Below are 57,671 nucleotides of genomic sequence, written 5' to 3'. Positions count from 1 at the left end.
TCCGGCGCCCAGGAAGCCCAGCAGGACGTCCCGTTGGGCCTCGACCAGCTCCCGGGAGCCGCGCAGGTACGCGAGGACCGCCTCCTCGCGGCGGTCCGCCGGCGCCGGTGCCGACGGCGCCGCCGCCGGGGCCACCCGCCGGGCCGGCTGCAGGCCACCCGCCACGGGGGCGCCGTCCGCGGTGCGGACCAGGTGGCCGTCGACCAGCCAGCCCGGCCGCCGCGGGGCGCGCTCCGGCAGCCGGGTGCCACGGCCGCGGTACAGGGCCTCGGGGGCCACCGGCACGCCCGCCGCAGCCAGCTCCGCCAATGCGGTGACCAGCCGGAACAGGCCGTGCTCGCCCGGCACGTCCAGCGGCACCACCGTATGCGGCCGCTCGCGCAGGATCCGGCCCAGCAGGCCGGAGAGGACCCGCCCGGGCCCCGCTTCCACGAACGTCCGGACACCGGACGCGTACATGGCCTCCACCTGCTCCACGAACCGGACCGGCTCCGCGACCTGGCGCGCGGCAAGGCTTCGTACGGCCTCGGCGCCGGCCGGGTACGGCCCTGCCGTGGTGTTCGACCAGACCGGAACGGCGGCGTCGGCAACCGCCGTCCCGGCCAGCTCCTCGGCCAGCGCGGCGGCCGCCCCCGCGACCACCGGGCTGTGGAACGCGCACGCCACCTCGAGCGGCTCCGCCGAGAGCCCCGCCGCGCGCAGTGCCGCCACCGCCTCGGCCACGGAGTCCGCCGGGCCCGAAATCGCGCACTGCCGCGGCGCGTTGTGGTTCGCGACCACGCACCCGGACCGCTCCGCGATCTCCCGCACCTCCTGCGGCGCGGCCGTCACCGCCGCCATGGATCCCGGATCCGCCCCTGCGGCCGCGAGGATCGCCTCGGCCCGGCGCGCGCTCAGCCGCAGCAGGCTCTCCGTGTCGTACACGCCGGCCGCCCACAGCGCGGTGAGCTCCCCGTACGAGTGCCCGGCCACGCAGTCCGGCCGTACGCCGAGCTCCCCGAGCAGCAGATGCGCCGCCGCCCCGGCCAGCCCGAGGGCCGGCTGGGCGATCCGGGTGTCGGTGACGGCCGCCCGCTGCGCCGCCCGGTCCGCGGCGCTGAAGGCGCCCGGCGGGAACACCGCCGAGACCACGGCCCGCGGGGCCGTTTCCAGCAGCCCCCGCAGCGCCGGGAACGCGATGAACAACTCGCCGAGCATTCCGGGCCGTTGACTGCCCTGCCCGGGGAACAGGAACGCCACCTTGCGCGGATCGGCCGCATCCTCCCGTACGTGGACCCCCTCGCCGGCGGTGAACCCCCGGGCCCGCTCCAGCCGGGCCGCGAGCTCGTCCAGGTCCCCGGCCACGACCGCCACCCGCACCGGCCCCGAGCCCTGCCCCTCGGCGGCGGCCTCCGCGGCGAGATCCCGCAGGGCCCACGGCCGCCCGGCCGCCTCGTTCTCCACCAGCCGGGCCGCGAGCCGGGCCATCGCCCGCCCCGCCGCCCGCCGGTCCTCACCGCGGAAGCAGAACAGCTCGGCAGGCCATTCCTCCAGCCCGTGCGGGGCCTCCTCGGCGCCCCCGTAACCGGCCAGCACCGCGTGGTAGTTGGTGCCGCCGAAGCCGAAGGCACTGACCCCGGCGATCCGCCGCTCGGCGGGGACCGCCCACGGCCGGGCCTCGGTGGGGAAGGCGAAGGGGCTGGTCTCCGCCTGCCAGGCCGGGTTCGGCGTCTCGATGTGCAGGGTCGGCGGCCGGACACCCGTGTGGACCGCCCGGGCGGCCTTGATCAGCCCGGCCAGCCCGGCCGCGCACTTGGTGTGCCCGAGCTGCGATTTCACCGAGCCCAGCGCGCAGGATCCGGGCGCCGCCCCGGCTGCGGCGAACAACTCGGTCAGCACGCCCAGTTCGGTGCTGTCCCCGACCACCGTGCCGGTGCCGTGGGCCTCGATCAGCCCCACCTCGCCGGGGGTGATGCCCGCCCGCGCGTAGGCCCGCTCCAGGGCCCGGCGCTGTCCCTCCGGCCGGGGCGCGGTCAGGCCCAGGGACCGCCCGTCGCTGGCCGCCCCGACCGCCTTGACCACGGCGTAGACCCGGTCGCCGTCCCGCTCCGCGTCCGCGAGCCGCTTGAGGACCAGGGCGCCCACGCCCTCGCCGAGCGCGATCCCGTCGGCCGCCGCGTCGAAGGGCCGGCAGCGCCCGCTCGGGGACAGTGCCCGCACCGAGGAGAACATCAGGTAGTCGTTGATCCCGTTGTGCACGTCCGCGCCGCCGCACAGCACCATGTCGCTGTCCCCGTCGCGCAGTTGTCGGCAGGCCAGGTCCAGCGCGGCCAGCGAGGAGGCGCAGGCGGCGTCGACGGTGCAGTTGGCGCCGCCGAGATCGAGCCGGTTGGCGACCCGGCCCGCGATCACATTGGCGAGGATGCCGGGGAAGGAGTCCTCGGTGAGCCGGGGCAGCTGCTCGTCCAGCCCGGGCGGGAGCTCGCCCAGGTAGGCGGGGTGCAGCGCGCGCAGCCCGTACGCCCCGGCCAGCTCGGTACCGGCCTCGGCGCCGAAGACCACCGAGGTCCGCGAGCGGTCGAACTCCCGGTCCCGGCCGTACCCCGCGTCCCCGAGGGCCCGCGCCGAGATCTCCAGGGCCAGCAGCTGGACCGGCTCGACGGCGGCGAGGGAGGCCGGCGGGATGCCGTGCGCGAGGGCGTCGAACGGCACCGGGTCGAGGAAGCCGCCCCAGCGCGAGGGGGTGCGCTCGCCGGCCCGCGCCGGGTCGGCGTCGTAGTACAGCGCCGGGTCCCAGCGCTCGGGCGGCACCTCGGTCACCGCGTCCGTCCCGGCCAGGATCCGGGCCCAGTAGGCGGCGAGATCGGGCGCGCCCGGGTAGGCGCAGGCCATGCCGACGATGGCGACGTCCAGCGGGTCGGCCACGGGCTCCCCGGAGGCCGGCCCGTCCTGCCCGGCGGCCGCCAGCTCGGCGGCGCGCTGCTCCAGCAGCCCGGTCGCCCCCTCGGTGACCTGGGCGTGCAGGGCGGCGACCGTGGTGGTCCCGGTACGGAGGGTCGCGGCCTGGCCGAGCATGAACAGCCCTTCCGCATACTGCCGTTGCTCGCCCACCCGCTCCAGCGGCGCCGGCGCCGCCGCACCCCGCCGCAGCCCCTTGCTCGCGATCCGCAGCCGCCCCAGGTTCAGCCGCTCCAGCTCCTCCCACACGGCGCGCGCCTCGCTCCCGCCCGCCACGAGCCGCTGCCGGGTCGCCTCGAAGGCCTCGGCGTACGGAGTGGCCGCGCAGCGCGTGGCGTGCCCGGGGGCCGTGTGCAGCAGGACCGTCTCCGTGCACTCGACCGCCGCCCGCTGGAAGCCGGGCAGTACCGCGCCCGCGGCCACCGCCTCCTGCGTGAACAGGTACGCGGTCCCCATCAGCACCCCGATCCGCGCGCCCCGCTCGGCCAGTGGCGCGGCGGCCGCCACCGCCATCGCGGCGGAGCGCGCGTCGTGGATGCCGCCCGCGAACAGCACGTCCAGGGCGGCCGGTTCGGGGCATCCCAGGAGCAGCTCGATCTGCTCCTCCCACAGCGCGAACGAGGTGCGCGGCCCGACGTGGCCGCCGCATTCCAGCCCCTCGAACACGAACCGCCGTGCTCCTTCGGCGAGATACCGCTCCAGCAGCCCCGGCGAGGGCACGTGCAGATGCGTCGCGGTCCCGGCCGCCTCCAGCGGGGCCGCCTGGGCCGGGGTGCCGCCGGCGATGATCGCGTGCGGCGGCCGGATCTCGGCCACGGCCGCCAGCTGCTCCCGGCGCAGCTCGGGCGGGGCGAAGCCGAGAAGTCCCACGCCCCAGGGGCGGTCCCCGAGCCGCTCGGCCGTCTCGGCGAGCAGTTTGCGTACGTCCGCGCCGTCCATCACCGCGAGCGCCAGGTACGGGATCCCGCCCTCGGCGGCCACCGCCTCGGCGAAGGCGGCCTGGTCGCTGACGCGGGTCATCGGCCCCTGGGCGACGGGGAGCGGCCGCAGCAGCGGCCGGGTGCGCACCGCGGCCCCCAGGTGCCCGGTGACGGCCGCCCGTACGGCCTGGAGCACCCCGCCCGTCGTCCGGTACCGGGCGGCCAGCCGGGCCGCCGAGGCGCCGTCCTGCCCGACCGGCAGCAGCTGGGTCCGCAGGTCCCGGGCCCCGAGCAGCGCGGCGGCCGGGCCCTCGGGCGGGGTCAGGTCGGGGCGCGCGTACACCCGGTGCCCGTCGTGCAGCCGGGTCTCGGAGCCGTCCATCGCCCGGAGCGCGGCGGCCACTTCGGCGGGCAGCGCGGCCTCACCCTCCGCGGTCAGGGCCAGTTGTACGTCGACCAGCACGCCGGCGGCTCCGCCCGCGACGGCGGCGGCGGCCGTGTGCGGCCCGATCCCGCCCCGGGCGAGGACGGGCACGCCGAGTCCGGGCCCGGCCAGTAGCTGCTGGAGCAGCACGAAGGTGGTGGCCCCGCCCACCCGGCCGCCGGCCTCGTGCCCCTTGGCGACGAGTGCCACCGCTCCGGCGGCCACGGCGATCAGGGCCTCCGCCCGGTCGGTGACCTCGGCCCAGGCGCGCCGCCGCCCGCCCTCGGCCCAGGCGGCCATCTGCTCCGGGGTGTGCTCCGCGGGGTCGGCGACGAGCACCGTGTCCACCTCGGGCGGCAGGTCCTCGGGCCCGAGCGGGCATCCGGCGGGCACCCGCACCCCGTAGCGGCGCCGGCCGCCGAGCCGGCGGGCGAGCTCCGCGAAGCCGCGGCGGGCGGCCGCGGGATCCCGGCCGAGGTCGAGCAGCCCGAGGGCCCCGGCCCGTTCGGCGGCGATCACGATCCGCGGGTGCGGTTCCTCGAACGGGCTGACCGCGACGACCAGGTCACGGGTGGCGGCGGATCGCGGGGGCTGGGGGGTCACGAGCGCTCCTCTGGTCGGTGCTGTGTGACATGTCGCGGTGCGTGTCAGCGCACTCCGGCGCGCACGGGGGCGCACGGAGGCCGGACGGGGCCGGACGCGGCTGTACGGGGCAGTGCGGGGGGTGCAGGGAGTGCGGGGCGCGTGCGCTGGTCGTGCCGTGGGGGGCGTGCGCGGGCGTGGTCTCCCGCCGGGTGGCGGTGCTCGGGCCGCCCGGGCGACCCGAGCACCTGCACGGGCGGGTTTGAACAGTGGTCAACTTCCCTGATGCCGCGATGCATCGTGCGGTGGCCGCCCTGCACTGTCAACGGTCATGCGGAGTACGTCGTTTCGCCCCTTCGGCGCCGACGGCCGCCCCGGAGCGCGCCCCGGCCGGTCCCGTTGCGGCCCCACCGGGGCCGGTGGCCTGCGCCGATCCCGCCCGGGCGGGGCCGGCCCCGGCGTCCCGGTGGCCGTACCGCACCGGGCGGGGCTCATGCCGCACCGGCATACCTTGTCGCCCACCGGGCATGAACTCGGCTCCGGGGGTGGGTATTTGTTCACCCCTGCGGCCCTTACGGGTGCGGCACGGCGAGGTTACCGTCCGGTCATGACCCCCACCCTCGCGCAGCTTCGCTATCTGGTGGCCGTCGCGGACTGCCGTTCCATCACCGGCGCTGCCGCCTCGGTCTTCGTCGCCCAGTCCGCCCTGTCGCGGGCCATCCAGGCCATGGAACGCGACCTCGGAGTCGACCTCCTCGCCCGCCGGGGCCGGGGCGTGGACCTCACGCCGGAGGGGTCCCGGGCGGTCCGGCTCGCCCGTACCGTCCTGGACGCGGTGGAGGCGATCGACGACATCGGGACCGCGCACGGCAGCGGGGTCCGGGTCGCCTTGACCCTCGTCACCACCCCGACCCTGGCCCTGGACCTGGCCGCGGACCTGGTGCCGGCCTTCACCGAACGGCACACCGGAGTGGACGTCCGGCTCCAGCAGCACGACAGCCGGGAGGCCCTCGTGCAGGAACTCGCCGCAGGGAGCGCCGAGTTGGCCCTCGTGGACCTGCCGGTGGACAAGGAGCTGTCCACGCACCACATCCAGGAGCGCGAGGTGGTGCTGATCTCCCCGATCGGCTGCAGACTTCCCGACCCGATGCCCTTCAGGCTGCTCGACGGCCTTCCGATGGTGCTGCCGACCCCGGGCGCAGGCAGGCGCACCGAGTTGGAAGCCATGTTCAGCTGCCTCGGAGTACGCCCCGTGCCCACCCTCGAGGCCGACGAACGGCTCGCCTGGGTGACGGGCGTGACGGACGGCCGCGGCTCCGTCGTCTGGTACCGGGACGTGGCCGTGCGCGCCTTCGGCGACCGCGCGGAGATCCGCTCCTTCTCCCCGCCCCTGCTGCGCCCGGTGGGGATCGCACACGCCCGGCGGCCGCTGAGCCGCGCGGCCCGGGCGTTCATCGCGCACGCCCGGCACAACGCACCGGTACGGGAGCCGGCGCGCTGACCGAAAACCGCCGGCAGGTGCCGGCAGCCATGCCCGCACGGCATTGACCCATGTTCAAAGAGGTGACCGTCGGCCCTTCCGGCAGTGCCTGACGTGCCATCACATTGTGTGCATGTCCCGACTCCTCACGCCCCCACGGGCCGCCGCCCTTGCAACCGCTGCCCTCGCCACGCTCCTCCCGGCGGCCGTTTGGATGGCCAGTGCCACCGCCGCCCCGGCCGGCCTGCCCGCCTCCGCGCCCGCTCCCGCCGCGGCCCCGGCCCCGGCTCCGGCTCCGGCTCCGGAGAAGAAGTGCACGCTCCCCGGCGGCCTGGCCGAGCTCAGCGGACTCGCCATGAGCCGCAAGCACCCCGGCGTCTTCTACGCCGTCAACGACAGCGGCAACACCAACCAGGTCTTCGCCGTCGACTGCACCACGGCGACCGGCCGGCTCCGGGCCACGTACACCGTCTCCGGCGTCGGCAACACCGACTGGGAGGGGCTGGCCCTCGGCAAGGACGCGGCCGGCCTTCCGACGATCCTGGTCGGCGACATCGGCGACAACTTCAGCGGGCGCGCCGAGATCACCGTGCACGCCTTCGCCGAGCCCGAGCAGCTCGCCGATGCCACCGTCACGCCGGTGACGTACCGCTTCGCCTACGCGGACGGCAGGCACGACGCCGAGTCCCTGCTCGCCGACCCCGTCACAGGTCAGCTCTACGTCGCGAGCAAACTCATCGGCGCGGCCGGTCGGTTGTACAAGGCCCCGCTGCCCCCGCTGACCGGTCAGGTCAACACCCTCACCGCGGTCCGCCCGGGTCCGGTCTTCGCCACCGACGGCGCGTTCTCGCCGTCCGGCGCCTCGTACACCCTGCGCAGCGGCGGTCCGCTCGGCGCCAACACCGCCACCGTGTACGACACCGCGGGCACCAAGCTCGCGGACGTCGCCCTGCCCGCCCAGTCCCAGGGCGAGACCGTCACGTACGCGGACTGCACCAGCCTGCTCGTCGGATCGGAGAACGACACCCAGATCTGGCGGGTCCCGCTGCCGCCGGAGGCCACCCCGGGCTGCGGCACCACGCCGACGCCCACCCCCACGCCGACGCCCACCCCCACACCCGGCCCGGGCGATCTGAAGGTCGCCGACCCCGGCCCGCAGGCCTGCACGTTCAACCAGCCCTGCACCATCCGGCTCACCGCCACCGGCGGAAAGCCGCCCGTCCGCTTCGCCGCCGGCGGACTGCCGTTCGGCCTGGCCCTCGACACCGCCTCCGGCCGTATCACCGGCAAGCCCTGGGGCAGCGGTACCGCACGGGTCACGGTGACCGCCACCGACTCCACCGGAGCCACCGCGAGCACCGCCTTCCCCCTCACCCTCACCTGGTTCTGACCCCGGACCGGGCGGACTTGTACAACCCGGCCTTCAGGCCGCACTGTTGGCCGAGTTTCGTCCATACGGTCAGGAGAGCCCGCTTGTCACCCGACAACGCACCCGCGCCCGCGTACGTCATCGACCCCGCCGGCGGATGCCCGCACGCCCTCAATGCCCGGCTGCGCGCCCGGGGCCCCGTGGCGGACGTCGTCCTGCCCGGCGGGGTGCCCGGGGCGGTCGTCCTCGGACACGAAGCGCTGAAGGAGTTCCTCGCCCACCCCGACGCGGCCAAGGACGCCCGGCACTTCCCGTCCCTGCACGACGGCACCATCCCGCCGAACTGGCCTCTGCGGGCGTTCGCCAACGCCCAGGGCATGCACACCTCCGACGGAGCCGACCACCGCCGGCTGCGCTCCCTCGTCGGGAACGCCTTCACCGCCCGCCAGGTGGAGCGGCTGCGGCCGCGGATCGAGGAGCTGACCGCCGGGCTCCTCGACGACCTCGGCCGGGCCGCGGCCGAGGCCCCCGACGGTGTCGCGGACCTGCGCACCCACTTCGCCCTGCCCCTGCCGATGAGCGTCATCTGCGAGCTGCTCGGCGTGGACCCCGAGCACCGGGGCCGGCTGCACCACCTGTCCCACACGGTGATCATCGCCACCGACACCACCCCCGCCGAGGCGATGGCCGCCGTACGGGAGCTCGTCGAGCTGATGGGCACGATAGCCGCCGCCCGCCGCGAGAAGCCGGGCGACGACCTGACCAGCGCGCTGATCGCCGCCCGTGAGGGCGACGGCGACCGGCTCAGCGAGGCCGAACTCATCGGCACCATGCGCCTGATGCTCGTCGCCGGCCACGAGACCACCCTCAACCTCATCAGCAACGCCGTCCGCGCCCTGTGCACCCACCGCGACCAGCTCGCACTGGTCCAGGAGTCCAAGGCCACCTGGTCCGACGTGGTCGACGAGACCCTGCGCTGGGACGGACCGGTCAGCTGGTTCCCGTTCCGGTACCCCACCCGCGACCTGACCGTCGACGGGACCGTGATCCCGAAGGGCACCCCGGTCCTCGCCGGCTACACCGCGGCCGGCCGCGACGAGGCCTTCCACGGCCCGGACGCCGACCGCTTCGACATCACCCGCCCCACCGCCGCCCGCAACCTCTCCTTCGGGCACGGCGCGCACTACTGCGTCGGCGCCCCGCTGGCCCGACTCGAGGCGGTCATCGCCCTGGAGCAGCTCTTCACCCGCTTCCCGGACCTCGACCTCGCCGTCCCCGAGCCCGAACTCCCGCACCAGCACAGCTTCATCGGCAACAGCGTCGAGTCCCTGCCGGTCCGCCTGGCCGGGCGGTAGCTACCGCGCGTCTCCGGGCGGCGCGAGCTCCGTGCTCAGCCAGCCCAGCGCCTCCGGGTACATCCCGGTCCAGGTCTGGAAGTTGTGGCCGCCGGCCGGGCGGACGAGGGTCCTCACGCGGACCCCGCTGCCCGCCGCGGCCCGGCTGAAGGCCTCCAGCTGCTGCGGCGGGCTGTCCTTGTCCTGCGCCGAGGTGGCCAGGAACAGCCCGATGTCGGCCCGTTTGGCCTGCCGGACCAGCCACAGGGGGCTGTTGCGCTCGCGCAGGGCCGGGTCGGCCAGCACCTCCGGGTCCCCGGCCAGCGGGTCGGGGTCAAGGGCCGCGCCCGCCCGGAACACCTTCGGGTACTGCAGCGGCAGCTTGGCCGCGCAGAACGCCCCGGTCGACACGCCCAGCACCCCCCAGCCGCTGGGCTCGCGCAGGGTACGGAAGTTCTTCGCGACCAGGTCCGGCACGTCCTCCGCGAGCCAGCCGGCCACCTTCCGCGTCGGCGTGTTGCTGCAGTCCGTGTTCACCCCGCCCGGGTAGATCTCCGGGATCACCAGGATGAACGGGTGCGCCGCGCCCAGCCGGACCAGCTGCTCCAGCGCGCCGGGCATGTTGCCCAGGTCGATCCAGGTCCGGGGCGAGCCCGGATACCCGTGCAGCAGCATCAGCACCGGGAACCGTCTCTTCTCCGCGCCCGGGGCCCGGTACTCGGGCGGAGTCCACACGATCACCTGCCCGGCGAGCTTCGAATGAGAGCCGCGGAAATAGGCGGTCTGCGTACCGTCGCCGCCCTGCGTGAACTTGGCCCGGCCCAGCGGCGGCCCCGTCATCGCCGAGGAGTTCTGCACGTTCTCCGTGCCCAGCAGGTCGTTCCAGGAGGAGTAGAGCCCGTAGCTGCCGTTGATCCAGGTCGCGATCACCGCGATGGACGTCAGCTGGCACAGCCCGATCATCAGCACCCGCACGGGCCACCGCACCCACCCGGGTCCGGGGATCCGGTTCCACAGCAGCAGGGCGGCGAGCATGGCGAGCGCGGTGACGGCGATCAGTGTGACGAGGAACGACGTACTGGTCAGCTCCACGAGGGCCGGCTCCCGAAATGTCCTGATCTCTGTCGCCAGTGTACGGCGCTCCGCGCCAGGAGGGGTCGGGACGCACCGTGTTGAGCGGCGCGAGCGGCCGTTGGAACGATCTGCCGTGACCGCCGCTCGACGGCCAGGTCGACGGGTTCCGCGTCGTGCATGGTCGGCATCCCGCAGACATCCCCGTAGTCCTCCCGCCTTCCTGAGACCCTGCCGGAGGGCCTCCAGGGATCGGATTCATGGCCCGGTGGACAATCCCCAGCCGTCGATCGATCATGGATAGTGGACGGCCACAGAGGCGCACTATCGCGTACGCGGGGCTGAAATGTCGACGATCCTGATTCAGGTCGGAGATCACCAGGCAGAGGGATTCCCTGAGGATCTCTGCATTGACGACGGTACGGATCCCCGGTGGTTCGAGCACCCTCGCGCCCGTGTCTTGATCCCGGACCGCAAGCTCGCTGGCTGCCCGAGTCTGAACGATCGCAGTGTTCCCACGCGAACCTTGATGTCGACCGGGCAGGAACTGTACGACGCGTTGCTGTCGGGTGCTCCGGGCGAGGTCTGGCAGACCGCGGCGGTCAACGCTGATCTCCGAGTGGTGCTGGACATCCAGCCTGGAGCCCTCCGGTTGCTGCCCTGGGAGCTGCTCTGCACCCCTGCACCCCAGCAGCGGTGGCTCTTCGAGGACGAAGGTCGCCCGTTCGTGCGAGCCCATATCCCTTACGGCAAGACGGCGGAGCCCTTGACCGAGCCAGTTCGTCTCCTCGTCGTAGTGGGCGATCCCCAGGACGGTGACCTGAAGGTGGACAGCGAGCTGGACGCCATCTACGCCGCTCTGAGCGAAGTGCCCTGCTGCTGGCAGACCCGTGTCCTCTGGGCGCCCGGCAAGGACGAGACCCGAGAAGAATTCACCGATTTCGCGCCGCACATCCTTCACTTCATCGGGCACGGCAAGCAGGATGCGTTGGAGGGGCCTTCTCTGGAGGTCATGACGAAGGGCGACCCTTGGTCACTCACTGCCGGGTATGTCGGCGGAGCACTCGCGCCGCCGCTCCGGCTGGCTGTGCTGAACGCCTGCCGGACCGCGGGGGAAGATGCCAGAGGGCTGGTCTGGGCTGTCAGCGACGGCTTTTTCCAGGCGGGGACGCTGGCGGTCATTGCCATGCAGGGCGATATTGCGTCGACGCCGGCAGTGCGCTTCAGCGAACAGTTGTACAGGTGCCTGGCCGCAGGGAAGGCGCTCGACGAATCCACGGCCAGCGCCAGAAATGCTCTCCACTATGCAAGCGGCACCCTTCCCCGAGACTGGGCGCTCCCGGTGCTGACGGTTCAGGCCGACCCCCGGGTGATCCTCAAGTGGCCCGAACCAATTGATCACGCCAAGGTGGCGAGACAGCGCGGAGCTGCGTTCAACGGTCCGCGCTGGCTGGTCGGAAGAGCGAGAGATCAGCACCGGGTATCGCGACGTATGGCCGCCGCGCCGTCGTCGCACGAGGCTGACCTTGTGATCGTCACAGGGGAGAGCAAGGCCGGAAAGTCTGAATTGATTCGCTCGTGCATCCTGACCAGCGCCTGGCGGGGTGTTCCGGTCGTCTATGTAAATCTGGCGAACGAGGGAGTTATCGATCTCCCTACCATGCTAGAGCGGGTCGCGCGTTCGGCGGCCGATTGGCTTGAGCCTGAGTCCGATGCGGCGATCCGTGATTTTATCGATTTGCTGACCATCCATCGAAATGAACTCGACCGGCTGCGGGCCGGAATGCCTGCACCTCTTGCGGGATTGGCGCATGCACCCCCTCCTCTCCCGAGCCATCCGAATCAGCCGGAGGACAATGAGAGGCGACTGATCTTGGAATTTGGACAATTCATCCGCAATCTGGCAAATTCCAAACCCCTGCTGCTGGTTCTGGATCACTTCCTGCAGGCTCAGCGGTACGGCCGCGTGATGGAGCGCATTCTCGGACCCGCCGGGGAGGGGAAGTTCCACCCGGTCCGCATGGTGGCAGTTGACGGCGAGCTCCCGCCCGACTTCAGAATGGAGTCGGCGAAGTGGATTATGGGAGTCGAGCTGTTCGACCGGAAGGATGCGACGCTACTCGTCCGTGAATACTGTGCCCGCAAGCGTGAATGGTATCGGGATCTACTTCCCTCCGATCGGGCTTGGGAGACTTTTACCGAGACGATGAGGGCAGGGGCTCTCGACTGTCAGGCAGGCAGCGGATCGTTCAGTCCTGAAGAGTTCAAGGCTTGGGAAACGGCGGCACAACGACGTGCGCAGGGCGGCGCCCCATGAAGGCATTGGATGAAATCTCACAGAGTCTTGCGGCAGGCGAGAACATCGCCGATGTGGCGCTTTCCCTGCTCTCTGAGCCCCTCCGGAGGTCTCTGGTCCACTGCGCCCTGGTGAACTCCTTCGACGGCGCCCTGTACACGGCTGCCCTGCAGGGCACGGGTGGACCGCCACTGGCCGAGCTGGTGCGGCTGCCGTGTGTCGATGCCCAGCCCGGGAGCACAGACAGCTACCAGGTGACGTCTGACATACGGGAAGCAGCCTGGCGAACCTGGTGGCGCGAGCATGGAAAAGAGCCTGACTCCCTCCCGGTACCCGAAGAGCTGCGGAACGCCGAGCAGCGTATTGCCGAGTATTTCGGACAGGCAGGGCAAAAGATCGAGGCATTGCGCGCACTGGCCGTTGCCGACCCCGACTTGGCGGCCGAGCGCCTTGAAGGGTGGTACCGGGAACAGGACGAGAACTTCGACTTCCCCGGCTGCCAGAATCTGCTGGACGCGCTGAGCGAGCCCAGTCGCGTGCAGATCAGCAGCCCACACTTGGCGCGGGTGCGCAGCGACTTGGACCGCTACCTACGGTCGCGGATGCTCTGGTACGACGCTCTGCTGCGGTCAGGCACCTATCTGTCCCGGCCGACGCTGGAGAAGCAACTCGAGCAACTGTTGAGGGGAGGTCCTACTCGTGCGCTGCGGCTGCACGCGGTCGGCGGACTCGGCAAGTCGTTGATGCTCAGCTGGTTTATCGCCCGCCGCTGTGTGGCCGCACCGGACCGGGTTCCGTGCGCCCTGGTGGACCTCGATGCCGTCGACGCGGTGAACATCGCCCGCTACCCCTGGCTACTCACGCTGGAACTCGCGCGGCAGCTCAACGAACAGATGGCGGGCGCCCCCTTCCAGGAACTGCTGCGCAAGTACAAGGCGTACGGATCAGCCCTGTTGCGGGGGGTGGCAACGGGATATCCGTCGGCAGCGGCTGTGCTCGACACGCCTGCGGTCGAGGTCGCTGCTGACGACATCCGTGAGCGATTCCTCAATGCGCTGAGCAACGATGAGTCCACGACACCGCTGCTCATTGTGCTGGACGCCTTCGAGGTCGCGGTGCTCAGGCCGATGGGCGGGGCCGGGGAGCTGATCGAAGTTCTCGCCGACATCCATGATGCCGCGCACCGGGTGCGGTTGGTGGTCTCAGGGCGGCTCACCGGTGCCGAGGCCGAGCTGAGGCAGTTGGACGAACGCCTGCCCGCAAAGGTGATGGGTGAGCTCGAAGTCCCGAAGTTCACACCGGAGGAGTCCCGGAGCTACCTGATCGACCGGCGGGGCATCAGGCGTTCTCCGGAGCTGTTGGAGGCCATCGTTCGTGCGGCGGACGGGAATCCCTGGCAGCTCGCCCTCCGTGCTGATGTCGCCGACTATTCGCCGGACATGTCAGCGGAGAGCGTGGAAGGACTCGACCCGCGACTCGCCTGGTGCATCGACCGCGTCATCGGCCGGATCGACGACGACGGACTGCAGTGGCTGGTCCGGTACGGCGCATTGGCAAGACGGCTGAGCCGGGACTTCGCCGAGCAGGTCGTGCTCCCCAGGATGGTCTCGGCGATGAGGGGTTCGAGTGACGACCAACCCGAGGACCATCGCCGCCCGCCCGGCGCCACACCCGTGTTCCGCACGGGAGTCCAGCCTCCGCAAGGGCCCGAGGAGTTCGCGCGCCTATGGGACAACCTGAAGCGGTACTCGGCGGAGGTGTCGTCCTGGGTGAGTGCCGCTCCGACGGACCCGGACACCCTGGTCTTCCACCCGTCCGTTCGGGAGCCGCTGCGGCACCTGCTTTCCAGGCAGCCTGTCTACCAAATGCTCCATGAGGACGCCGCACGCTACTATGAGCGGCTCGGCGACCTGCATCCGCAGACATGGGCCGCCTGGACCAGAGCAGCCCTATACCACCGGTTCCAGGCTTGCGGGCATCGCGCGGCCCCCGCCTGGAGGAGCGCTGTCGAGCGGGCCAAGGCGGCCGGCGGACTCCAGGACGTCGCCGAGATCGCTGGTGAGATCCTCGGACCGGACTATCTCGACGAGGAGGACGAGCCAAGAAAGGTTGCCGGGGGAATTCCCGTGCTCGACCCGCAGCTCCACGCAGAGGCACAAGTGGAGCTGGCCTTGGCGCTTGTCCGCAGAGCGCGGTGTGAGGGACCTTCGGGAGGGCATCAGCTCTGGAGCGAGGCTGAACGCAGGCTGGGCAACGTCGAGGCGATCCTGCTTCAGGACGATGTCCGTCTACCGCGTGTCCGGTGGGATGCCGCGCGTGCTGCTCTGCTGCTCTTCCGCGGCCGCCCGGGTAAGGCCGAAGCACTGCTCAGACCCACAGCGTCAGCCGTCGAGGTTTCCCTCGACCACTGTTTCGCGCTGGAAGTGTATGCGGACGCGCTTCGGGCGCTCGGTCACTCGGACAAGGCCGGCAGCGTGCTGAGGGAGGCATGGGCCATTGCCGGAACGATGGGAGAGCAGTCCAGCACGGGGCATTTCGCCCTTCTTCTGGCCCATGACAGCACGAACCGCGTGCGGTACGACGAAGCCCTGCGATGGGTGAGGGCGGTGCCGCGCGACGACACCGGAGGCACGAAGCATCCGGGAATGCGTCTCACCGAGGCGGAACTCGCACTGAACCTTGGACTGCCGGCGACGGCCGCATCGCTGGCGGACGTACCGTCCGACGACCCCAGGGCACGGCTGCTGGCCGTGGGCGTCAAGGCCCTGCTCATCCTCGGGCGGCCACGGACGGCCCGCGCCCGCTGCGAGATGGCACTCAGCGCCCCCGCAGGTCTGCTGCCGGAGCGGGAAGCGGCGGTGTTTGCACTGCGCGGTGAAGCCAACGCCGCACTCATGCAGGTGGAGCGAGCCACGCGGGACCTGCTGACGGCCCGTGAGTACTTCGCGCGCATGCAAGACCACGAACGCGCGGCAGAGTGCACGCTGAAGGCGGCCCTGCTCCAGCTCCATGTGGTGGGAAACCTTTGGGAGGCGGAGCAGTACGTGGACGAGGCGATGCGCCTCACCTTCGAAGACGACGGGGAGATCGGGGCGGCGTGCCAGCTGCTGCAGTCGGAGCTCATGATGAGGCACGGAGACCCGGAAGGCGCCGCGCGGCTCTGCGCAGCCACACTGAAGCGGCTGGAGCGGTCCGATGCCGCCCCACAGCGGATTGCCGAGGCGGCCGCACAGGGTCTGTCTGTGACGGGCGGCAGGCACGAGCAGTTCGGGGACGTTCTGCTCGCGGTGCTGCGCCGTGTCACTCCGGCCAACGCCCGGCTGGCCATGCTGGCCATGCTGGAACCGCTGGAGAGGTGCCCGGGAGCGCTGTCAGTCGGGCAGGATCTGCTGTCGCTTGTCCTGCCCGACGGCGTCGCACCGGGAGCGGAGAACCCCGCCGATGCTGCCTGGCTGGAGTTCCGTGGCGCCGAGGTGTTGCGGCTGGCCGGCCGGTTCGAAGAGGCGCGCCACCACGCCACGAGGGCGGCGCGGGTCTTGGCCGAGGAGGACAGCTTCGCATGGTGGCGGCTGGCCGGTCTCACGGAGCGGACCGGGCCCGTCGGGCGTGAGGAGCTGCAGCCGCCCGAACTCGTGGGTTATGACGAGTATCCGATGCTGCGTGCAGCCCACCTTGTGAGAGTCGCAGGGCGATGGGCGGGCTCCGAACTGGTGAACCACACCATCGAGAGACTCCGGCGCGCCGATTCCCTGTTGGCGCAGGAGACCCCGAACCAATGGCAAGCCATGGCCCACGAGACGTTGTCATGGTTGCTGGAGAGGACTACGGGTTCATCGGAAGCAATTCACCACGACCGCACCGCTCGTGCAGTTTCGGCGGAACTTGGCGTCGATCGCGGGCTGCTCGCAGTTCGAACGCCTGTCAAGAACACCGTCAACCTGGAACTCGCGCCGGACGGGGCACTGCTCGTTCGGGACGGCACGCTCACGCTGGACCGGATGGAGCCGACGGCACATCTCGCCTGGGCTCTGCGCGAGGAGGGCCACAGGACCATGCTCGGGCGCCTGGTCGATACCCTTCTCGAGGGTGCTCCCCTCATGCCCGGCACGGCGACGATGGAGCCACTGCTGCGGAGGGGTCTAGATCGGCCGCTGGATATCTGCCTGACGGTCGGTCAGCCGCATCTGGCCCAGGTGCCGTGGGAGACGGCGGCGACCACAAGAGGCATGCTGGCCGCAGACGAGCGGATCCGCTTCCTCTGCCGGATGCCCTGTACACGCCGTGCCGAAAAGACCCGCATCGGCGTGCTCCAGTCGATCCTGCGGCGGCTCGAAGCTATTCCCGGCGCCGTGGACGGCCTGACGAGATCGCAGACCCGGCAGGCCGTTTCGGAGGTCATGCGTGCGTTCGGCCCCGAGGGGGCCCCGGAGGCCGACTCGCCCAGCTGGGAGAGCCTCCGCGAAGCGCTCGTGCGGACATCGGAGAGTCCGCGTGTGCTGATCCTGCGTCGCGGCAGCGCGGCGCAGCTGGCATCGCAGCGCGGCCACTTCGTGGGGGGTTCCGACCTCGTGGTCGCGTATGGAAGCGCCGGCTGGGCCGTGGACGTCGCAGACGACCCGAATGGCGAAACCCTCGACAGGCTTGCGGCGCAGCCGACCCCAACGGTGGACGTCATCCACGTCAGTACCACGCTCGACGTCGCCGGCAGTGTCCCGTACCTCGACTTCGGTTCCTCCACGTACGGTGACGACTTCATCCCGGTGACCGAGGCCTCGGAGTCGATAGCCGTCACGGACCTGGACCGATTCGTGGCGCGGGTGTCCGCCGGCCGTGCCGCTCCCCTGGTGATCCTCGATGTCGCGAGCCCCGGCGGCTCCGGCGAACTGGTACGCCAGTTGCTGCTCCGCAACGACTTCGCTTTCCAGCTGGCCGGCTTGGGCAGTGCAGTGGTGGTGCTGGCCACGGGTCTCACCCCTCCCGACGACTCCCGTCAGATCGACGAGATCGTCCATGGCCTGAGGAACGGCTCGACGCCTGCGGACATCGCCCGTCGTCTGCAACGGCTGGCCGCGAGTGAAGACTGGCTGCGGGCGCTGCCCTATGCGGGGACGGCTCTGATGAGTTCGCTCGCGCCGCACCAGATGCTGCCAGTCGGCGTCTGATGCGTCAGTCTTCCGGCAGCCACCGGGCGAGTTGCCTGCGCACCTGGGCCTTCCGGAAGAAGTGGGTGTGTGCCACTGCGCTCGTCGAGGGGATCACCAGCGGGTCGGTCACGACGTAGGAACCCGCGCGATGCACCCCCTCGGTCGGCACGACCAGGTCGTTCTTGGTGCCGAACAGGCTGTCGACCAATACGTTGAGCGCCCGGATCGCCACGCCTGCCTCCTCGGCCGGCTTGAAATCGGACGTCATCGCGTGGACCCTTCCGCCCTTCGGAACCGCAGCCGAGTTCAGTTCCTTCAGCGTCGGGGAAGCTGGATCCATCGCGGCCACACCGCCGAGTCCGTGGAGCACACCGGTGGCGCAGTGTTTGACGACTTCCAGGATCACTTCGAGCGAGCTGCTCACCACTTCGTCGGGGAAAAGTGAGAGCAGGTTAGTGCAGACGTCGAGCAGATCGCCGAGTCGTTTCCGGTCGGCAAGCACGGTACCTGAGTTGGGGGTTGCGACGTGGATGAGAGTGCGGATAGCGGGAACGGGCGGGCCTCCGTCCCGGGCGAAGGTGGGCTGACCCAGTTGACGAGCCACGAGCCCGCCTCGTGAGTGGGTGACGAGGTCGAGTGTGAGCGTCCGGTCGGCGGGGAGCTGCGACAGAAGCCACCGGACGTTGTCGGCCGGATCCACGTGCACGGTTGGGTGGTCGAAAACCAGGACGCGGTCCTGGTAGCGCCGATGAAGCTCGCCCAGGAGGTCCAGGTCCTCGCCGATGCCGTGAAATCCCGTGTGGCATCGGCTGAAGATGCCGTGGACGAACAGCAGGAAGGGCCGGTCGGCCAATTCGGCCAGCCGGCCAGCTGTCACCGGTTCACCAGCTGTCGGGTCGAGGAAATTGCCTGGGCTCGTCAGCCGCAGTCCATAGGGGCGGTGTTGATTCTCCCAACGGCCCATCGCGAACTCGGCCACCCGGCCGGCCGCCCTCTCGATTGGGAAGCGGAGCAGATGGATGACTTTGCGGACGCCGAATCCGGTCCACCCCCGGTTCTGCTCGATCGTCGTCCCGACGTCGAACTCCGCAACGCTGATCCTGAACGTCTGTACCGCGTCGGCCCTGTCCGTGCCCTGCCCCTGTGCCGCGGTCTCGGAGACCACCCAGCGCACCAGTCCGGTTGCGTCGGTCTCCAGCACGACCTGCCCCTCGTCCTCCCCGGGCGCGGGCACCTCAACTTCGAGGTACGGGGGGTTCGCATCGCCCCGTTGCTGTCCGTCCGGGCGGGCAGCAACGGACAGATCAGTGAGGGTGAGGGTCAGGATCGGGCGCATCCCGGCCTCCTGGGCGAGCGTCCCGAGCAGTTGTGCGGCCTCGGTGGGGACGTTGTCAGCGGCCAGCTGTTCCGGCAGCGCGACGGGTGCTGCCTCCCGTACGGTTCCGGCCGTTTCGTACCACCGCCGCACCGATGCGATGTGTCCGCTCACGTTCGAGGACTGAAGAACGACGCCGTAGTCGAGTTCGATTCGCTCGTCTCTTTCGATGTCAGGCATCGTCAGCTCCTTGTGGTTCCCAATCGATGGTCAGCCGTGGATGGCCGAAGAACAGGTAGGCGAGGGGAGTGGAGGCTGCCGCCCCGGATGCGTCCCGGGTCCCGGCTCGCTGTTGCCTCACGTACTCGGCGGGTGCTGTGCCGTCCATCAACACGGCCTGGTAGAACCCTTCGGCGAACGTCCGGGCGACGCCGTCGTCGACGTTCCACAGCGGCGCGATGGCCGCCCCGACGCCGATGTGGAGGAACGATGCCACCATGCCCGCGTATGAGCCGAGCATCCGCTGACCCTGTGCGAGCTGGCATGCGTTGAGGAAGACGAGATCGACCTGATCCAATTTCTTTTCGGACCGGAGACCACGCACGGAGAGAGGGCTGAGGAACGTGCCATCAGTCATCTTGATTCCGTCTTGCGTGCCGCCGACATCGAATTTTCCGTGTACGGAAAAGTGCAGGATGTCCGGGCTCGGGGATTGTCTGAGGCGATTCAGGACGGGTTCGGTCAGCGCCTCCACCGGCTCCGCCTTGTAGTGAGCACAGAGTTGTGAGGCCTCGGCTTCCGCTTCGACAAGCCTGTTCGTCGCGTATTCACCGCTCACCACGGCCATCCCCCGCGCCCGCATCCGGGCCGGCGGCGCTGCCGTGCGGTGCCGATCGCGGTACGTCCAGCGGCCGACGACCGCCTGTGCGCCGAGGTGTTTGGGAATCGTGCTGTCCCATGGGCGCGGCACCAGGGCGAGCTCCCAGGGCACGTACGGATCCCAGGTGGCGAGCAGCACGGTCGGCGGCCTCGACAGGTCCGCCACCGTGTAGAGGGCTTCCCACACTTCCTCCGGCACCGCCTCGCTCACGATGTCGCCGATGCCGTTCAGGAAGAGGGTGAGGTCAACGGCGGTGCTGTGGTCCTGTACGCCACGCATCATCACGCGAGCCCAGTCGCCCTCGCCCTCGAGTGGCCTGCGCGGAATGATGACAGGAGGAACTACCGAGCGGTGCGGGGAGCGGTAGAACCACGACACCTCTTGGCACAGCGCGTCGTTGCCCGGTGCGATGACGATCTCCAAGTCGGGCTGTGTTTCAGGGTCGTTGGGCAGCACCCAGGTGGTGCCGGCGGCAGTCGGCGAGTCCGGTTCGGCAGCTGCCCGCTGACTGCCCTCGCCGACCAGAACCGTCCGATACGCCACCCCGATCATGCTCTCGTCGACGGAGAACACGGCGGTGACGACCCGGTCCGGAGCGAGGTCCGGATGGTCCTCTGCCCTCAGCCGTACCAACTGGTAGGGAAACGGATCGTCGGGGCTCACCTCCATGGGGAGATTGAGCGAGGATCCCCCCAGCACGGTGAAGCCGGGGGCGATGAGCTGAACGCTCAAGTGGTACTTTCCGCTCGGGACGATGAACGGGGTCGGCTGGATCACTTTGGGCGAGGGCTCCGGGGCCAGCCCGACAAGCAAGTGCAGGACCTCGTTCGGAGCGACTCGCTCGGGCGCGTCCAATCGCGCGTAAGCCCGGCGGCTGTCGGGCGTGGCAGATGCGCCTTCGCCGTCGCCCATCTCCTGTCGCTTCCCGCGCTTCGGCCGCCGGGGCGACACCGTCAGATCCGCGAGGTCGACGAGGCCGGCTCGTTCGTCAGGGCGGGAGGAGGGCGACGGCCAGTCAGCCGGAGGCCTGCTGATATGGGGTGCCGCATTCACCAGTCGCCGTAGGGTGTCGAGCCGCTTGCTCGCGTCATCGGTGTCGAGCTGCCGGTAGACGACCGCAAGCACAGCGGCGGGCTGGACCAGGGTCATCAGGGCGCCGAGCCAAGCCGCCCGCGTTTCACGGACAGGCCCTTTGAGCACGGGAAGCTTTGCTGCTGCGGTCCCGGGCAGCGCCTGGACGACCATCTTCAGTCGATCGGTGGCCGACTCCAGTGTCCGGTCGTCGGCGTCCACGGTCCGAGCAAGGGTGGCCACCAGCGACGAGAGGAGATCCCGGGCTCCCGCCTCGGAGAGGGTGCCGAGGCCCGAGAGGTCCGCCGGGAAGCCCTCGCCGTCCATGAGGCCGTTCGCCACCGCCATCGGCAGGATCCGCGCGTCGGCGAGGGCGCGCTCCGCGGCATCCCGGCGTGCTGAGCAGTCCTCCTGGACCCATCGGTCCAACAGGGCCTGGACCTCTGGAAGGTTTCCGGCCGCCTTGATCAAGGAGTCGGGCGGCCCGCCCTCCGCACGGCCATGTTTGAGGACCAGCTCCGCTACGTGCTTGGCTGCGGTTTCATCCAAGGGGAGCAGAGCAGACGCGGCGAGCGCCGCGGTTCGCAGTCGATCATCCTCATCCTGCCTGGCGATTTCCAGAAGGGGCATGACATCGCTGGTGTCGACGAGGCGGTCCGACCCACCCGACATAGGAAAGCCTCCGGTCTACCCGCCAAGGCCGCTTTGGATACTTAGAGTAACATGAAATAGCGTAGAGTGATAATTGTCGGGGGGTGGTGCCTGTCAGGGGGTGGTTCTGTTGCGGGACCGGACACGCACCGACACCGAGTGCCACCCGGTCGCCCCGTCGGGGACGGTCCCGGTGCGCACGCCCGTCTGGACGGCGCCCGTGCCGTCCGTGGCGCGGACCTCCAGGGTGTGCCGCCCGGGGGCCGCCTCCCACTCCCACACCCACTGCCGCCAGGTGTCGTTGCCGTCCGCGGCCCCCAGCCGGGCCTCGTGCCACGGGCCCGCGTCTACCCGTACCTCGACCCGGGAAATCCCGCGGTGCTGCGCCCACGCCACCCCGGCCACCGCCACCCGGCCCTCCTCCGGTTCGGCGGACGGGCGCGGGGTGTCGATCCGGGACTGCGTCTTGACCGGGGCCTGCTGAGCCCAGGACCGGCGCACCCAGTACGCGTCGTACGCCGCGAACGTCGTCAGCTGCAGCTCGCGCAGCCACTTGCACGCCGAGACGTACCCGTACAGGCCCGGTACGACCATCCGTACGGGGAACCCGTGCGCGAAGGGCAGCGGCTCGCCGTTCATCCCGACGGCCAGCAGCGCGTCCCGGCCGTCCATGACCGTCTCGACGGGCGAGCCGATCGTCATCCCGTCCACCGACCGCGCCACCAGCTGGTCCGCCGGACCTCCCTGCGAGGGCGGCCGGACCCCCGCCTCGCGCAGCAGGTCGGCCAGGCGCACGCCGAGCCAGCGGGCATTGCCCGCGTACGGGCCCCCGACCTCGTTCGACACGCAGCAGAGGGTGATGTCGTGCTCGACGAGCGGGCGGGCCAGCAGATCGCGCAGCCCGAATTCGAGCGGGTGGGAGACGCCGTCCCCGTGGATGCGCAGCCGCCAGGTGTCCGCGTCCACCCGGGGGACGACCAGTGCGGTGTCCACCCGGTAGAAGTCCCGGTTGGGCGTGATGAACCGGGAGATGCCGGGTACCCGCAGGTCCGCGCCGGGCGGGACGGGCGGCGCGGGCACGGCCGGCTCCGGCAGGACCAGATCCGCCCGGGAGGCCGTGGCCCCCGCCGAGCCGTACGCGCCGAGCCGGCGCCCCGCGTACCCGATCCCGGCCGAGGCCGCGAGGGTCGCGGCGACCAGTCGGCCGAAGCCGCGCCGGTCCATCGACCAGGCCCCGCCCGGCGGCGCGCCCACCGGGCGGGGCCCGGTCAGCGCGCGGACCAGCAGGTACAGCACCCCGGCAGCGGCCAGCCCGCCCACCAGCGACGGCAGCGCATCGCGCCAGGTCGCCTCCGGCCGGCTGAGCGCGGCCAGCGCCCCGACCAGCCCGAAGCCGCCGGCGAGCGCGATCCCGGCGGGCAGGTGCCGTACGGCGAGCACCCCGGCCAGGGCGGCGACCGCACCCAGCACGACGGTGATCCCGAGGGCCAGCAGCAGTTTGTCGGCGGTGCCGAACTCCCGGATCGCCCATTCCTTGACGCCGACCGGCGTACGGTCGACGACGGCGCCGCCGACCGCGGTGATCGGGGAGGACTCCGGCCGGACGGCCGCCGAAGCCAGCTCCGCCAGCGCCAGTCCCGCGCAGGCGGCGACCAGCCCGCAGACGGCGCCGCCCAGGATGCGGCGCCGTCGCCCCTGGTCTGCCTTCACACGGGTCATGCAGTCACCGTCCGCCGCGAAGCCGGGTGCCGGTACGGGAGGGGACCCGCCCGCCGGTTCCAGTGTCACTCCGACCCCGGCGGGCCTGCGCCCGGCCCCGCCCGTTCGGCCCCGTTCGGGTCAGTGCTCAGTGCTCAGGGCTCAGTGCACCGGCGCCGGCGGCACCCAGCGGCCGGTGCGCGGCGCCTTCACCCCGTACTCCGCCTTCAGCTCCGCCGGGATGGCGTGGTGCATGACCCGGCCCCGGGTCAGCGCGGACAGCTCGAAGCCGGCGAGCAGCGAGCCCGCCTTGTCGAGCGCCCACTCCGCGAGGGGGCTGCTGTCCTCGAGGGTCTCCAGCAACCCCAGGAACACGGGGACGGCCTTGGCCGCCGAGTCCCACGGGCTGCGCGGGATCTCCAGCCAGTCGCCGATGGTGTCGCCGACCAGGTAGCGGACGGTGGCCGGGACCACGGGGTCGAAGAGCGTGCCGGGGACCACGTCCTCGTACAGCCGCAGCAGCTGTGCGTTGAGGCCGACGCCCTCCGGGGAGGGGCCGAGATGGCGCAGCAGGTAGAGGTCGCAGTACGCGCGGGCCTCGGTGAGGTTTTCGGGTACGGCCGACATGTCGCAGCCCAGCAGGGCGGCCACGACCCGCCAGGCGTAGTAGTACGCCTCCGCGCCCTCCTCGCTCATGTGGATGCCGAGCCGGTGCATGGCGTCGAGCACCAGCAGCGAGAAGAAGGTCTGCCCGGCGATCATGTCCTCCTGGCAGATGGGCAGGCCGTCCCGCTCGACGTCCCAGTGGCCGCCGTGGCGCAGGTGGTGGCGTACCGCCGCGTGCAGCAGCCGGACCTTCTGCGCGGCCGGGATGAACTTGCTGCCCTCGGCGAAGGAGTCGGTCCGCATGAGGTACGTGACGAACTGGCCGGTGTTGGCCATCCGCCGGGAGGGGTACGCGAGCGAGTGCGTCGAGGAGAGCAGCCGGGCCATCCGGGGGACGGCGTAGCTGACGGGCATCGCGGCGAAGGACAGGCCGGTGTTGATGTGGGCGGCGTTGTCCATGAAGAACAGCCGGGCCTGTTCCATGACGTCCCAGTCGACCCAGGCCGGGGGCACGGCGGTGGCCTCGAAATAGGCGCGCGCGGAGGCCGGGAGACGCTCGGGGAGCGGGTCCCCGGCGGTGGTGAAGAACCGCATGAGCGTGTTGAAGTCGCCCACCTCGCCCCGGTGGAACAGCGCGGCGACGGTCTCGTCGGCGAGCGGATCACCCTGGGCGGACAGGGCGTCGAGGGCGGCGTCGTCGTAACGGGGGCGTGGCGAGGCGGTGTTGGCGGTGGTCACTTCACTGGTCCTTCTCGTCTGTTCGGGTGCGCGAGGGGGCGCGAGAGGGCCCGCGGGTACGGCGGGTACGCGGCACGCGGGTATGCGAGTGGGGGCGGGGGTGCGGGTACGGGATCCGGCGGCCGGAGCGGGCCGGGAGGCCGGCGGCCGTGGGCCGGGCGCCGCCCGCGGCTACAGCGAGCGCTCGGCCGCGGTTCCGGCGAGCTCGCACAGCGCGGACCGCGCCTCCGCGGGCATCGGTACGGCGTCCAGCGCGGCGGCGGCCCGGGCGATGCGCTCCCGGATCATGTCCTCGACCTGCTGCCGGGCCCCGCAGCGCTCCATCAACTCGCGTACGGCCGCGGCCTCTTCGCCGCCGAGGTCGGGCCGGCCGACCAGCTTGGCGAGCAGCCGCCGGTCGTCGGCGCCGGCCGCCGCAACGGTCAGGGCGAGCAGCGCGGTCGGTTTGCCGTCCCGCAGGTCGTCCACGTTCGATTTCCCGGTCCTGGCCGGGTCACCGAAGGTGCCCAGCAGGTCGTCGCGCAGCTGGAAGGCCTCGCCGAGCGGGAGCCCGTACGCGGAGAAGGCGTCCAGCAGGGCGCGGGAGCCCCCGCCGAGGGTGGCGCCCAGGTGCAGCGGCCGCTCGACGGTGTACTTGGCCGTCTTGAAGCGGGCCACCTCCAACGACTCCGCGACCTGCGGCTCCCGGGCCGGCTGGGCCCGGGTGCGCAGCACCTCCAGGAACTCGCCCGCCATCGTCTCGCGCAGCAGGGTGGCCCAGAGGGGGACGGTCCGGGCCAGGTAGGCGCCGGGCAGTCCGCAGGAGCTGAAGACGTGTCCGGCGTACCCCATCAGAAGGTCGCCGAGGATCATCGCGAGGGCGGTGGAGCGCTGCCCGGCGGCGGCGAAGGCGGCGTGCGCGGTGAGCCGGCCGTGCCGCATCCGGCTGTCGTCGATGATGTCGTCGTGGGTGCAGGCGGCGGCGTGGACGAGCTCCATCGCGGCCGCGGCCCGGATCACGCCCTCGCAGTCGGGCTGCCCCGCCGCCCGCCAGCCCCAGTACAGGTACGCGGCCCGGATCCGCTTCCCGCTCGCCAGCGAGCGGCGCAACTGCTCGGACAGCGGGAAGAGTTCGACGTGCAGCCCGAGCAGTGCCTGCTCCTCCTCGTCGGCCAGCCGGACCAGCACCTCGTCGATGCGCTCCTTGAAGCCGGTGTGGTCATGCACGGGGGTGGCCCTCGCCGGCGACCCGCTCGGCGGCCCGCCGGGCCATGGTCTCCAGGTGGTTCTCCGCTCCCGCGCCCGACCTGCGGGTGGCCAGCTCGCCGCGCTTGCGCAGTTCCACGACCCCGTCCGTGAGCAGGTCCCGCAGGTCGGGGCGGCGCAGTACGTCCTGGGCCCGGTCGGCGGACTGCCGTAACTGGTCGAGGGCCAGATCGGCGACCCCGGCGGCGAGGAGCGTCAGCAGCTCCAGGGTCACGGCGGGCTTGCGGTCGTCGGTGGGCTCGTGGTCCCCGGCGGGCGGGGCATCGTCCTGCGCGGCGCCCTCAGGCCCGGGCCGTGCGGGATGCCCGGGCTGCCCGGGCCGTTCGTGTCCGGTCTGGGACATGCGCGGTGCACTCCTGCTGGCGTCAGGCCGTCGCGGCGTCGGAAGGGGCGGCCGCCGGATGCTCCGACGGCCGCCCCTGATCGTTCCGGACAGTCAACCGAGTGCCGTGCCGCGCGTCGAACCGCAGGAGGGTTTCTCCCTCGCACGAGCACCGGGATTCCCACGGGCGGGTGATGATCAGCGCATGATCCGACCGCCGCCGCGCCGGGTGGTGTAGAAGGTCAGCGGACGGCCCCCTCCCAGGACTTCAGCGCCGCGGCGACGGCCGTGGCCAGGCCGTGCGGATCCCCGCTCGGGCCGTTCGCCCCGCTCGGGTGCCGGGTGGTGCGCCGGGCCCAGTCTTCCTCGTACGCGTGCCAGTCGATCTCCCGGGGCGCCGCCCGCCGGACCAGCGACTCCTCGAGCGTCTCGAAGTAGGCCGCCCAGCGGGGCGCGTACAACTCCCCGATCAGCCCGCTCCATTCGCGGTTCGCGTAGTCGTGCAGGAAGCCGCCCTCGCTGGTGCTGCGCCGGCCCCACACGCTCAGGATCGAGCGGGCGTCGTACTCGTAGCGGTCCTGCTCGGCTTCGTCGGCGCCCCAGGAGCGGGCCGCGGAGAGCCAGTTGCCGAGGAGGAAGTTCGGGTCGGAGCCGGTGACTTTATCCAACTTCCGCTCCCCGTCCGCCCATTGGCCGGTCAGCTCGCGGAACCGGGTCAGGTCCCTGGCCTCGTAGGCCGCCTTGATCTTCGGCAGCAGCACCCGCGAGTGGTTGGCGAGGGCCTGCCGGGCGGTGTCCACCAGGTCGAAGCGGTAGGCACTGGAGCCGCGGAGCTTCGGATCCACCTTGAGCAGGTGGTCCAGGGCCCGGCGGACGGAATCGGCCGGGTAGCGCATCGACTTGGGGCTCCAGTACGCCGCCCCCGCCGCGGTCAGGCCGGGCCGGGCGGTGAACAGGCTGTCCTGGGACTCCGACCACAGGCCCGAGGAGGTGCTGTACGGGCCGGTGCGCAGCTCCTCCCAGGCGGCCGCGGCCTCCTTGTCGGGCCGTCCGTACCGGCGGCCCGCGAAATCGGCGAACCACTTGCGCTGGTCGATCGTCCCGGGCTCCCAGGCGAGATCGGTGAACAGGTCGAACGCGGCCGGGTTGGTGCCGGTGGCCTCCGGCAGGTAGGCGATGCCCTTCAGCGCGCTGCCGGCCTTGGCCCGCCAGGGGCCGAACCGCTCGATCCACACGGAGGTGTTGGCGCCGATCGTGGTGTGCCCGCCGAAGTTGTGGATCGTGCCCATCGCGTACGGGGCCCCGCCCCAGCGCGCCTCGCGGTCCAGGCGGTTGTAGCGGTCGGACAGCCCGTCGAGGATCAGCAGCTTCGAGGTGTCCAACCCGGCGAGCAGCTCCGCCTTCGGGCTGTCCTGCCAGCCCAGCACCGCCCACATAGCGCCCGGATGCGCGGCGTGCAGCGCCGACTGGACGGCGCCGGCGGCCGCTTTCACGTCGACGCCGCCCGCTTTCCCGCCCTCGTGCAGCGGGCTCATCCGGTACATCGTGCTGTCCCCGAACACGGCGCGCTGCTCCGCGTAGTACGCGGCGGCCAGCTTCCCGAACACCGGCGAGGACGGCTCCAGCCAGTCGGGCCGGTCGAAGCCCGCCCAGTCGCCCTGCGCCACCGTCGTCCCGCCCGGGTTGCGGGCGGCGAACCCCGGCGGCACCGTGCCGAAGTAGCCGGGCAGCACCGGGGTCATGCCGAGCCCGCGCAGCTGCTCGGCGATCCGCCCGCCGAGCTCGGCGCGCTCCTGCATCAGCCGCTCGGAGACCGGGCCGCCGAAGCCGCTCAGGTTCTGCAGCAGCCACCAGCTCTGGTGGCCGGGGCCGGGGATCCACTCGCGCAGCTCGGCGGCGGAGTAGCCGAAGCCCTGGAGCGCCCGGTAGTAGGGGTACTCGGCGCCGGCCTGTACGAACACCTCGTTGATGCCATGCAGGGCGAGCAGGTCGATCTGCCGCTGGTGCTGCTCGAAGGTGCGGTACGGGCCCGAGTAGCCGTCGTCGGTGTCGTTGAGAGCGTAACGGTGCGGGACGAGCGCGCTGCGGGTGACCGGCGCGGGCACGGCGGGCAGCCGCGCGGGCAGCATGCCGATGCTGTCGCCGGGCCAGCCGATGTCGGCCCCGGCGACGTGCTGGAGGTACCAGCCGACGCCGGTGAGCAGGGTGGCCCCGGTGGACCCGCGCACGGTGATCGCGCCTGCCGAGCCGGACACGGTGAACCGGTCGGCGCCGGCGGCCGGATCGGGTACGAGGGTGAACTGGGCTGCGTGGCGCGGCAGCAGCCGCTCCAGCGCCGCCCGCGCGGGCCCGGCGTCGAAGGCCCGGGACTCCGGCGCGCCGGGGGAGCCTTGGTGTGCCGCTGCCCCGCGCGCATGGTTCGGTGCGGGGGCCGACGCGCCGGCCGGGCCGGCCGGGCCGGCCAGTGCGGGGGAGCCGGCGCCGAGCAGGGCCGCCAGGGTGGCGAGGGCGACCCGGTGGCGCAGCTGTGCGCGCCGCCGGCGCCGGGGCGGGGAGTTCGTCATCCGATGAGTCACCGTTCCGTGGTCTGGTCCGGGTCTGATCCGGGCCCCGTCCCGTGCCGGGCCCGCGGGTCCGGTCCGGTCTGGTCGTGCGGCGTGCTGCGTCATGGGCCGGTGGCCCGCTGCGAGAGCGGGGCCGCCGTCGGGCTGCCGTCCGGGTCGGCTCCCGACGGCGGCCCGGCGGGTCGTCAGACCGGCAGGGACCAGGCCTGGTCGACCCGGTGCTCGCCGCACTCGGCCAGCCGCAGCCGCTCGGCCGGGGCGTCCGGGGTGGCGGCCGCGGCGGGGGCCGTCAGGCACAGCCCGCTCAGGTCCTCGACGAGGGCTCCGTCCCGGCGGTGCGTCCAGTGCCGGCCCGGCTCCCCGGGCGCGCAGGCGGCCAGTTCCACGAGGCCTTCCTCGCTCGCCGACAGGCATTTGCCGGTCAGGCGTACGCTCGCGTCGGATCCGAGGACCCAGCGCTGGTCCGCGGCCGCGGTGCACGGCGAAAGGACCACCGCGCCCACCCCGGTGGTGTTGACCCCGTCCGCGCACTGGGCGCCGTTCCCGGTGATCTGCCCGGTAGGCCGGGCCTCGGCGCACCCCTCGTGCGGGGTGAGCCGGAAGACCGCCGTGTCGTGCGCGGCCAGCTTCCCGGTCAGGGAGGTCGAGACCTCGGTGCTCTTGCCGCTCCACAGGTCCTTGGCGTCGACCGTGCAGGAGTACAGCCCGATGTCGGAGAGCGGTACGGAGATGTCCCGGGTGCTGCCGGACCGGTTGAGCACGGCGACGGCGCGGTCGCCGTTGGCCAGCGGCCGGGCCAGCACCTCGAAGGTGGCGTTGGCGGAGAGCACCGCGCCCTGGCGGCCCATCGGGTCCTGGTCCAGCGCGATCAGGTCGGTGTTGCCCAGGGCGGCCAGCCCGGCCGGGGTGAGCTTCGAGACGTCGGAGGACAGGATGAACGGGGCCGCCATCATCGCCCACAGGCCCACCTGGCTGCGGCTCTCGGCCTCGGTGAGCCCGGGGGCGCCCGCGATGAGGAAATCGGGGTCGTTCCAGTTGCCGGGGCCCGCGTACCGGCCGAGCCAGCGGTTGTAGCCGTAGTTGCCCAGCACCGAGCTCCACCGGGAGGTTGCCGGGGCGGTCGCGTTGTAGACCTTGATGTCCTTGCCCTCGCGCCACAGCTGGCCGGTCTCGCCGACCCAGCCGAGGACCTTGTGCCAGTCGGAGCCGCCCCACTCGCCCTGCTGGAAGTAGGCGGGGGCGGAGGCCGAGAGGACCATGGCGCGGCCGCTCGCGCGCAGGCCTTCGGAGACGGCGTTGTACGCGTCGCGGTACGCCTGCTCCTTCGTCTTCCCGGGCGGCACCCACAGGTTGCAGCCGTCCATCTTGACGTAGTCGACCTTCCACGACGCGAACTGCCGGGCGTCCTGGGCGTAGTGGTCCGGGCCGCCGCCGTCGGGGGAGCCGCTGCCGGGGTGGCGCTCGCAGGTGAGGGAGCCCGCGTCCTCGTAGATGCCGAACTTCAGGCCCTTGTCGTGCAGGTACTCGCCGAGCCAGGCCATGCCGTGCGGGAACTTCTGCGTGTCGACGACCAGGCTGCCGTCCGCGTCCCGGCTCTTGGTCATCCAGCAGTCGTCGACGGTCACCGTGTCGTAGCCCTTGGCGGCGAGGCCCCTGGACACCAGTGCGTCGGCGTTCGCGACCACCTTGGCCTCGTCGATGTCGCACATGTAGTGCGCCCAGTTGTTCCAGCCCATGGGCGGGGTGAGCGCGAGCGGGCTGTCCGAGGTCGCGTAGGGCTCGGCCGCCGCGGGGGCGGGGGCGAGGCAGAGGGCGAGCAGGGCGGCCGCGGTCAGGCAGGGGAGCGACGCACGCAGGCGAGGCGGCACGGAGACTCCTTGAGGTGGGGCTGCAGTGCGCTCAGTGCAGCGGTGCGACTACCCGCTGTCAACATAAGTCGATGGTTATGTCTCAATGACCAGCAATATGGCCGTAGTCGACGTCACACGATCGGGGAGGGATGGTGGCGATACGTCGTATGTTCCATTGTCTGATACGGTGTATCTCATGCCGAGGAGATCAGCCGCCCTGGACCGCGCGACGCCCGATGCGATCGCTGCCGCCGCCCTGCGCCTCCTCGACGAGGAGGGGCCGAACGCGCTGAGCTTCCGCGCTCTGGCCGACCGGCTCGAGGTCTCCCACGCCACCGTCCAGCGCCGCTGCACCGACCTCGCCGGACTGCTCGACCTGTGCACCGAGCACCTCGCCGGGCAACTGCCCGAGATCCCGGCCGGGACCGGCTGGGCCGAGGCCACCGAGCTGCGGTTCACCGCCCTCTACCGGCTGCTCACCGCCCACCCCGGGCTGCTGGTGCTCCGCGGGGGCCGCCCCTGGCTCGGCCGCCGGCTGCTGGCCCGGCTGGTCGAGCCCGCGCTCGCCGACAGCGTGGCCGCCGGGATGACCGCCGCCGAGGCGATGACCGCCTACCGCCGCATGTACCTGCTCACCCTCGGCAGCGCCGCCTTCGTGGACCACCGGGATCCGGCCGGAGCCACCGCCGCCTCGCGGGCGGCCCTCGCCGCGCTGGATCCGGAGCGGTTCCCCGTGCTCTCGGGCGGGCTGGCCGACGTACTGCCGGCCCTGACCGACCACGAGGTGTACTACGGCGCACTGCGCCAGCTGATCGAGGCCAACCGGCCTGCCGCCGCCTGAAGCCCGAAGCCCGAAGCGCGAAGCGCGAAGCCCGAAGGGACCCCGTGATGGACGTCATGGAACAGCAGCTCGACTACGCCGCCGTACGCGCCGCCGCCGACCGGACGGCCGGCTCGGTCCGCCCGGTCGCGGTGGTGCCGGCCGCCGAGGGCCTCTGGTACGCGCTGGAGTACCTCCAGCACACCGGGTCCTTCAAGGCCCGCGGCGCCCGCAACTTCCTGGCCGCGCACCGCGAGGCGGGCACCCTCCCGGACGCGGGCGTCACCATCGCCTCCGGCGGCAACGCGGGCCTCGCCTGCGCCTGGGCGGCCCGCGCGCAGTCCGTCCCCGCCACGGTCTTCCTGCCCGCCAACGCGCCCCGCGTGAAGGTGGAGCGGCTGCGCGGCTACGGCGCCGACGTACGGCTCGTCGGCGACCGGTACGCCGAAGCGCTGGCCGCGTGCGAGGAGTTCGCGGCGGCCAGCGGCGCCCTGAGCAGCCACGCGTACGACCACCCGCTCATCGCGGCGGGCGCGGGCACCCTGCTGGACGAGATCCGGGCCGCGCTGCCCGGTCTGGACACCGTGGTCGTCGCGGTCGGCGGCGGCGGACTGTTCGCCGGTGTCGCCGCCGCGGCGCGCGAGCACGGCGTACGGGTCGTCGCGGCCGAGCCGGAGAACTGCCGGGCCCTGAACGCGGCCTTGGAGGCGGGCTGGCTCGTCGACGTGGCCGTGGACTCGGTCGCGGCCGACTCGCTGGGCGCCACCCGCGTCTCGGCTGCTGCGCTGGCCGCCGCTCAGGAGGAGAACGTACGGTCCGTCCTGGTCCCGGACGCGGCGATCACCGCAGCCCGGCGCGCACTGTGGGAGGAGCACCGGATCGTGGTGGAGGCGGGCGCGGCCACGGCCCTGGCGGCCGTCCGGACTTCGCCCGAGCCGCTGGGCGAGCGGGTGGCCGTCGTCCTGTGCGGCGCGAACACCGACCCCGCGGACCTGACACCCCCCGGAAACTGACGGTCGCGGAGGCGCCGGGCGTCAGCGAGCCCCCGCCAACCTGAAGGCGCCGGGTCGAAACATGCTCGACGGGATCACCCGTGCGGGGGATCATGCGGGGGTGTCCCCGATCGAAGCAGCAGCCGATGACCTGCAGGATCTCGCCGTTCTCTGGAGTATCGGCGAGGCCCGCGCGCACGATGTCGTTGAGGCCGCCTGCGCAGCACTCGTTGCCGGACTCGACAGCCCGGCACTCCGCATTCTGGCCGGATACACACGCGCCGAGGCGGATTACGACGTGCCGCACCTGCTTCCCGTCGTACTCGCCGAGCTGGACCTCGTGTTCTACCCGCGCGACAGCGAGGCCGGGCAGGAAGCTGCCGTGCGCGCGCTCGCCCACCAGCTGCTGGCGGGCAAGCTGACACCGCGAGACCTTGCCTTGCGAATCCACCAGCGGTTCGGTCATCAACTGCCACTGGCGGAGCGCCTTGCCGAGCTTGATGACGAGTACGACATCGTCAAGTACGGGGACAGGGCGTTCGCCCAGCTCGATGCCGAGGTCACGGCCGAAGCCCGGCTTCTGGCGCACGGCCGGCCCGAATACAAACGACTTTCGTAGGTTGGTGGAGGCTCAGTCTTCGTCCGCGCCCTCGCGTACGACGACCACGGTGCTCGCCGCGTACTGCACCACCTGCTGGCTCACCGAGCCGAGCAGGGCCCCCTTGAAACCGCCGTAGCCCCGGGTGCCGACCACCGTCAGGTCCGCCTCCTTGGAGGCGTCCACCAGCACCTGGGCCGGCGAACCCTGTTCGACCCGGCGGAAGAGGGGAACGCCGGGCGAGGTGCCGACGGCCGAGGCCACGGTGTCCGCGAGCTTCTGGCGGGCCGTCTCCTCGGCGCCGACCGGATCGCCCGGCGCGCCCGCGCCCGCATCCGCGCCCGTGCCCGGGCCCAGGGCGAACGGATTGGTGTTCCACTCCCAGCTCATGACGGCGTGCACCCGCCCGCCGATGGCCTTGGCCTGGGCAACGGCCCAGCGCAGGGCCTCCTTGGAGTGGTTCGAACCGTCCACGCCGACGACGATCAGAGGCTCGATGGTCTCGCTCACGATGGGTTCCTCTCGTTTCGTCCGTATCGTCCTCTCCTCTTGTATACACGGATGAGGGGGTCCGACCTCGAACGACGATCGTTGCGGGCACCGAAGACTTTGGAGGACGGCGCACGGTCCCCGTGGCCCCCGAAGATCTGGGTGACAGCGAGGACCGGCAAGGTACGGAGGAACGGACGTGGCACAGCGCAAGGGCTGTCTGATCGGCTGCGGAGTGGTGCTGGTGCTCGGCATCGCGGCCGTTGCGGCAGTGGTCTTCGGGGTGGGGAAGGTCGTCGATGCCGCCGGGAAGACCCTGCTCGAACCGGACGGCAGGGCCGCTAGGTAAACCGCATTAGTGCGTCGCTTCTCGAACCAGCCTTAAAGAGTCAACATCTGACGTCAGAACAGGTTGTTATGGAATCGATATCACCTCGGACCGGTTAAGAACTAAAGCGCATTAGTGCAGGTCGCTGCGGTGTTGACTCCGCGACTTTCCTCTGCCTGTCGGCCTGGTGTCGCAATGTGGGACCTACGGGTACCCGCCCATCGGGACATTGGCCGCATTGACGCGATCGAGATGTGGGGTCAGCGTGGGCTGCGCGCTCCGGCAGTGAGGCCGGAACTCCCCTGAAGGTGGCGACGATGACCCGTTCGAACGCGACCCGTACAGCCATCGCCACGCTCGTGGCCGGCACGCTCCTCTCGGTCTGCGCCTGCGGAGTGAGCGGGGGCGCCGCAGAGGTGCCGGAGGCGAAGAAGAGCGGCAAGGTGGCCGGCGAGATCACCTTCCGCACCCTCCAGCTCAAGCCCAAGTTCACGGCGTACGTCCAAGGCGTCATCGACGCCTTCGAGAAGAAGTACCCCGAGGCCAAGGTCAGATGGGAGGACGTGCCCGGCGACGGCTACAACGAGAAGCTCGTCGCCGACGCCCAGGCCGGAGCCCTCCCCGACGTGGTCAACCTGTCCACCGACTCCTTCCAGCTCCTCGGCGACCGCGGCCTGCTCGCCGACGTCGCGGGGCTCGACCCCGAGGTCGCCAAGGAGTACGTCCCCGGGTCCTGGGAGCAGTTCAAGCTCCCGGGGAAGGGCGACGGCGTGTACGCGTATCCCTGGTACGTGACCCCGGAGATCCTCACGTACAACAAGGAGCTCTTCGAGAAGTCCGGCCTGGACCCCGCACAACCGCCGACCAGCGTCGAGCAGTTCTTCGACTACGCAGACAAGATCGCCGCGGCGTCGGGCGGCCGGTACTCCGCCTTCATGGCCGACCCCAAGGGCCGGCTGCCCGGGGACTGGCAGAAGATGGGCGTGCCGATCCTGAACGAGCAGCAGGACCGGTTCGTCTTCGACACCCCCAAGGCCGTCGAGTGGGTCGAACGGATGAAGGACCTGTACGCCAAGGGCGCCATGCCCAAGGAGTCCCTCCTCAAGTCCGACGACATCAACCAGCTCTACGGCGGCGGCAAGCTCGTCTTCGGACCCGGCTCCCCGGGCTTCGTCAAGGACATCAAGCAGAACGCCCCGCAGATCTACGCCGGCACGCAGGTCGCGGGGGCCGTCACCGGCAAGCTCGGCCACATCGGCATCTACGCCCAGTCGCTCGGCATCAAGAAGGACACCAAACACCTCGACGCGGCGAGCGAGTTCGCCAAGTGGGTCACCAACGGCCCCAACCAGGTGGAGTTCTCCAAGAACGCGACCATCTACCCGTCCAACGCCCGGGGCCTGGCCGATCCGCGCTTCGCGGACCGGGGCGACGGCAGGGACGCCGAGACGGTCGCCCGCGCGATCGGCGCCGAGCAGCTGAAGAGTGCCGCACTCGACGCCAACACCCCCGTCCAGTGGACGAACCAGGTCGGCGACGCGGTCGTCCGCGAGATGCAGAAGGCGATCCAGGGCGAGCAGGACCCGAAGACGGCCGTGCGCAAGGCCCAGGAGGAGGCGAACCAGCTGCTCGCCAAGTCGGCGCAGAAATGACGCCCGCCGCCGGACGGCGCCGCAAGGCCCTCGCGGCCATGGAGGTCGAGACCGGGCTGGTCCACCGCAGGTGGTGGACCCCCTACCTCTTCCTCGCCCCCGGCCTGCTGATGGTGGCGCTGTTCAGCCTCTGGCCGTTCGTCAACACCGTCATCCTCTCCTTCACCGACGCCCAGATCCTGCGCGGCGGCACGTTCGTCGGCTTCGACAACTACACCCGCGCCTTCGCCGACCCCGACTTCTGGACCGCCACCGGCAACAGCGTCCTGTACCTCGTGGTCGTCGTACCGTGCCTGGTCCTCCTCCCGCTGGCCTTGGCCGTGCTCGTCCAGGCGGAGATACCCGGCATCGGGTTCTTCCGCTCCGCCTTCTACACCCCGGTGATCGCCTCGGCCGTGGTCGTCGGCCTGATCTGGCAGTGGGTGCTGCGCAGCGACGGGCTCGTCAACACCGTGTTCCGGAAGCTGAGCCTCGTCTCGGAACCGATCCCGTTCCTGACGGACAGCACCATGCTGCTCGTCTCCGCGATGATCGTGACCGTGTGGAAGGGCCTCGGCTACTACATGGTGTTCTACCTCGCCGCCCTCGGGAACGTGCCGGCCTCGCTGTACGAGGCGGCGGCCCTCGACGGGGCCGGCCCGGTGCGCCGCTTCTTCAGCATCACCGTCCCCCAGGTGAAGCCGATGATGCTGCTGGTCGGCACGCTCTCCGCCATCTCCGCGCTGCGCGTCTTCACCGAGATCTACATCCTCGGCGGCGAGAGCGGCGGCCCCGGCGGCGGCGCCCGCACGCTGCCCTTCCTCATCCGGCAGGTCGGCCTCGGCTTCTCCGGCGAGACCGGCTACGCCTCCGCCCTCTCGATCCTGCTGTTCCTGCTGACCCTGGTCTTCAGCCTGCTGGGCCGCCGCCTGTCGAAGGGGGACGAGAGTTGACCACCGCGCCCCGCGGGCGACTCGGGCTCGCCGTCCGGTACACCACGCTGGTCGTGATGCTCGTCGTGATGCTCGGCCCGATCGTCTGGCAGTTCCTGACCTCGATCCGCGGCCGTACCGAGAACGTGTACGACGGTGTGCTTCCCTCGCAGCCCACCCTCGACAACTACGTCCTCGTCGCCGACTCGTTCCCGCTGCTCCAGTACGTCGGCAACACCCTGGTGGTGGCCGTCCTCGCGATCACCTCGAACATGCTGTTCGCCGCGATGGGCGGGTACGCCCTGTCCCGGGCCGGGTGGAAGGGCCGCAAGAGCGTCTTCACGGTGCTCGTGGCCACCCTCATGTTCCCCTTCGAGTCCGTGATGATCTCGATGTTCCTGACCGTCCGCGAGATGGGCCTGGTCGACACCCTCGTCGGCGTGTGGCTCCCCGGCGCGGTCTCCGTCCTCAACATCATGATCATGCGCTCGGCGTTCCTCGCCGTGCCCAAGGAGGTGGAGGAGTCCGCGGTCCTGGACGGCGCCGACGAGTGGAACCGGTTCACCCGGCTCTTCCTCCCCGCCGCCAAGGGGGCCCTGGCCGTCGTCTGCATCACCAGTTTCATGGGCGCCTGGGACGACTTCCTCTGGCCCCTGCTGGTCCTCACCAACAGCGACCACTACACGCTCCAGCTCGGCCTGAAGACCCTGGCCGGCGCCAGCACCACCAACGACCAGCGGATCATCGCCGCCGGCGCGATGGCGGCGCTCCTCCCGATGATGCTGCTCTTCTTCGCCCTCCAGCGTTTCTTCTTCAAGGGAGTGGGCGAGGGAGCCGTCAAGACCTGAGTCCCGCCGCCACACGACCTGCCGTCATACGAACCCTCCCTCCCTTGGAGCAGCCGTCATGCACGACGACCGCAGCATCACCGAACACCGCCTGCGCCGGGTCCTCAAGGAGCGCATCAAGCCCGCCGTCCACTCGCGGCCGGTCCCGCTGGAGATCGGGCGCTGGGAGGCCCCGGGCGAACCCGTGCCGGTCGCCGAGGGTCTGGCGGCCCCGTACGGGCCCTGCGCGATCGGCGAGACGTGGGGCCCGGCCTGGGGCACCACCTGGTTCAAGGTCACCGGCACCGTCCCGGCCGACTGGGCGGGCCGTACGGTCGAGGCCGTCCTCGACCTCGGCTTCGACCGGATGATGCCCGGCTTCCAGTGCGAGGGACTCGTCCACCGGGCCGACGGAAGCGAGGTCAAGGCCCTCAACCCGTACAACGACTGGGTGCGCGTCACCGACTCGGCGGCCGGCGGCGAGCAGGTCGAGTGGTACGTCGAGGCGGCCTCCAACCCGGTCCTGGTCGACCACTGCGTGACGTACGAGGGCGACCGGCAGACCAGCGGCAACCAGACCCTGTACCGGCTCGCCCGGATGGACCTCGCCGTCTTCGAGACCGAGGTCTGGGAACTCGTCCAGGACCTGGAGGTCCTCCACGACCTCATGCTGCAGCTCGGCGAGGCCGACGCCCGCCGGTACGAGATCCTGCGCGCCCTCGACGCCGCCCTCGACGCGGTGGACCCGGGCGACGTCCCCGGGACGGCGGCCGCCGCCCGCGCGCGGCTCGCCGGGGTGCTCGCCGCTCCCGCCAACGCCTCCGCGCACCGGATCAGCGCGGTCGGCCACGCCCACATCGACTCCGCCTGGCTGTGGCCGCTGCGCGAGACGGTCCGCAAGGTCTCCCGGACCGCGTCCAACATGGTCAACCTGATGGACGCGCACCCCGAGTTCGTCTTCGCCATGTCGCAGGCGCAGCAGCTCGACTGGATCAAGACCCACCGGCCCGAGCTCTTCGAGCGGATCAAGAAGAAGATCGCGGACGGGCAGTTCGTACCCGTCGGCGGCATGTGGGTGGAGTCCGACACCAACATGGTCGGCGGCGAGGCCATGGCCCGCCAGTTCCTGTACGGGAAGAAGTTCTTCCTGGACGAGTTCGGCATCGAGACCCGCAACGTCTGGCTGCCCGACTCCTTCGGGTACACCGCCGCGATGCCGCAGATCGTCAAGCTCTCCGGTTCGAAGTGGTTCCTGACGCAGAAGATCTCCTGGTCGCAGGTGAACAAGTTCCCGCACCACACCTTCTGGTGGGAGGGCATCGACGGCACCCGCGTCTTCACCCACTTCCCGCCCGTCGACACCTACAACAGCGACCTCGGCGGCGCCCAGCTCGCCCACGCGGCCCGCAACTACCAGGAAAAGGGCTGGGGTTCACGCTCTCTGGCCCCCTTCGGCTGGGGCGACGGCGGCGGCGGCCCCACCCGCGAACACCTGGCCCGGGCCCGGCGGCAGCGGGACCTCGAAGGGTCCCCGCGCGTGGAGGTCGAGCGGCCCGACGCCTTCTTCGAGAAGGCGCACGCCGAGTACGCGGACGCGCCCGTCTGGGCCGGCGAGCTGTACCTGGAGCTGCACCGCGGCACCTACACCTCGCAGGCCAAGACCAAGCAGGGCAACCGGCACAGCGAATCGCTGCTGCGCGAGGCCGAGTTGTGGGCGGCGAGCGCCGCGGTCCGGGTGCCGGGGTACGGGTACCCGTACGAGGACCTGGAGCGGATCTGGAAGACCGTGCTGCTGCACCAGTTCCACGACATCCTGCCCGGATCGTCCATCGCCTGGGTGCACCGGGAGGCGCGCGCGACGTACGCGGCCGCACGCGAGGAGCTGCGCGGGATCACCCTGGCGGCGCAGCTGGCCCTGGCGGGGAAGGGCACGGCGGAGCTCGTCTTCAACTGCGCGCCGCACGCCCGGCGCGGTGTCCCGGCGGGCGGCGCGGGCCTGCCGCAGGGGGCGGCGCAGCCCGTCACCGTCGAGGAGCGGCACGGCGGGGGGCACGTCCTCGCCAACGGGCGGCTGCTGGTGGAGATCGACGGCCGCGGGCTGATCGTGTCGGCGTACGACCTGGAGGCGCGCCGGGAGGCGCTGGCCCCGGGGCGGGCCGGGAACCTGCTCCAGATCCACCCCGACTTCCCGAACATGTGGGACGCGTGGGACATCGACGCGTTCTACCGCAACAGCGTGACCGACCTGGTCGAGCTGGACGCGCTGGAGGTGGCCGAGGCCGGCCCGGACGCGGTGACCGTCCGCGTCGCCCGCTCCTTCGGCCGCTCGACGGCGGTCCAGTCGATCACCCTGCGGGCCGGGGCCAAGACGGTGGACCTGGTCACGGAGGTGGAGTGGCACGAGACGGAGAAGTTCCTGAAGGCCGCCTTCCCGCTCGACGTGAAGGCCGAACGGTCCGCCTCGGAGACCCAGTTCGGGCACGTGTACCGGGCGACCCACACCAACACCTCGTGGGAGGCCGCCAAGTTCGAGATCTGCGCGCACCGGTGGATCCACGTGGAGGAGCCGGGATGGGGGACGGCGATCCTCAACGACTCCACGTACGGCCACGACGTGACCCGCGACGTGCGGCCGGACGGGGGCCAGACCACCACGGTCCGACTCTCCCTCCTGCGGGCCCCGCGCTACCCCGACCCGGAGACCGACCAGGGCTCCCACACCCTGCGGGTCTCCCTCGCACCGGGCGCGGGGATCGGGGACGCGGTGCGCGAGGGCCACGCGCTGAACCTCCCGGAGCGGGTGGTCCACGGGGCGGCCCCGGTGGCCCCGCTGCTGGCCGTGGACAACGACGCGGTGGTGGTCGAGGCGGTCAAACTGGCCGAGGACCGCAGCGGCGACGTGATCGTCCGCCTCTACGAATCCCGCGGAGGCCGCGCGACGGCGTCCCTGAAGGCGGATTTCCGGATCGCGGAGGCGTTCGAAACCGACCTCCTGGAACGGCCGCTGCCGGGTCCGGCAGTCGCTGCTCCCGCGGCGGACGGCGCGGTCGCGCTCACCCTGCGCCCCTTCCAGATCGTCACGGTCCGCCTCCACCGCGCCTGACCGGCCGGGGCGGGGGAACCCGCCCTACACGGGCCCGGGTTCCGCGGCCGCGTCCTTTGCGAGGAAGTCCGTCACCGTCCGCGTGAACTCCTCGGGCGCCGCCGCGTGGATCAGGTGCCCGTACGGGAGGGTGATCAGGCGGGCGTCGGGGATGCGGGCGGTGATCTCGTCGAAGGAGGCGGCCGCGAGGTGGCTCGTGGGGCCGCCGTGGACGACGAGGGTGGGGGCGGTGATCCGCTCCAGGGCGGTCAGCCACGCGGGATCGGGCCGGTCGAGCTCCGGCCTGACGGCGAGCACCATCGCCCAGTCGAAGTCCAGCTCCCCCTCGGGCCGCACGGGGGCGGCGGACGCGCGGGGGAGCGGCGCGGGGGCGTCCTCCAGGACGAGCCGGCCGATCCGGTGCGGCTGCTCCGCCGCGACCAGGTACGCGACCACGCCGCCCAGCGAATGCCCGACCAGGTCGATCCGGTCCAGCCCCAGGGCGTCGAGGAAGCCCAGGACGTCGTCCCGCATCAGCTCCACCGAGTACCGTGCCGGCCGCCCGCTCAGGCCGTGCCCGCGCAGGTCGAGGGCGTACACGCGCCGGTCCCGCGCGAGTGCGTCCCGTACGAGGGCCCAGTCCTCGGCGCGCTCGCCCAGCGCGTGCAGCAGCACCACCGGCGGGTCGTCGCCCCCGGCGCCCGCCGCCTGGTACGCCAGCCGGATCCCGTTCACGGTCAAGGTGAGGTGTTCTGCCACCCGGGCGAGCGTACGTGGCGGCGCACGGGACGGCATGGACGGGGCTGTGCCGGTGACGCAGGGTCCTGGCTGCCCGCCCGCGTCGGCGGCCAGTGCGTCGAGGCAGTTCCGCTCCGCCGCGCCCGTTTCCGCGGCCCCGGTCACCGCCTGGTCCGTCGCCTTCGGCGTGGCGATGCTCGCCTCGCTGGTCTCCAGCCGGATGGGCGCCGCCGCCGATACGCAGGCCGGGCTGCGCGAGGCCACGCCGGTCGCCATGGCCTGCGACCTGCTCTTCGTCGTGGCGGCCGGCTTCGCCGTCGTCCTCGTACGGAAGGTCTCGGCCCTGCAGGCGCAGGCGTGAACTCCGCCACTTGGTTATGCACCTAGTTGCACAATCGGTCCTCCTCGCCTAGAACAGGTTCATCACCCCCGCGCGAGGAGGCGCCCCTCATGAGTTCCCAGAGCCGGTACCCGCACCTGCTGAGCCCCCTGGACCTCGGCTTCACCACCCTGCCGAACCGCGTGATCATGGGCTCCATGCACACCGGCCTCGAGGAGCACGCGGGCGGCTTCGAGCGCCTCGCCGCCTTCTACGCCGAGCGCGCCCGCGGCGGCGCCGGCCTGATCGTCACCGGCGGCATCGCCCCGAACGACGCCGGCCGCCCCTTCGAGGGGGGATCGCGCCTCACCACCGAGGAGGAGGCCGCCGAGCACCGGGTGATCACCGAGGCCGTGCACGCCGAGGGCGGGAAGATCGCCATGCAGATCCTCCACTTCGGCCGCTACGCCTACCACAAGGACCTGGTCGCCCCCAGCGCCCTCCAGGCCCCCATCAGCCCCTTCGTCCCGAACGAGCTCAGCGACATCGAGGTCGAGCGCACCGTCGAGGACTTCGTCCGCGCCGCCCGCCTCGCGAAGCTCGCCGGCTACGACGGCGTCGAGATCATGGGCTCCGAGGGCTACCTGATCAACGAGTTCATCGCCGCCGCCACCAACAAGCGCACCGACCGCTGGGGCGGCGCGTACGAGAACCGCGTGCGCTTCCCGCTGGAGATCGTCCGGCGCACCCGCGCGGCCGTCGGCGAGGACTTCATCCTCATCTACCGGCTCTCCATGCTGGACCTGATTCCCGGCGGCTCCACCCTCGACGAGGTCGTCCGCCTCGCCAAGGAGATCGAGGCGGCCGGCGCCACCATCATCAACACCGGCATCGGCTGGCACGAGGCCCGCATCCCCACCATCGCCACCTCCGTCCCCCGCGGCGCCTACACCTGGGTCACGAAGCGGCTGATGGGCGCGGTCTCCGTGCCGCTCGTCACCAGCAACCGCATCAACACCCCGGAGATCGCCGAGGAGCTGCTCGCCGACGGCCGCGCCGACCTGGTCTCGCTGGCCCGCCCCTTCCTCGCCGACGCCGACTTCGTCGCCAAGGCCGCCGCCGGCCGCTCCGAGACGATCAACACCTGCATCGGCTGCAACCAGGCCTGCCTCGACCACACCTTCAGCGGCAAGATCACCAGCTGCCTGGTCAACCCGCGCGCCTGCCACGAGACCGAACTCGTGCTGTCGCCCACGCAGCTGAAGAAGCGCGTCGCCGTCGTCGGCGCCGGTCCGGCCGGTCTCGCCTGCGCCGTCTCCGCCGCCGAACGCGGCCACGCCGTCACCCTCTTCGAGGCCTCCGGCCACATCGGCGGACAGCTCGACATCGCCCGCCGCATCCCGGGCAAGGAGGAGTTCGAGGAGACCATCCGCTACTTCGGCACCCAGCTCGCCGCCCGCGCCGTCGACGTCCGGCTGAACACCCGCGCCGACGTCGAGACCCTCCAGGGCTACGACGAGGTCGTCGTCGCCACCGGCGTCACCCCCCGCACCCCCGACATCGAGGGCGTCGACCACGCCAACGTCGTCACCTACCTCGACGTACTGCGCGACGGCGCCCCCGTCGGCGAGCGCGTCGCCGTCGTCGGCGCCGGCGGCATCGGCTTCGACGTCGCCGAGTTCCTCACCGACAGCGGCGAGGGCGCCTCCCAGGACCCCGAGACGTACTTCCGCCACTGGGGCGTCGACACCGCGTACACCGGCCCCGGCGGTCTCACCGCCCCCGAGCGGCCCGCGCCCCCGCGCCAGGTCCACCTCCTCCAGCGCAAGACCACCAAGGTCGGCGCCGGCCTCGGCACCACCACCGGCTGGATCCACCGCGCGGAGCTCAAGCACCGCGGGGTCGTCTCGGTCGCGGGTGCCACGTACGACCGGATCGACGACGAGGGCCTGCACATCACCGTCGGCGGCGAGCAGCGGCTCGTCCCCGCCGACACCGTGGTGCTCTGCACCGGCCAGGAACCGCGCCGCGACCTGTACGAGGCGCTGCTCGCGGCCGGCGGCCGGCCGCACCTGATCGGCGGCGCCGACGTGGCCGCCGAGCTGGACGCCAAGCGGGCGATCCGCCAGGGCACGGAACTGGCGGCGACGCTCTGAGCCCCTCGCTCTGATGCCGGCCCGCCGGGTCGGCCGGAGCGCGTACTGCCCTGACGGATCAATGCTGTTGTGCGGCCCGGACCGGGCCGCCACAATCTCCGGGTGACCCTGACACCCGCAGACGCAGACAAGATCCTCGCCGACAACTTCGCCCCCTGGGTGCTCGCCCTCGGGCTCAGCGTCCAGGAGGCGGACGAGCGGCACGCCGTACTGCGGCTGCCCTGGTCCGAGGCGCTGGCCCGGGACGGCGGGGGCCTGTCCGGGCAGGCCCTGATGGCCGCCGCCGACACCGCCACCGTCATCGCGATCTCCGCCGCGCGCGGGGCGTACGGGCCGATGACCACCGTCCAGCAGTCGACCAGCTTCCAGCGGCCGGTGCTCGGTACGGACGTGCTGATCGAGGTGCGGGTGACCAAGCTCGGCAAGCGGATGGCGTTCGCCGACATCACCATGACCCCCGAAGGGGCGCCGGAACCGGCCGCCACGGCGTCGACCGTCTACGCCCTGCTGGGCTAGTACCGGTGTCGGACCAGCACCCCCCGCTCTGGCGGAACCGGGACTTCAACGTCTTCTGGCTCGGTCAGGCGCTGTCCGTCCTCGGCGGATCGATCTCGCTGCTCGCGCTGCCCCTGCTGGTCCTCGACGCCACCGGGGACGTCGTCCAGATGGGCCTGATCACGGTCGTGACGGGGGTCACCGGCATTGCGACCGGGATGTTCGCCGGACACGTGGTGGACCGGACGGACCGGCGCCGCCTGATGATCACCTGCGATCTCGTCCGGGCGCTGCTGCTGGGCGCGGTGCCGCTCATCTGGCTGGCCGGACCGCGGATCTGGGTGCTGTACGTAGTGACGGCGCTGGTCACCGCCCTGAAGACGCTGTTCGACGTGGCGTACGTGACGGCGGTGCCAAACCTGGTGCGCGGCGAGGACCTGACCGCCGCCAACGGGCGGCTGATGGGAACCTTCGCCGTCGGGACCCTGTGCGGGCCGGCCGCCGCGGGGCTCATCGCCGGCGGGGTGGGCGCGGACTGGGCCCTGGGGGTGGACGGCGCGACCTTCCTGGTCTCGGCCGTGAGCCTGCGGTGGGTGGCCTTCGGGCGGGACGGAGCCGAGGAGTCGCGCGGCTCGAAGCCGCGTGCCGCCGAGTCCGGGAAGCTGCGGGAGATGTTCGTGGTGGGCTTCCGCTTCCTGTGGGCCCACCCGGTGCTGCGCCCGCTGACCGTGCTGCTCACGCTGCTGACCTTCGTCACCATGGGCGCCACCGACCTGCTGGTCTACCGGATCCAGGAGGAGCTCGGTCGCAGTGAGACCACCGTCGGCTTCGTCATCGCCGTGAGCGGGCTGGGCGTCGTCGGCGCGGCCTTCGCCGCCGGGCCGCTGCGCCGGACCTTCGGGTTCGGGGCCTGCTGGCTGGGCTCGGTCGCCATGATCGGCGTGGCGGTGGCGGGGACCGGCGTCAGCCGCAGCCTGCCGGTGATCGCCGTACTGGCCGCCGTGTTCATGTTCGGGATGACCCTCGGCGGGGTCTGCTCCATGACCCTGCGCCAGGAGGTGACCCCGGACCCGCTGCTCGGCCGCGTCACCTCCGCCTTCTGGACCGTGCACAACGCCTCGGGCCCGGTGGGCGCGGCCGCCCTCACGGTGCTGGCCGCCCGGCACGGGGTCCCGGCGGTCAGCGTGGCCGCCGGGGTCTTCTGCCTGCTGATCCTGGGCGCGGGGCTGCTGACCCCGCTGCGCGGCAGCCGGATCGCGGGTGCCCCGGGCGGGGACGCGGTCGCCGGATCCGCGGCCCGGCCGCCGGTCGGCGGCCCGCGGCGGCAGCGGCGGCCGTGACGCCGGTGAGCTGATCCGCCCCGTCCCACAGCCGGGCGGCGGCCGCGCGGCGCCGGGACCGCGCGGCGCGCGCACAGGGTGCGCGTCTGCGATCGTGGATCGCGGGGAAGCGTACGGAGGAGCAGTGATGTCCGGACAGTTCGAGGCGACCGTCGAGATCGACCGGCCCGTCGGGGAGGTGTTCGCGTACCTGGCCGACGGCCGCAACGACCCGAAGTTCAGCCCGCGGGTCCAGGAGATCACCCGTACTCCGGACGGCCCGACCGGCGTGGGCACGGTCTTCCGCAGCACGGTGAAGGACGCCGGGATGAAGACCGGCCGTGAATTCCGCATCACCGGCTTCGAGCCGCAGCGCTCCGTCCGCTGGACGGAGCAGAGCAAGAACCTGGTCACGGCGCAGGGCGGATACGACTTCGAAGCCCTGCCCGGCGACCGCACCCGGGTCCGCATCTTCAACACCCTCGAAGGGCACGGATTCGGGAAACTGCTGGTGGGCCTCGCGCTGAGCGCGGCACGCAAGGACGCCCCCGACTTCGGCCGCCGGATCAAGGCCGCCGTGGAGGCGTCCTGAGCGGCGGCCGGAGCCTTGGGGTCAGAACCTCCGGCCGGTGAGGACCGGGAAGCGCTGCGGCGACTGCGGGGCGATCTCCGAGCGGCGCTCCTGCGAGCCCGGCGTCGTCCGGCACGTCACGTCCTGGTCGGGCAGCTTGCCCGTCGCCAGGTAGGAGTTGACGGTGGCGTTGGCGCAGGAGTTCGGGTCGGCGAGGTACACGCCGTGGCCCTCACCGCCCAGCGCGAGCACCATCCGCGAACCCTTGAGCGCCTTGTGCAGGCCCTGGCCGCTGACCAGCGGGGTCTGGGAGTCCCACTCGTTCTGCACGGTCAGCACGTCGGTCTTCGTCTTCATCGGCGTCGCGGGCTCGATCGGCCGCCGCCAGTCGGAGCAGGGCTTGATGTTGGAGGCGAAGTCCCCGTACAGCGGGTACTTGGCCTTGTCCTTGGCGGCCTCCCGCGCGTACTGCTCCGGGTAGCGGGGCCACTCCGTGTCCCCGCACACCACGGCCAGGAACACGGCCGTGCCGTTGTCCGACGCCGGCTCGGCGCCGGGCTTCAGCAGCTGCAGCTGGGGCGCGGTCAACCGGACCGGCTTTCCGTCGGCCGCGTCCTTGAGCGCCTTGACGAGGGGCGCCGCCTGCGAGGGGTAGAAGAACACGCTCCGCGCGGTACGGATGTCGTCGCCCGTGAGCTTGACGCCGTCGAACTCGATCGGCTGCTTGTCCGCCCGGGCCACCAGGTCCCAGAACGTCTTGGAGACCGCGTCCGGGGTGTCGCCGAGCTGGTATTCGGCCGCCCGCTCGGCCGTCCACTGCGTCCACCGCGCGAACGCCGGCTCCGCCTCGGTCGCCCACACCTGGATCATGCCGCGCCAGATGCGCTGCGGGTCCACGCCGCTGTCGAGCACGAAGCGGTCGCTGCGGTTCGGGAACATCTGCGTGTACACCGCGCCCAGGTACGTGCCGTACGAGTACCCGACGTACGAGATCTTCTTCTCGCCCAGCGCGGCGCGGATCGCGTCCATGTCGCGCGCCGTGTTGCGGGTGGTGATGAACGGCAGCACCGGGCCCGCCTTCTCGCGGCACTTCTCGGCGACCGTACGCGCCCAGGTCACGTCCGCCTGATACGTCTCCGCCTTGTACGGCCGGTCGATGTTCTGCTCGGCGTCGGTCAGCCCGCAGGTGATCGGGCTGGAGGCGCCGACGCCGCGCGGGTCGAAGCCGATCAGGTCGTACTGGTCGCGTACGTCCTTGGGCATCAGCTCGTTCATCATCAGCGGCAGATCGAGTCCTGAACCGCCCGGCCCGCCCGGGTTGAGCAGCATGGCCCCGTGCCGCGCGGCCGGGTTCTCGCTCTTCATCCGCGATATCGCGAGGTCGATCGTGGCGCCCCGGGGGCGCCGGTAGTCGAGCGGGACCTTGATGGTCGCGCACTCGTACGCGGCCGGCTGGTCGGTGCTGCAGCGCTGCCACGCGGGCTTCTGCGGGGTGTACTCCGCGGCCGTGGCGGCGGCGGCCCCGGTCGCGGAGAGCAGGGGGATCGTGGTCGCGATCAGACCGGCGGCGGCGAGCATCGGTGCGAGGCGTTTCATGTTCACGAAGAGCCGTTTCCTTCCGTGAATTCGATGGCCTCATCACCTTGTTGCACAGGGGCTCCGGGCGAATCATCCCGAAGGGTCGGTCCGTATGCTCCTCACGAACGAGCTCAAATCCGGACAACTGGCCGACACGCGGAAGGAGTTGACGCCGGGCCCCGGGCGGGGAGGGGCTCTGCGGTCAGGAGGAGCGGCCGGTGACGCGCTCGATGGCGACCATCGCCGCGTCGTCGCCCAGGCTGCCGCCCGGGGAGTGGGCCAGCAGGTCCGCGCACAGGTGGCCCAGCAGGGCGTCCGGGCCGTCGCCCGGCCAGTCGGCGGCGCGCTCCGGCAGGGGGTAGAACTCGCCGGCGGCGTCGCGGGCCTCGATGACGCCGTCCGTGTACAGGAGGATGACGTCGCCCGGCTCGAAGGGGAAGGACTGCGGGGCGAAGCCGGTGTCCACGTACTGCGTCAGGCCCAGCGGCGGCGCCGGGTGGTCCACCTCGAGGGGGACGACCCGGCCGCCGCGCAGCAGCAGCGGCGGCGGGTGCCCGCAGCTGATGAGCCGTACGGTCATCTCCTGGTCGGGGATGTCCATTACCGCCGCCGTGGTGAACGCCTCGCCGGGGTCGTCGGCCGTTTCGCCCGTGCCCTCCGGGTCCGCGGCCACGGCGGCCTCGAGGTGGGCGACCAGCGTGGGCAGGTCCGCCACCTGGTGGGCGGCGGCCCGGAACGCGCCGAGCACGAGCGCGGCGTCCCCGACCGCCTCCAGGCCCTTGCCGCGGACGTCGCCGATGATCAGCCGGGTGCCGTGCGGGGTGCGGGTGGCGGCGTACAGGTCCCCGCCGATCTGGGCCTCGGCCTCCGCGGCCAGGTAGACGGAGGCCAGCCGCAGCGGGCCCATCCGGCCGCGGAGCGGCCGCAGGACCACCTCCTGAGCGGCCTCGGCGACCGAGCGCAGCTGGATCAGCTGTTTCTCGTGGACCTCGCGCAGATGTGCGAAAAGCGTCACGGAGATCGAGATCAGGACCAGGGCAATGATCTGGAAGGTGTGGTTCAGATCGGTGACGGTGGTCCGCGTCAACGCCACCGTCACCTGGGCCAGCACGGCGACCGCGCCGACGAACCCCGTCATCCGCGGCCCGGCGAAGGAGGCGGTGAGGGCCGGGGCCGCGACCAGGAAGGGACCCAGGTGGACATCCGGCGGCGCGAGGACGTCGACCACCGTGACGACCGCGATCAGCGCGAAGGGAACCGCCAGCAGGGGCAGGCGCGGTTCGCCGACGTGGCGAAGGCTCGGATGCGGCGGCCGGTGGTCCATGACTCCTGGATACACCGCGCCCGATCTTCCCGCGCACCGGCCGGATCGCGAGGGGCGCGCGCTCCGTCCCCGCACCCCTGGACGTCCGCCGCGCGGCGCCGCTCCGTCGTACGGCCCCATAGGGGTGCGGCTGCGCTGCCGGTACGGGGGAGTGGAGAGAGGATGGGAGACGACCCGGACGCGGATCCGGGCGTGGAGAGCGAACGGGCCGATGCACCGCCCCTGCGGCAGCGGACGGGAAGGAGCGGCCGGTATGAGTACGGCGGACGCCTTTCCGGCCGACGCGGAACCGGCGCGCGCCGGCCCCGCCACCGGGCCGGGCCTGCTCGACGTGCTCGGGGTCGCGGCGGTGGTCCTCGACGCGGAGGGCCGGATCGCGCTCTGGAGCCCGCAGGCCGAGGAGCTGTTCGGCTACACCGCCGAGGACGCGCTCGGCCGGTTCGCGGCGCAGCTCCTCGTCGACGACGAACACCTGGGGATGGTCCTCGCCCTCTTCGAGAAGGTGATGGCCGGCGGAGAGCCCTGGGCCGGGGCGTTTCCCGTGGTGCACAAGGACGGCAGCAGCCGGCTGGCGGAGTTCCGCAACATGCGGCTCGAGGACGGCCAGGGCCGGCTCTACGCCCTCGGCATCGCCTCCGACCAGGCGACCCTGCGGCGCCTGGAGCGCGACCTGGCCCTGTCGATGCGGCTGGTCGCCCAGTCCCCGATCGGCCTCGCCGTCCTGGACTCGGAGCTCCGGTACGTCCTGGTCAATCCGGCCCTGGAGGGCATCAACGGCCTGCCCGCCGACCAGCACATCGGCCGCCACGTCCACGAGGTCCTGCCCCGTTTGGACGCCGCGTCCATCGAGGCGGCGATGCGGACGGTCCTGACCACCGGCCGGCCCCAGCTGAACCGCTTCACCATCGGCCGTACGCCCGCGGACCCCGACCAGGACCACGCCTGGTCGCTCTCCCTCTACCGGCTCGACGACCCGGCCGGGCGGCCGATCGGGGTCGCCGCGTCCGTCGTCGACGTCACCGAGCAGCACAAGACCTCGATGGCCGTCGCGCAGGCCCGCCAGCGGCTCGCCCTGATCGCCGACGCCTCCGTACGCATCGGCACCACCCTCGACCTCTGGGTCACGGCGCGCGAGCTCGGCGACATCGCCGTACCGCACCTGGCCGACCTGGCCACGGTCGACGTCCTCGACGCCGTGCTGACGGGCGACCGCCCGCCCGGGGCCCCGACGGACGAGACCGTGCAGTTCCGCGCCCTCGCCGTCAAGGCCGCGCGCCCCACCCCCGCCACCCGCGCGGCCGACCCGGTCGGCTCGATCGCCCGCTACGACGCCACCCGGGTGGTCACCCGGTGCGTGCAGTCCGCCCGCCCCGTGCTCTTGGCGGAGCTCACGGAGGCCGACCTCGCCGGCGTCGCCCGCGACGCCGAGGCCGCCGCCCTGCTGGCCGAGGCCGGGCTCCACTCGTACCTCGCGGTACCGCTGATCGCCCGCGGCGAGGTCATCGGCGCCCTTGGCCTCCAACGCACCGACAACCCGCTGCCGTTCGACCACGACGACGTCCTGCTCGCCGGCGAGCTGGCGGCCCGCGCAGCCGTCTGCATCGACAACGCCCGCTGGTACCAGAAGCAGCGCCGCACCGCCCTCACCCTCCAGCGCCATCTGCTGCCGCACCTCCCCACCCCCACCCCGGGCCTGGAGATCGCCTACCGCTACCAGCCCGCCGGGGCCGCCGGGGAAGTCGGCGGCGACTGGTTCGACGTCATCCCGCTGCCCGACGACAAGACGGCCCTCGTGGTCGGGGACGTCATGGGGAGCGGCATCAACGCCGCCGCCACCATGGGCCAACTGCGCACCGCCGCCCGCACGCTGGCCGAGCTCGACCTCGACCCGGCCACCGTCCTGGCCCGGCTCGACCACACCACCACCGGGCTCGGGCACACCATGGCCACCTGCGTGATCGTCGTCTACGACCCGCACCGCAACCGGTGCCGCATCGCGACCGCCGGCCACCTGCCGCCCGTACGGACGAGCCCCGGGCGCCCGCCCGAGCTCCTCGACCTGCCGACCGGAACGCCCCTGGGCGTCGGCGGCGTACCCTTCGAGGCCATCGCCCTCGACCTGGGCGTCGGAGACGAGCTCGTCCTGTACACCGACGGGCTCGTCGAGACCCGCGATCAGGACATCGACACCCGCCTGCAGGTGCTCACCGGACTGCTCGGCGGCCCGGTCCGTCCCCTCGAGGAGACCTGCGACCTGCTGCTGGGCGAACTGCGCCAGCCGGACGACCGCGACGACGTGGCCCTGCTCATCGCCCGGACCCGCCCGCTGTCCGAGGCGCCGGGGCAGTAGCCCGCGCACGGTACCAGCCTTTCGAGACGTTGCCCGGATGTTTGTCCATTCGTGATGGTCCTTCCAAACAGGCACCACATCTGGCACTAGCGTCCCGTGGCACCCGGGGAGCGCGATCGCCACGGCACGGACAACTGCCGGAGCCCGAGCGGCCGCAGCCCCTCCCGGTCCACGCAGCAAGGAGGCACAGTGCTGTCTTTCCGTCGGTCGGCCGTCGGCAGCATGTCGGTAGCTTCGAGACACGTGATGGCAACGGGCGTCGTGATCGGCGCCCTCGCCTTCACCCTGATCGCGTTGCTGATCCCCGTGCAGAAGTTCGGCGGGAGGAACGCCGCGGCCGCCACGGCCCCGGCGGCCGAGGACGACGGCGGCGGCATCCAGACCACGGCCTTCGGGCCGCTCACCCCCCAGGACCGGGACTTCGTCCGCAAGGTGCGGCTCGCCGGCCTGTGGGAGCTGCCCGCAGGCCGGCAGGCCATGCAACGCAGCACACGGCCCGCGATACGCACCGCCGGGGAGCACCTCGTCGAAGGCCACACCGAACTGGACCGCAGGGTCATGGAGGTGAGCCAGGCCCTCGGCATGGAGATCCCCAACCAGCCCAGCGCACAGCAGCAGGGCTGGCTCGACCAAATGGACCGGGCCCAAGGACCCCAGTACGAGCAGTTGTTCGTCCAGTTGCTGCGCAGGGCGCACGGCAAGGTGTTCGCCCTCGTGGCCCAAATCCGGGCGCAGACCCGCAACTCCATGGTCCGGGCCCTGGCCACGGACGCCAACAACACCGTCCTGGACCACATCACGGTCCTCGAGGCCAGTGGGCTGGTCGACTTCGACGGCCTCGCGGACACCCCGCCGGGCACCCCGCCGGGCACCCCCTCCGCACCTGCCCCCGCCTCCTCCCCCTATTCCCGACCGACGAAGTGAAGTGATCGCATGAGTCAAAAGGGCCACAAACGCCGTCTGCGGCCGAAGCACAAGATCCTCGCCGCGATGTCCGCCCTGGTCCTGGGCGGCGGCGGGGTCGTGCTCGTCTCCCAGGGCGCCTTCGCGGGACAGGACTCCCGTAACGCGCCCGTGACCGCCACCATCGACTGCCCGGACGTGGGCGACAAGCTCGACAACGTCCCCGAGCAGGCCCGGAACGAGGTGGACGCGAACCTCGCGCAGCTCGACACCCAGGTCGCCGACGCCTACAAGCAGCTCTCCTCCGGCCGGGCCAAGGACAAGGCCCTGCTCGGCGGGTTGAAGCAGCAGCGCGACCAGACCATCACCAAGCTGTCCGACACCCTCGGGAAGGCGGGCCAGAAGCCCGCCGGGCTGGACGCGCTCAGCGGGTGCGTGATGAAGGAGGCGGCGGCCGCCGACCCGGCGGACGAGCCGCCCGCCGACAACGGCGCCCAGGGCGCCGCCGACCAGGGCGCCGCGAAGCAGGGCGCACCCCAGCAGCAGCAGCAACAGCAGCAGCAACAGCAGCAGCAGCAGCAGCAACAGCAGGCCAAGGGCGGACCCGCCCGCAGCGACTTCGTCGCCATCGGCAACGTGAAGCCCAACGTGCGCAAGCCCGCGGCCCGCGGGGGCGCCTCCACCGGATCCTTCGCCGTGCAGTGCGGGCGCAACGAGAACGGCCACTTCAACCCGGACAACGTCATCGTCGCGCCCGGTGTCAGCAACGGCGCCCACCACATGCACGACTACGTGGGCAACAAGACCACCGACGCCTTCTCCACCAACAACAGCCTCGCCCAGTCCGGCACCACCTGCACCAACGGCGACCAGTCGGCGTACTACTGGCCGGTGCTGCGCCTGCGCGACGGCAAGGCCGAGAAGGACGCCAAGGCCCCCGGCGGCGGCCAGGACGCGAACGTCGGCACGATCCTGAAGCCGAAGCAGGTGACCATCGACTTCAAGGGCAGCCCCGTCAGCAAGGTCACGGCGATGCCCCGCTTCATGCGGATCATCACCGGCGACGCCAAGGCCCTCACCAACGGCAATGCCAACGCGAACGCGTCGTGGAGCTGCACCGGCTTCGAGAACCGCCAGCTGAAGGACAAGTACCCGGTGTGCCCCAAGGGCAGTGACGTCGTCCGGACGTTCAACTTCCAGAGCTGCTGGGACGGCAAGAACATCGACAGCGCCAACCACCGTACCCATGTGGCCTTCGCCGACGCCAACGGCAACTGCAAGAAGGGATTCAAGGCCATCCCGCAGCTGGTGCAGCGGATCGTCTACAGCGTTCCGCCCGGCTCCCGGTTCGCCGTGGACAGCTTCCCCGAGCAGCTGCACAAGCCGGTGACCGACCACGGAGACTTCATCAACGTCATGTCGAACGGCCTGATGGCCGGTGCAGTGCGCTGCATCAACGACGGGCGCGCCTGCCGCTGAGACCCTCGGGGCGACGCTCCCCCTCCCACCTCCCCAGCGTCGCCCCGAGAGCGGTGCCGGACCGAAGCCGACTTCGGGCCGGCACCGCGTTCGCGCTTGTGCCACTGCCCGAAGGGGCCTGCGGGCCCTGAGACCCACACGAGGAGTGCCATGTCCGGCTCTCGTCACACCACGCCCGGACCGGGGCGCAAACCCGGGCCCGAGCCAGAGCCCTCCGACCAGGACCTCATACAGCAGCTCAGAGCGGCGTACGCGGCCGGCGACGGGGATCCGGCCGTCTGCGAGCTCCTGTACCGGCGGCACAGTGCCGCCGCTTTTGCATGTGCGCGGCGCTGCTGCCGCGCTCCGCAGGACGCCGAGGACCTCGTCTCGGAGGCGTTCATCCGCACCCTGCAGGCCGTCCGCTCCGGCGCCGGGCCCCGGGACCACTGGCGCCCGTACCTCCTGTCGGTCGTCCGCCACACGGCCATCGAGTGGCGCGACGGCGCCGGCCGGACCCTCCTGACCCCCGACGTCGAGGCGTGGTGCAGCCCAGGCCCCGACGGGGACGACCCGCAGCGCCGGCTCCTGGACAGCGAGGACCGCAGGCTCGTCGCCCGCTCCTTCCAGGCCCTGCCCGAGCGCTGGAAGGCCGTCCTCTGGCACACCCTCGTCGAGGACGACTGCCCGCACCACGTCCCCCTGCTGCTCGGCATCACCCCCAGCGCCGTGACCTCGCTGGCCTTCCGGGCCCGTGAAGGACTGCGCGAGGCGTACCTGCGCGCCCACCTGGACACGGCCGCCGACGAGCGGTGCCGCCACTACGGCAGCGTGCTCGGGGCGGTGATCCGGCGCCGCGGAACTCCGCGCGGCCGTGGCCTCGTCCGTCATCTGGCGGCCTGCCGGTCCTGTTCCCGTGCGTACGCCGAACTGCTCGACCTCAATGCCGCGCTGCGGGCCGGGGCGTCGGGGGTGCTCGTCGGCCTGTGACACGCGGCGGCCCCGGCCCCGCTCCGCCTGGGCGGGGAGGGGACCGGGGCCGAATCCTTGGGTGCGGGGGTTCCGGGGGTTCCGGGAGTACGGGGGTTTCGGGGGTTGAGGGAGTGCGGGGGTTGAGGGGGTTTGAGGGAGTGCGGGGGTTGAGGGGGTTTGAGGGTTCGGTGGTTCGGGGGTTCGGGAGGTCGGGGTTACAGGCCGTTGACGCGGGCCATGCGGCCCACGCCCAGCGGCCGGAAGTCCGTCGTGGCGACCCGTACCTTGCGGCTCACCCGGGAGTTCTGGCGCCGTACCTGGGCCATCAGGCGCCGGCTGCGCAGGGCCATCTCGAGCTCGAAGCGCGTACGCGGGTCCCGAAGGCCGGGGCCGAAGAGCTTCTCGAGCTGCCGCATGCGGTAGCGCACGGTCTGGGGGTGCACGCTCAGCGCCTTCGCGGCCTCGGGGGCGCCTCCGCCCTCCAGCCAGGCCAGCAGGGTCACTTCGAGCCGTTCGCTCTGGCGCGGGGTCAGGTTGGCCAGCGGCCGCAGCCAGCGTGCGGCCAGTGCGTGCGCCAGGGGCTCGTCCTGGAGCAGCAGGAGGGTCGAGAGGTGGTCGTCGACGAAGAGGGCCCGCGCCTCCAGGCCGGCACGGTTCGGGGTCAGGGACAGCAGCCGCAGGGCCCACCGCAGGGAGGAGGCGGTGTCCCGGGGTGCGACGGGGTGGCCCACGGCCGCGAACCGGCCGCGGAGCAGGGCCTCCAGGGAGGCGCGGGTCTCCGGGTCCGGACTCGGGACCAGCAGGCACGGCTGGCCGCCGACCATGCCGGCGAGTCCGTCGTCCAGGACGGCCGCGAGCTGCTGGGTCTCGCCCGGTGTGGCCAGGGCGATGGCGCGTATCTCGGCCGGCAGGGGCCAGTCGGCCGCGGCGGCCAGTTCGGAGAGGGCGATTTCAGCCATGGGCATGTCACTCGTAAGAGCGGAGAACAGCTCACGCCGAGCACGTTCGGAGGGGGTTCCGAGCCCTTCGCGAGGGACGACTTTCAGGGGGGCCAACTGCCTTCGGCGGCCGGGGTCCGGGAGCCGGGGCGGGCCGCGGTACTCCTCTTCTTCTGCCACCTCCTCGTCTTCGTCGGGGTGGTCGCGCTCGGCCGCGTAGTCGTGGTCGTCCTCGTCCTCTTCCCGGAGCGGGCCGGAGTCGGAGTCGAGATCGGGGTCCGGATCGGAGTCCAGGTCGCAGTCAGGACCCGGGGCCGGATGCGGGTCCGCCGGCCGAGCCTGTTTCTGCGGCGCGGGCTCGCGGTACCCGAGGGCGGTGAGCAGGGCCACCTCGAGCCGCTGTCTGACCACCTCCTCGTCGAGGTCGTCGACCAGGGCGGAGAACCCGGGGAGCTCCTCCCTCAGCTCCTCCACCATCCCTGCGCTCAGCGCGGGGAGTTCCCTTCGCAGAACCCGGGTCCATTCGCCTCGGGGACGGGCCCAGATGCGGTTCAGAAGTTCGCACATTGTTACCTCGTTCATGCCGGGGTACGGCCTGCCCCATGGGAGGGGGACAAGCCTGCCGAGGTCGCCTCCCTCCCCCCTCTGCGCCAGTGCGGACGGGGGAGTTGAGCACCTCGTACACCCTCCAGGAGAGTGCCATCCACTTGCAGTCCCGCGGCTTTGCTTTCATTTTGCCGTCGGGGAGGTGTGGTGGCGGACAAGGCGTCACTCAGGTTGCCACCGCACCGTTGGAAGGGAATCTTCCGCGGACGTCTGGTGTGACGATGCCACGCGCGCAAGAACTTGTCACGATTAGATAAATACTGTGGAGGCGTTGCGAAGGTCCACGATGCTTCTGCACTCCGGCCCCCGCTCCCGGTCGGTGAGACCTCATCTCCCGCCCGCCGCGGAGCAGTTCCGTCGACTACCCCGGGCGCCGAGTGCGCGGTGGAGTGCCTCGGGCCTGGGCGTATGGGAGAACTACATGCCCCTGTCCCCAGCCCGTACGCCCCGCTCACACCGGGCCCGCAGCACCAGACGCCATGCCGGCGTGGCCGCTGCCGCGGCCGCCGGCCGGCGCGCCGTCCGGCGGCCGCCCCTGCTGTCCCCCACCGGAGGCGTGCGCCCTGCCACGCTCGTGATCGCCGCCCTCGCGGGCCTGCTCGCCCTGGCCGTGGCGGCCCGGGCGGGCGTCACCCTGACCAACCTCTGGGACTTCCTCGACTTCGGCGCGGGCGTCCTCTCGCTCGTCTCGCTCACCTCCGCCGTCCTGTGGGGGCTCGCGGCGACCGACCGTACGGTGCTCACCTCCGGGCACCGGCTCGTCGCCCAGGGGGCCCACCGCGGCCTCGCCGTCGCGGGGCTGGGCTTCCTCCTCCTGCACATATGGGTCAAGGTCGCCGAGGCGCAGACGGGAGTCGCCTCCGCCTTCGTGCCGTTCGCGGACCGGGACCGGCCGATCCTCATCGGCCTCGGCACCTTGGCCGGATACATCTTCGTCTCCACGGCGGTCTCCGGCGCGGTCCGCAGCGCCTTCGCCACCAAGGGCCGCTCCGTGTGGTGGCGGGCCCTGCACGTGGGCGCGTACCCGGCCTGGGGCGCGTCCCTGGTGCACGGGCTGAAGTCCGGCCGCGCCGCCAGCGGCTGGGTGACCGTGTCGTACGCCCTCTGCCTGATCGGCGTCGCCGGCGTGCTCGCCATCCGGCTCCGGGCGAGGCTGCGCGCGGCGCCGCCGCGCCCGGCCGCCGCACCGGCGTCCGCTCCCCAGGCGGCGCCGCCCCGGCCCCGGACGGCGCCGCAGCGGTTCGTCCGGCAGCCCGCGGAATGGGCCGCCGAACGGCTGACGGCGCGGCTGGCCCGGCAGTCGGGACGGCGGGCCGTCGGGCAACAGCCGCAACCGGTCCGTGCCCCGGCGGGCCTCGGCCCCGTGCCCTCGCCCAGGCAGGCCCTGGAGCCCACGACCGAGATCCTCCCGCCGTACGGCTCGGCGCCCTACGGCGCGGCGTACGGCGCCGAGGCGTACGACACGGTGTTCATCCCCAGCGGTATCGGGGCCGGGCCGGCCACGGACCGGTTCGGTGAGCCCCTCGACGGGATGCGGGGCCGGCAGTGACCTCGATCGTCGACCCCGCCCTCGGGTGCGTCGGCCAGCCCAGGCTGCTGGCAGGACTCGACGTGCTGCCGCGGCTCGATCGCGCCAACCACCTGCTGGTGCACGGCCCGCTGCCGCAGTACAACTCGGACGATCTCGTGGAGCTCGCCGAGGGCATAGACCTGAAGGGCCGCGGGGGAGCGGGCTTCCCGTTCGCCCG

At 71.9% G+C, this 57,671-nt stretch carries 39 protein-coding genes (2 of these 39 cut by a window edge); 24 read left to right on the top strand and 15 right to left on the bottom strand.

The window, feature by feature from the left end:
• A protein-coding gene (locus tag OG299_RS07935; protein WP_327361042.1) for an SDR family NAD(P)-dependent oxidoreductase crosses the window boundary here: on the bottom strand, positions 1-4,884 show its 5' portion. 2,268 nt of this gene lie to the left of the window's left edge; 4,884 of the gene's 7,152 nt are visible here — the first part of the coding sequence; it begins with the start codon at positions 4,882-4,884; the stop codon falls past the left edge of the window.
• A 586-nt stretch (positions 4,885-5,470) separates the two neighbouring features.
• Between OG299_RS07935 and OG299_RS07930 the strand changes: the two genes are divergently transcribed.
• The 3 genes from OG299_RS07930 to OG299_RS07920 all read left to right on the top strand — a co-directional run bounded on the left by OG299_RS07930 (position 5,471) and on the right by OG299_RS07920 (position 9,067).
• Positions 5,471-6,364: a LysR family transcriptional regulator gene (locus OG299_RS07930; RefSeq protein ID WP_327361041.1), complete on the top strand. Its 894-nt coding sequence runs from the start codon at positions 5,471-5,473 to the stop codon at positions 6,362-6,364.
• A gap of 112 nt (positions 6,365-6,476) precedes the next feature.
• On the top strand, positions 6,477-7,733 hold the full coding sequence (locus tag OG299_RS07925) for an Ig domain-containing protein (RefSeq protein ID WP_327361040.1): 1,257 nt from the start codon (positions 6,477-6,479) through the stop codon (positions 7,731-7,733).
• An 83-nt stretch (positions 7,734-7,816) separates the two neighbouring features.
• Entirely contained in the window at positions 7,817-9,067 is a 1,251-nt protein-coding gene (locus OG299_RS07920) for a cytochrome P450 family protein (RefSeq protein WP_327361039.1), read from the top strand.
• On the opposite strand, the gene OG299_RS07915 is transcribed toward OG299_RS07920, so the two are convergent.
• Positions 9,068-10,138 carry an alpha/beta hydrolase gene (locus OG299_RS07915; RefSeq protein ID WP_327361038.1) on the bottom strand — a complete coding sequence of 357 codons (1,071 nt, stop codon included), beginning with the start codon at positions 10,136-10,138 and terminating at the stop codon, positions 9,068-9,070.
• A gap of 325 nt (positions 10,139-10,463) precedes the next feature.
• Here OG299_RS07915 and OG299_RS07910 point away from each other — a divergent pair, with 325 nt between their 5' ends.
• Both OG299_RS07910 and OG299_RS07905 read left to right on the top strand, forming a co-directional pair.
• Entirely contained in the window at positions 10,464-12,434 is a 1,971-nt protein-coding gene (locus OG299_RS07910) for a CHAT domain-containing protein (protein WP_327361037.1), read from the top strand.
• Positions 12,431-17,575 (top strand): hypothetical protein, encoded by a 5,145-nt coding sequence (locus tag OG299_RS07905; protein ID WP_327361036.1) that lies wholly within the window; start codon positions 12,431-12,433, stop codon positions 17,573-17,575. Before OG299_RS07910 ends, OG299_RS07905 begins: the two co-directional genes overlap by 4 nt.
• A gap of 4 nt (positions 17,576-17,579) precedes the next feature.
• On the opposite strand, the gene OG299_RS07900 is transcribed toward OG299_RS07905, so the two are convergent.
• The 8 genes from OG299_RS07900 to OG299_RS07865 form a co-directional block, all read right to left on the bottom strand.
• Positions 17,580-19,112: an esterase/lipase family protein gene (locus tag OG299_RS07900; protein ID WP_327361035.1), complete on the bottom strand. Its 1,533-nt coding sequence runs from the start codon at positions 19,110-19,112 to the stop codon at positions 17,580-17,582.
• The gene (locus tag OG299_RS07895) at positions 19,105-21,453 is read right to left on the bottom strand and encodes a CHAT domain-containing protein (protein ID WP_327361034.1); all 2,349 of its coding nucleotides are present in this window, start codon (positions 21,451-21,453) and stop codon (positions 19,105-19,107) included. Before OG299_RS07895 ends, OG299_RS07900 begins: the two co-directional genes overlap by 8 nt.
• 135 nt (positions 21,454-21,588) lie before the next feature.
• Entirely contained in the window at positions 21,589-23,193 is a 1,605-nt protein-coding gene (locus tag OG299_RS07890; RefSeq protein WP_327361033.1) for a molybdopterin-dependent oxidoreductase, read from the bottom strand.
• A 141-nt stretch (positions 23,194-23,334) separates the two neighbouring features.
• On the bottom strand, positions 23,335-24,516 hold the full coding sequence (locus OG299_RS07885; RefSeq protein ID WP_266635256.1) for an oxygenase MpaB family protein: 1,182 nt from the start codon (positions 24,514-24,516) through the stop codon (positions 23,335-23,337).
• Between the two features lie 171 nt (positions 24,517-24,687).
• Complete coding sequence (locus OG299_RS07880; protein ID WP_266635257.1) at positions 24,688-25,722, bottom strand: polyprenyl synthetase family protein; 1,035 nt, start codon at positions 25,720-25,722, stop codon at positions 24,688-24,690.
• Positions 25,715-26,104: a hypothetical protein gene (locus OG299_RS07875; protein ID WP_327361032.1), complete on the bottom strand. Its 390-nt coding sequence runs from the start codon at positions 26,102-26,104 to the stop codon at positions 25,715-25,717. The genes OG299_RS07880 and OG299_RS07875 overlap by 8 nt, the downstream gene beginning before the upstream one ends.
• Before the next feature lie 221 nt (positions 26,105-26,325).
• Complete coding sequence (locus OG299_RS07870) at positions 26,326-28,647, bottom strand: alpha-N-acetylglucosaminidase (protein WP_327361031.1); 2,322 nt, start codon at positions 28,645-28,647, stop codon at positions 26,326-26,328.
• Positions 28,648-28,832: 185 nt separating this feature from the next.
• The gene (locus OG299_RS07865) at positions 28,833-30,515 is read right to left on the bottom strand and encodes a ricin-type beta-trefoil lectin domain protein (protein WP_327361030.1); all 1,683 of its coding nucleotides are present in this window, start codon (positions 30,513-30,515) and stop codon (positions 28,833-28,835) included.
• A 178-nt stretch (positions 30,516-30,693) separates the two neighbouring features.
• Here OG299_RS07865 and OG299_RS07860 point away from each other — a divergent pair, with 178 nt between their 5' ends.
• The 3 genes from OG299_RS07860 to OG299_RS07850 all read left to right on the top strand — a co-directional run bounded on the left by OG299_RS07860 (position 30,694) and on the right by OG299_RS07850 (position 32,928).
• Positions 30,694-31,338, top strand: coding sequence for a TetR family transcriptional regulator (locus OG299_RS07860; RefSeq protein WP_266635261.1), 645 nt, complete (start codon positions 30,694-30,696; stop codon positions 31,336-31,338).
• Positions 31,339-31,394: 56 nt separating this feature from the next.
• Positions 31,395-32,330, top strand: a complete 936-nt coding sequence (locus tag OG299_RS07855; RefSeq protein ID WP_327364478.1) for a serine/threonine dehydratase — start codon at positions 31,395-31,397, stop codon at positions 32,328-32,330.
• A gap of 100 nt (positions 32,331-32,430) precedes the next feature.
• The gene (locus OG299_RS07850; RefSeq protein ID WP_266635262.1) at positions 32,431-32,928 is read left to right on the top strand and encodes a hypothetical protein; all 498 of its coding nucleotides are present in this window, start codon (positions 32,431-32,433) and stop codon (positions 32,926-32,928) included.
• A gap of 12 nt (positions 32,929-32,940) precedes the next feature.
• Here OG299_RS07850 and OG299_RS07845 read toward each other — a convergent pair whose 3' ends face one another.
• Positions 32,941-33,417 (bottom strand): universal stress protein, encoded by a 477-nt coding sequence (locus OG299_RS07845; RefSeq protein WP_266635263.1) that lies wholly within the window; start codon positions 33,415-33,417, stop codon positions 32,941-32,943.
• A 178-nt stretch (positions 33,418-33,595) separates the two neighbouring features.
• Between OG299_RS07845 and OG299_RS07840 the strand changes: the two genes are divergently transcribed.
• From OG299_RS07840 to OG299_RS07820, 5 genes are all read left to right on the top strand, one after another.
• Positions 33,596-33,745, top strand: a complete 150-nt coding sequence (locus OG299_RS07840; RefSeq protein ID WP_327361028.1) for a hypothetical protein — start codon at positions 33,596-33,598, stop codon at positions 33,743-33,745.
• A gap of 296 nt (positions 33,746-34,041) precedes the next feature.
• On the top strand, positions 34,042-35,376 hold the full coding sequence (locus OG299_RS07835; protein WP_327361027.1) for an ABC transporter substrate-binding protein: 1,335 nt from the start codon (positions 34,042-34,044) through the stop codon (positions 35,374-35,376).
• The gene (locus OG299_RS07830; RefSeq protein WP_406513164.1) at positions 35,373-36,308 is read left to right on the top strand and encodes a carbohydrate ABC transporter permease; all 936 of its coding nucleotides are present in this window, start codon (positions 35,373-35,375) and stop codon (positions 36,306-36,308) included. The genes OG299_RS07835 and OG299_RS07830 overlap by 4 nt, the downstream gene beginning before the upstream one ends.
• Positions 36,305-37,135, top strand: a complete 831-nt coding sequence (locus OG299_RS07825; protein ID WP_327361026.1) for a carbohydrate ABC transporter permease — start codon at positions 36,305-36,307, stop codon at positions 37,133-37,135. Before OG299_RS07830 ends, OG299_RS07825 begins: the two co-directional genes overlap by 4 nt.
• Positions 37,136-37,193: 58 nt before the next feature.
• On the top strand, positions 37,194-40,217 hold the full coding sequence (locus tag OG299_RS07820; protein WP_327361025.1) for an alpha-mannosidase: 3,024 nt from the start codon (positions 37,194-37,196) through the stop codon (positions 40,215-40,217).
• Between the two features lie 24 nt (positions 40,218-40,241).
• Here OG299_RS07820 and OG299_RS07815 read toward each other — a convergent pair whose 3' ends face one another.
• Positions 40,242-40,955 (bottom strand): alpha/beta fold hydrolase, encoded by a 714-nt coding sequence (locus tag OG299_RS07815; protein WP_327361024.1) that lies wholly within the window; start codon positions 40,953-40,955, stop codon positions 40,242-40,244.
• A 52-nt stretch (positions 40,956-41,007) separates the two neighbouring features.
• On the opposite strand from OG299_RS07815, the gene OG299_RS07810 reads away from it, so the two are divergent.
• The 5 genes from OG299_RS07810 (at position 41,008) to OG299_RS07790 (ending at position 45,815) form a co-directional block, all read left to right on the top strand.
• Positions 41,008-41,295 (top strand): hypothetical protein, encoded by a 288-nt coding sequence (locus OG299_RS07810; RefSeq protein WP_327361023.1) that lies wholly within the window; start codon positions 41,008-41,010, stop codon positions 41,293-41,295.
• 89 nt (positions 41,296-41,384) lie between these two features.
• Positions 41,385-43,409, top strand: coding sequence for an NADPH-dependent 2,4-dienoyl-CoA reductase (locus OG299_RS07805; RefSeq protein WP_266635270.1), 2,025 nt, complete (start codon positions 41,385-41,387; stop codon positions 43,407-43,409).
• A 102-nt stretch (positions 43,410-43,511) separates the two neighbouring features.
• Positions 43,512-43,925, top strand: a complete 414-nt coding sequence (locus OG299_RS07800) for a PaaI family thioesterase (protein WP_266635271.1) — start codon at positions 43,512-43,514, stop codon at positions 43,923-43,925.
• 5 nt (positions 43,926-43,930) lie between these two features.
• Positions 43,931-45,244: an MFS transporter gene (locus OG299_RS07795; protein WP_327361022.1), complete on the top strand. Its 1,314-nt coding sequence runs from the start codon at positions 43,931-43,933 to the stop codon at positions 45,242-45,244.
• 127 nt (positions 45,245-45,371) lie between these two features.
• A complete protein-coding gene (locus tag OG299_RS07790) occupies positions 45,372-45,815 on the top strand; it encodes an SRPBCC family protein (protein WP_266635273.1) in 444 nt (147 codons plus the stop codon).
• A gap of 21 nt (positions 45,816-45,836) precedes the next feature.
• On the opposite strand, the gene OG299_RS07785 is transcribed toward OG299_RS07790, so the two are convergent.
• On the bottom strand, positions 45,837-47,390 hold the full coding sequence (locus OG299_RS07785) for an alpha/beta hydrolase (protein ID WP_266635919.1): 1,554 nt from the start codon (positions 47,388-47,390) through the stop codon (positions 45,837-45,839).
• A gap of 184 nt (positions 47,391-47,574) precedes the next feature.
• Positions 47,575-48,696, bottom strand: coding sequence for a PP2C family protein-serine/threonine phosphatase (locus tag OG299_RS07780; protein ID WP_266635274.1), 1,122 nt, complete (start codon positions 48,694-48,696; stop codon positions 47,575-47,577).
• 253 nt (positions 48,697-48,949) lie between these two features.
• On the opposite strand from OG299_RS07780, the gene OG299_RS07775 reads away from it, so the two are divergent.
• From OG299_RS07775 to OG299_RS07760, 4 genes are all read left to right on the top strand, one after another.
• Positions 48,950-51,046, top strand: a complete 2,097-nt coding sequence (locus tag OG299_RS07775) for a SpoIIE family protein phosphatase (RefSeq protein ID WP_327361021.1) — start codon at positions 48,950-48,952, stop codon at positions 51,044-51,046.
• 246 nt (positions 51,047-51,292) lie between these two features.
• The gene (locus OG299_RS07770; RefSeq protein ID WP_327364477.1) at positions 51,293-51,970 is read left to right on the top strand and encodes a DUF4142 domain-containing protein; all 678 of its coding nucleotides are present in this window, start codon (positions 51,293-51,295) and stop codon (positions 51,968-51,970) included.
• A 9-nt stretch (positions 51,971-51,979) separates the two neighbouring features.
• Complete coding sequence (locus tag OG299_RS07765; RefSeq protein ID WP_327361020.1) at positions 51,980-53,428, top strand: DUF1996 domain-containing protein; 1,449 nt, start codon at positions 51,980-51,982, stop codon at positions 53,426-53,428.
• Positions 53,429-53,578: 150 nt separating this feature from the next.
• Positions 53,579-54,397, top strand: a complete 819-nt coding sequence (locus OG299_RS07760; RefSeq protein ID WP_327361019.1) for an RNA polymerase sigma factor — start codon at positions 53,579-53,581, stop codon at positions 54,395-54,397.
• Between the two features lie 197 nt (positions 54,398-54,594).
• On the opposite strand, the gene OG299_RS07755 is transcribed toward OG299_RS07760, so the two are convergent.
• Complete coding sequence (locus OG299_RS07755; protein ID WP_327361018.1) at positions 54,595-55,884, bottom strand: PucR family transcriptional regulator; 1,290 nt, start codon at positions 55,882-55,884, stop codon at positions 54,595-54,597.
• A 526-nt stretch (positions 55,885-56,410) separates the two neighbouring features.
• On the opposite strand from OG299_RS07755, the gene OG299_RS07750 reads away from it, so the two are divergent.
• Together OG299_RS07750 and OG299_RS07745 are read left to right on the top strand one after the other, a co-directional pair.
• Positions 56,411-57,472 carry a hypothetical protein gene (locus tag OG299_RS07750; protein ID WP_327361017.1) on the top strand — a complete coding sequence of 354 codons (1,062 nt, stop codon included), beginning with the start codon at positions 56,411-56,413 and terminating at the stop codon, positions 57,470-57,472.
• Positions 57,469-57,671: the 5' end (the start) of an NADH-ubiquinone oxidoreductase-F iron-sulfur binding region domain-containing protein gene (locus OG299_RS07745; protein WP_327361016.1), read on the top strand. 1,246 nt of this gene lie beyond the right edge of the window; only the first 203 of its 1,449 coding nucleotides appear in the window; it begins with the start codon at positions 57,469-57,471; the stop codon falls past the right edge of the window. Before OG299_RS07750 ends, OG299_RS07745 begins: the two co-directional genes overlap by 4 nt.

The sequence above is a fragment of the Streptomyces sp. NBC_01296 genome, from assembly GCF_035984415.1.
Classification (GTDB): domain Bacteria; phylum Actinomycetota; class Actinomycetes; order Streptomycetales; family Streptomycetaceae; genus Streptomyces.
The sequence above is the reverse complement of the archived record's forward strand: the minus strand, read 5'-3'. Positions and strand labels throughout refer to the sequence as shown.

Bases quoted from the DNA above. Each gene is read 5' to 3' on its own strand.
- OG299_RS07930 (WP_327361041.1), top strand. From the start codon at position 5,471: ATGACCCCCACCCTCGCGCAGCTTCGCTATCTGGTGGCCGTCGCGGAC.
- OG299_RS07925 (WP_327361040.1), top strand. From the start codon at position 6,477: ATGTCCCGACTCCTCACGCCCCCACGGGCCGCCGCCCTTGCAACCGCT.
- OG299_RS07910 (WP_327361037.1), top strand. From the start codon at position 10,464: ATGTCGACGATCCTGATTCAGGTCGGAGATCACCAGGCAGAGGGATTC.
- OG299_RS07905 (WP_327361036.1), top strand. From the start codon at position 12,431: ATGAAGGCATTGGATGAAATCTCACAGAGTCTTGCGGCAGGCGAGAAC.
- OG299_RS07900 (WP_327361035.1), bottom strand. From the start codon at position 19,112: ATGCCTGACATCGAAAGAGACGAGCGAATCGAACTCGACTACGGCGTC.
- OG299_RS07895 (WP_327361034.1), bottom strand. From the start codon at position 21,453: ATGCCCCTTCTGGAAATCGCCAGGCAGGATGAGGATGATCGACTGCGA.
- OG299_RS07890 (WP_327361033.1), bottom strand. From the start codon at position 23,193: ATGACCCGTGTGAAGGCAGACCAGGGGCGACGGCGCCGCATCCTGGGC.
- OG299_RS07875 (WP_327361032.1), bottom strand. From the start codon at position 26,104: ATGTCCCAGACCGGACACGAACGGCCCGGGCAGCCCGGGCATCCCGCA.
- OG299_RS07870 (WP_327361031.1), bottom strand. From the start codon at position 28,647: ATGACGAACTCCCCGCCCCGGCGCCGGCGGCGCGCACAGCTGCGCCAC.
- OG299_RS07860 (WP_266635261.1), top strand. From the start codon at position 30,694: ATGCCGAGGAGATCAGCCGCCCTGGACCGCGCGACGCCCGATGCGATC.
- OG299_RS07855 (WP_327364478.1), top strand. From the start codon at position 31,395: ATGGAACAGCAGCTCGACTACGCCGCCGTACGCGCCGCCGCCGACCGG.
- OG299_RS07835 (WP_327361027.1), top strand. From the start codon at position 34,042: ATGACCCGTTCGAACGCGACCCGTACAGCCATCGCCACGCTCGTGGCC.
- OG299_RS07830 (WP_406513164.1), top strand. From the start codon at position 35,373: ATGACGCCCGCCGCCGGACGGCGCCGCAAGGCCCTCGCGGCCATGGAG.
- OG299_RS07820 (WP_327361025.1), top strand. From the start codon at position 37,194: ATGCACGACGACCGCAGCATCACCGAACACCGCCTGCGCCGGGTCCTC.
- OG299_RS07805 (WP_266635270.1), top strand. From the start codon at position 41,385: ATGAGTTCCCAGAGCCGGTACCCGCACCTGCTGAGCCCCCTGGACCTC.
- OG299_RS07790 (WP_266635273.1), top strand. From the start codon at position 45,372: ATGTCCGGACAGTTCGAGGCGACCGTCGAGATCGACCGGCCCGTCGGG.
- OG299_RS07785 (WP_266635919.1), bottom strand. From the start codon at position 47,390: ATGAAACGCCTCGCACCGATGCTCGCCGCCGCCGGTCTGATCGCGACC.
- OG299_RS07780 (WP_266635274.1), bottom strand. From the start codon at position 48,696: ATGGACCACCGGCCGCCGCATCCGAGCCTTCGCCACGTCGGCGAACCG.
- OG299_RS07775 (WP_327361021.1), top strand. From the start codon at position 48,950: ATGAGTACGGCGGACGCCTTTCCGGCCGACGCGGAACCGGCGCGCGCC.
- OG299_RS07770 (WP_327364477.1), top strand. From the start codon at position 51,293: ATGGCAACGGGCGTCGTGATCGGCGCCCTCGCCTTCACCCTGATCGCG.
- OG299_RS07765 (WP_327361020.1), top strand. From the start codon at position 51,980: ATGAGTCAAAAGGGCCACAAACGCCGTCTGCGGCCGAAGCACAAGATC.
- OG299_RS07760 (WP_327361019.1), top strand. From the start codon at position 53,579: ATGTCCGGCTCTCGTCACACCACGCCCGGACCGGGGCGCAAACCCGGG.
- OG299_RS07755 (WP_327361018.1), bottom strand. From the start codon at position 55,884: ATGTGCGAACTTCTGAACCGCATCTGGGCCCGTCCCCGAGGCGAATGG.